Origin of the sequence: Corynebacterium sp. ES2775-CONJ (genome assembly GCF_024814515.1) — a bacterium.
GTDB lineage: Bacteria > Actinomycetota > Actinomycetes > Mycobacteriales > Mycobacteriaceae > Corynebacterium.
Genome location: NZ_JANUXT010000002.1, coordinates 57,672 through 115,342, shown reverse-complemented (window position 1 = coordinate 115,342; position 57,671 = coordinate 57,672). Strand labels below are relative to the sequence as shown.

Genomic DNA, 57,671 nt, shown 5'->3' with positions numbered 1-57,671 from the left:
GCAGGATCTTCGGTGATATGCAGTGGCTTTCCTTCGGCGATGCGGAACTGTTCCCGCACGAGGTCTAGTCCCGTTGTTGCTTCGGTAACGGGGTGTTCGACCTGCAGGCGGGTATTGACCTCGAGGAAGGAGATAAGTCCATCGGAACCCACGAGATACTCCACAGTGCCCGCACCATAGTAGTGAGCCTCGCGGCAGATGCGCTTTGCGGATTCGTGTAGTTGCGTGCGTTGTTCATCCGTTAAGAAGGGGGCAGGAGCTTCCTCAACTACTTTTTGGAAGCGACGCTGGAGGGAGCAATCGCGAGTACCTGCGACGATGACATTGCCGTGTTGATCGGCAAGAACTTGGCACTCAACGTGGCGCGCCTTGTCAAGGTAGCGCTCCACGAAGCACTCTCCACGGCCGAAGGCGGCGGTGGCTTCTCGCGTGGCGGAATCAAAGAGCTCCGCTACGTCGTCCATAGTATAAGCCACCTTCATGCCGCGGCCGCCGCCACCGAAGGCGGCTTTGATAGCGATCGGCAGACCGTATTCCTCCGCGAATGCGATGACTTCCTGTGCATCGCGGACAGGTTCTTTGGTTCCCGGTGCCATGGGGGCTTCGGCGGTTAAAGCGATGTGCCGAGCGGTCACCTTGTCTCCCAGATCCTTAATGGATTGCGGGGAAGGACCGATCCAGATCAGACCAGAATCGATGACTGCTTGAGCAAAGTCTGCGTTCTCGGAGAGGAATCCGTAGCCTGGGTGGATCGCATCGGCGCCGGATTTTTTTGCGGCATCGAGGATTTTGTCGATCACAAGGTAGGATTCCGCGGAGTTTTGTCCGCCCAGTGCGAAAGCTTCGTCGGCAAGCGAAACAAAGGGTGCATCAGCATCGGGCTCAGCGTACACCGCGACGCTTGCGATATTGGCGTCACGAGCTGCGCGGATCACGCGAATGGCTATCTCGCCGCGATTAGCGACGAGTACTTTGGTGATTTTTTTCTGTTCCACAGTCACGTGAAGCACTCCTGGTTACTCTAAGGTGGATATTTTCTTGTGGTGGTTGAAAAGCTCGAGAGGAGATCCCCCGCTGGGTTGCGCCGTAAGTCACGTCCCTTTTCAGCCTATGACTAGACAAAGGACGACGCTTACACCCCTTAAAATGTTTTGTCGAAAAAACTTTACCTGATAAGGGTTGCTCAGATCACCTTTTCGCATATCTCTATTCTACAGAGATCATGTACAAGGGGTTACCACTTCAGGCGATACTGAAACCCACCTTTGAACTGGCCAGCACGATTAACGAGTATTAGGTAGTCTCAGTGCCGAAGGGATGCGGGCCGCGGCGGACTTCCTTGCGCACCATATTGCTCCACTCCAGCCACGAGCCGTCATAAAGACGGGTGTTTTCTTTTCCTAGCAAATACTTGAGGACAAACCATGTTAGGGCAGCCCGGTTACCAGCGCTACAGTAGACAATGATCTCGTCTCTTTCTACAAGATCGTGGTATAAATTCGCTAATTCCGAGCGTTTACGGAAGCGACCGTTGGCATAAAGGGCTTTTTCCCAGGGGATATTTACAGCACCTGGAATATGACCCTGACGTTCGGTGAGGTCGAGTGCTTCATCCCGGTGCTCTAAGCCCTGGTACTCCTTGTTGCTCCGGGCATCAACGACGAGAGAGTGGGATTGATCTTGGGTCACAACCTGGGCTACTTCTTCGACAAATGCCCGCAGTAGCTCGTCATTGCGCGCAACCACAGGGTAGTCACTTTCAGGTAAGTGTGGGATATCAAAGGAAATATCGCGCTCTTCTAAAATCCACGCATCTCGTCCGCCATCTAGAAGACGAACATCGGGGTGCCCAAAGAGCTCAAAGATCCACAAGGTATATGCGGCCCACCAATTCGATCTTTCGCCGTAGATAACAACCGTATCGTCTCGGCTAATACCCTTTTTCCGCATTAATTGAGCGAACTGCTCGCTGCTAATAAAGTCGTGGGCTAGGGGGTCATTTAAGTCCTCACCCCAGTCAATTCGGATGGCGCCAGGTAAATGGCCGATATTATATAAGCTCTTCCCTTCATCAGATTCGATTACGCATAATCCGGGGGTGCCTAAGTGAGCCGATAGCCATGATGAGGAGACTATGCGTTCGGGATGCGCGAATTCGCGAAAAGGGGGGTACGGGTCAAAGGGCAGGGCCATAATGAAGTATTAAACCTTTCTGATAAACAATTTAAGGGAAATGAAGAAAATTTCTGGGTTATAGTGCAATCGATCTCGCAGCCACCACAATCAGCTCGAGGATATGCCGCGACAAATCAGAACGGAAGCAGTCGGTGACCTTAGAAACCGCCTCGCTGGGCACGTGTCAACATGCTAATCTTTGTCAATTTCTATTAAAGCTTAACAATGTCAACGGCAAGGGGGAGAGCCGAAGAAAAGATATGTGGTGTTGATTACTCCATAGGCTTTTTACCGCTCGTGATGGCGACAGTTAAGTTAGCCTAAAAGAGGTGCCCAACCCACGTCTTTCCAGCTCTTGAGGCTGGTTCAAGATAAGGATGGGGTGCGTCAATTAGAAATTAGTTTCACTAGATAAGGTCACCGAGAGTCCGCGCATGCTCCTATAAGCTTCGTTGCCTTCAGCATGAAGAACCACTGATCTCGAAGGGGAGTCGATAGCGGTAGATAAATGCAATGATGATCGGTGAGCTTGGTAGCTATGAAAGGTTATATATGCACAAGAGTATTGTAGTTTTTGAGGTTGAAGGAGGCTCTGACAAGGGCTTTAATGGGCACCGAAAAGATACGATGCCCATCGTCAAGGCCATTGAGGATAAGGGGTGGCATGCTGAGGTCGTTTTCTATCGACCTGAGTGGGCTGACGGTCTCTTTGATTATATTTCTGCCAATTTTGATGCCTATATCTCTCGGGTTAATCCTGGCAGCATCCCTGGTGGCGAGAAGGGTTATTTTGAGCTTCTGACTAAGCTATCAGACGCTGGTCTAGTCGGTATGTCCACTCCTGAGGAGATGATGGCTTATGGTGCTAAGGATGCTCTGGTCAAACTTAAAGACACCGATTTGGTTCCCACCGATACCGCAGCTTATTACGATGTCGCTACTTTCCATGAAACCTTTCCCACCTCACTTTCGTATGGTGAACGAGTGCTTAAGCAGAATCGAGGGTCAACGGGTTCGGGCATCTGGCGCGTACGTCTCGAGGATTCCGAGTTGCAGGCCACTGTGGAGCCCGGCACAGCGTTGCCGCTTGATACCCTCGTGCGCTGCACTGAGGCTGTAGACAACCATACTGAGGTGCATAAACTGGGCGATTTTATGGACTTCTGCGACCAATATATTATCGGCGACAACGGCATGCTCGTGGATATGCGATTCATGCCCCGTATCGTCGAAGGAGAAATTCGCATCCTCCTCGTAGGACCCCACCCAGTTTTTGTTGTGCACAAAAAGCCAGCCGCCGGCGGGGACAATTTCTCTGCCACACTGTTCTCTGGTGCTAAGTACACATACGATAAACCGGAGGCATGGCAGGAGCTCGTCGATCAGTTCGCCGCCGCTCGCCCAGAGATAGCTGAGAAACTCGGCGGAGATAATATTCCGCTTATTTGGACCGCTGATTTCATGCTTGCCGATGGAGAAAACGGCGAGGACACTTATGTGCTGGGAGAAATTAACTGCTCCTGCGTAGGATTTACCTCCGAGCTTGATATGGGGATCCAGCAGCTCGTAGCCCAGGAAGCTATTGGGCGCGTTGAAGCGCTGCATGACTGATTAAAATTACCCGCCCCGGTTATGTGGGGAAATGGTGAAGAGCTTCCCCATCCCGCCCGTACCCTTTCTTAAAAAAGAACAGGTCGCGGGCGGGTTTTTTGGTGTCTGAATTATTAGAAGCCCTATTCTTTTACTAGAATGATACGAGTTAAAAAAGCTCGCGCCTCGCGGTTGTCGGAGAGCGTGCGTGGCTCGTAAAAAGACTACTGGCGATTGTGTGGGGTTACCGTTGGAACAACTCGATGCGAGCAAATATCGTTATGATCTTGATGGCTTGCGCGGCCTAGCTATCACTTTTGTGGTCATTTTTCATGTCTTTGTCGGGCGAGTATCCGGCGGAGTCGATGTATTCTTGCTGCTATCCGGCTATTTCTTTCTCGGTGCCCAACTCCGTTATGCTCGCCGTCCCCAAGCGGATCCCAATCCGTTTTGGCCCCTGTGGCGCACTATCCGACGCTTAGTACCTTCACTCGCGCTAGTAGTTGCACTCACGGGGGCAGCCGTCTATGTTCTCACCCCTGAGCTACGCAGCCTTAACCTCGCATCCCAGATGCAAGCGAGTCTTTTCTATTATCAGAACTGGGAATTAGCTATCCAGGGTGCCAGTTACGGCGCGGCTACCAGTACCGTCAGCCCTTTGCAGCACTTATGGTCCATGGCGGTGCAAGGGCAGTTCTATATATTCGCCATCGCCCTCGGTAGCCTGGTTGCCCTAAGTACTCGGTGGGGTGCTACGCGCGCCAAACAGCTCGTCAATGAGCGGTTGGTATTGATATTTCTCATTTTGGTGACCTCGATGAGCTTTGGCTACGCCTGCTATCTCTATGGAGTTAATCAACAGCTCAATTATTACTCCACCTTCTCACGCATGTGGGAGCTTAGCCTTGGCGCTCTTCTAGCGCTCACCGCCTCGAGGCTCCGTCTAAATTCTCACTTCGCAAGGCTCAGCGGCATCGTAGGCGTAGCGATGGTGCTGAGCACAGGTTTCCTTTTTGATGGTGCCAACGTTTTTCCTGGCCCTGCTACTCTTTACCCGCTCGGAGGTGCCGCCCTGGTGGTTATCAGCGGTGGGGCAGGGGTCAGCTTCCTCGCTGGCTCTATGATGCGCTTTTTAGGGCGCATTGCGTATGCGCTATACCTGTGGCATTGGCCGTTACTTATTATCTCCACAGTTTATCTTAAAGAAGAAAAACCAGGTGTAGTCCTAGGCCTTGGCGTGATTGTCGTGAGCCTAGTTTTAGCTGTAGCGACTCATCATTGTGTAGAAAAGCCACTGATGCAAAAGGGCAAGCGACCTATATGGGGAGAAAAACGCATGGGTCAGGCGCTGAGGAGTCTAATAGACACAAGGTCCTCTCGCCTCCGCCTTATTGGGGCGTTGGGGGTAGTCGGGTGTATATCGGCAGCACTCTATATTCCCAATATGTGGCGGCAGGAAGTAGAGGCGCTCAGCGCAACTGATCTCGATCCAGTTCTTTACCCAGGGGCCGCAGCATTATCGATGTTACGAGTACCCCAAGCACCTGTCGAACCAGACCCATATGTGCTCCCCGATCGCATGTCGCCGGCTTGGCGAGATGGGTGTATGTCCTTTATTGGCCAAGACCCCACCGTCATGGTCATTGACGACCCCAAAAAGGATTGTGTTTACGGGGACAAAAAAGCCAAAAAACTCATGGTGGTGGTGGGGGGATCTCATGCTGAACAGTGGATGGCTCCGTTGGATCTACTTGGTAAAGAACACGGTTTTCGACTCATCCCGCTCGTGCGCCAATCATGTCCCGCCTTCGTCAATGAGCGAGATGGAGTTTTTAGTAAAGAGTGCCAGACCTTCAACGACGTTATGGTGGACAAACTTAAGGAGTTAAACCCCGATATTGTCTTCTCTACCTCGACCAGACCGCTCCTTGAGATAGGGCGTCGTCTCGATGAGGTACCCAAGAGTTATCCCACCTTGTGGCGCTTCCTGGAAAAGGAGGGCTTCGCCTTCGTGGGGGTGCGCGATAACCCTTGGTTCCTCCATCCGGACGGCCAGGCCGATATCGTGTCGCAGTGTTATGCCGAAACCCAAGATCTCAAGAAATGTGGCCGCGATCGTTTCGCTATTTACAGCGCCAAGGATCCAGCTGCGCAGTATTTGAACAAACCAGATATGCTCGCCATCGATACTGCTGATTGGTTTTGCCCTGATGGATTCTGTCCCCCAGTGATGGGCAATATCTATATGTACCGAGACGCTAACCACCTCAGTGACGAGTTCGCACTAACACTCGCCCCTCTGCTGTGGAAAGAAATGGGAGACCTTGTTAACAAGGTTGGTGGGGAGCGCAAAATGTCTGAGAAGGAGCACGTGGCCACCTCCAGTCAGACATCAACTTCGCGGATATCGACTACTACCCCCGCCGCGTCGACAAGCCCAACTAAGGAACCAAGCGAGAAGAAGCGGCCGCAGCCGATTCCATTGCAGCCGGCGGCGGACCCGCGTAACCAGTGGGAAAAAGGACTCGACTGGCGCCTTAGTCCTGATCTTTAAACGACGGTCTGCGTCGACGTGGCCTATGACGTCGTTTTGTGCGCAGAAACTCCTCACGAGAAGGTTTGGGTATCAAAGTGCTCACGCAGGCCGGGTCCGATTCGAGCAAAAAGCGAAGATAGCGCTCATAGCCATCCGAATCCCCGATCAGCTCCGAGGCGCGCGCTAGGCACGCGACGGCTCTTAGAACCCCCTGATTGGGTAGATGGGAGAAGGGGATATGACCAGTACCTTTCCACCCGTGTTCGGTGAGCCGATTAAGACTAGCCACATATGCCGCACACGCATAGGTATAGGCGGTGATTCGGTGATGTGCTCTCATGGGGTTTCGTGATAGGGCATCATCGAGGGCATTTTCAGCCAGCTCTGCCCAGCCAAGTGGCGAATCAGGACATTCAATAACGGAGTAGATATCGATAGGATGACGAATATTATCAGCGGGGAGCTCGATAGGCCAAAGAGCTGGGAGCTCTATCTCATCCTCGGCCAATAAGTCCGGGCACGTGGCGAGCCTGGGAAGTTTTCTAGAGCGACGTTGATGCATGGCTGTCCTTAGAAGTGGGTGCCCAGAAATCACTAATGTCCATCCCGAAAGCATAAAGAGCTCGACGGACGACGGCTAAAGAGAGCCCCACAACACTGTGGGGGTCCCCCTCTATACGGTCGATAAAAAATCCCCCCATAGCCTCCAAAGTGAAGGCGCCAGCGCATTCAAGGGGTTCACCGGAACGCGCATAGGTCGCAATATCCCGGTCACTGGGGGAAGCGAAATAAATGGTAGTCTGAGTAACTTCCTCCCAACGCCCCTGAGGGCTCAGAAGGCAATGTCCGGTGAGGAGTTGTGCTTGTTTACCTCGCTGGTATTTCCACCGTTCGATGGCCCGGTCGATGCTGTGAGGTTTGCCTTGCAGGAAGCCATCTATAAGTAGCATCGAATCGCACCCTAAAACTATTGACTCTGGAAATTGGCGTGCGATAGCTTCCGCTTTCTTCGTGGCTAGTGTTTGCACCACGTGCTCGGGGTTCTTATCAGCTAATTTCTCGATCAGAGCATCTTCGTCAATATCAGCGACGTGAACGTCTGGATCAATACTCGCTCCGCGGAGAATTCCAAGACGGGATGGAGAGGCTGAAGCGAGAATAAACAAAGAGCTCATACCCGCATTCTAGCGCAGACTAGAAGGGCAGAATATCGTCTTGGTGAGGATAAGATCGCTGTGCGCCCAATCGAGTGCAGGCAAAAGCACCAATTCTTACTGCGTATTTCGCGGCCCGAACAAGATCATCACCCTGATCTAGGCGGGCAACGAGACCACCAACGAAGGCATCGCCCGCCCCCGTAGTATCTATTGGGGTAATGGGGGGAGCGGGAATGTGGGTGCGATGCTTGTGATCGACGACCTCTACACCCCTTGCACCTAGCGTCATGACCAGCGAGGAAAAACCTTGACCTAGCAATTGCTGGATTAGCCGGTCAATATCCGGATCTGATTGGGGAATAGAGCCTGGGTTGAGAAGAAGTTGGGCTTCGTATTCGTTTAGGATCAGCGGATCGGCGCGTAGGAGCAGCCTCCGATCGAGGGGTATGACAGGTGCAAGATTGATGACGAATCGGGGGTGACTGTTTTTATGTGGGTGCCCCCGTTCTCCCAATAGGGTGGCCTCAAGGGTGGCTGATGGCAGCTCACCCTGCATCACAACAATATCGGCTCGCGAAATGATGTCACGATTGTCGCGAATATAGTCTGGGGACACCTCCGCATTGGCTCCGGGCACGACGATAATCGTATTCTCGCCGTCAGCTGCAACCGTGATAACTGCGAGTCCCGTGGGGCCAGGATGATGCTGGATACGCGATAGATTGACGCCTGATTTCTCCAGCAGTGACAGAGCTACCGGGGCATAGGCGTCAGAGCCCACCGCCCCTAGAAAAGAAACGTGGGATCCCTGCAGAGCAGCGGCCACCGCTTGGTTCGCTCCCTTCCCACCAGGACTGATATTCCCACCAGTTCCGAGCAGAGTTTCCCCTGGGGTGGGGTGGCGAGCGGTGGACACTGCCAAATCGGCATTAATAGAGCCAATGACAACGACGCTCATAGATCGCGCTCCAAGCTAGTAGGAATGAGCCGGAAAAGGATTTCAAACCCTCCGAAGGCTTTAGGATCTCAGGGACGGACCTTAATAGAAGCTCACATGTTGAAATGCATTAGGGTTGAAGATTGGGTGGGGCCTTGAGTCTTCAGCAATTTCTCCCCAGCGATTTACTTCCCTGCACTGATGTGAGTCCCGCGCTGAGTTCGCAAGCGAGCCGATGAGCATCGCCAAGGCCGCGAGTTCTTGGTCGTCAGGCTGCCCTTTGAGCACCTTAAAAAGCGGCTTATCAGCAAATTTTTCGTTCATGAGGTAGTACTACCTTTTCTTGTCGGAGTGACCCAATTGCGGCCCTAGAGCGGAATATTGCCGTGCTTCTTAGCAGGTGTTGTCACAACCTTGCGATCGAGAAGGCGGAGGCCTTCAATAATATTTCCGCGAGTATGAGAAGGAGGAATAACTGCATCGACGAAACCACGCTCGGCAGCCTTATAGGGGTTCACAAGGGTGTCCTCGTACTCGCGTTCGTACCGGGCGGCAAGCGCCTCCACGTCCTCGCCATTGAGGTGGGCCTGCTTGAGCTCTTTACGATAGATAAAACCAACAGCTCCCTTAGCTCCCATGACTGCGATTTGGGCGGTGGGCCAAGCAAATACGAGGTCGGCACCCATATCTTTGGAGCCCATCACGCAGTAAGCCCCACCGTAGGATTTCCGGGTGATGACGGTAATTTTACCGACTGTTGCCTCCGCATAGGCGTAAAGTAATTTAGCGCCACGGCGGATAATGCCATTGTATTCCTCTTCGGTTCCTGGTAAAAAGCCAGGAACATCGACGAATTCAATAATGGGAGTATTGAAAGCATCGCAGGTGCGGATGAAGCGAGCCGCTTTTTCGGATGCCTTAATATCAAGGCAACCAGCAAATTCGGTGGGTTGATTTGCCACTATTCCCACGGAGCGTCCCTCAATACGGGCAAAACCAGTGAGAATATTGTGGGCATAATTCTCCTGGATTTCGAAGAATTCACCGTCGTCAACCACTCGGCGGATAACGTCAGTCATATCGTAGGGCTGATTAGGTAGATCGGGGATGAGTGTATCTAACTCTCGGTCGTACGCAGTGATATTCTCGCTCACTGAGCCCTCCATTTTAGTGCTGGCCTCGCGCGGGGCTTCAGCTCTGTTGTTGGACGGAAGGTAGTCGAGGAGGTCACGTACCCAATCGAGGGCATCGGCGTCATTATCAGCGGTATAGTGTGAGGTCCCTGAGGTAGCCATATGGGTATGAGCGCCACCTAATTCCTCTTGGGTGATCTCTTCACCGGTGACAGTTTTGATGACCTCTGGTCCCGTTATGAACATTTTCGAGGTCTTATCGACCATGACAATGAAGTCTGTTAGCGCTGGAGAATAAACGTGGCCTCCCGCGCAGGCACCCATGATTAGCGAGATCTGGGGGATAAGGCCTGAGGCTAGAGTATTGCGGTAGAAGATCTTTGAGTAGAGACCCAGCGATACCACACCCTCTTGAATGCGGGCACCAGCCCCCTCGTTGATGCCGATGAGTGGAACACCAGTTTTAATGGCGAGATCCATGATTTTTACGATTTTCTCGCCATATACTTCCCCTAGCGCACCCCCGAAAACCGCCCCATCCTGGGAGAAAACACAAACCTTTCGTCCGTTTACAGTGCCGTAACCCGTAACTACTCCATCGGTAACCGGGCGTTTCGCGTCTAGTCCAAAATTCTTTGAACGATGGCGTGCAAGTGCATCTACTTCGACGAAGGAGTCCTGGTCCAGCAGGTATTCAATGCGCTCGCGTGCGGTCTTCTTACCTGCATCGTGTACCCGCTTCACGGATTCAGGCCCCATAGGGGCAGTGGCCTCAGCCAAGCGGTTGCGCAGATCGGCGAGTTTACCTGCGGTGGTGGTGAGGTCGGGCTTGGATGCTGAAGCAGAATTCGTCTTAGCAGCTGTCATAACACCATAGTTTAAAGGTTCGAGCCGATTTTTGTGAACATCGGATCGGCGATCAGTTAGGGCGACAAGCACGCTAGGTGACATTGTTAACTCGCTATCATCCCGTTGTGATGAATAAAAATCACGGCATCTCGACACTAAAGTGGAATATTGCCGTGTTTGCGGGCTGGGCGCGGACGGTGCTTGGTGCCTAGTAGACGCAGATTGCGCGCTATATAGCCGCGTGTTTCAGAAGGTAAAATTACAGCATCGACGAGACCGCGTTCGGCAGCAAGATACGGATTCAGCATGTGATCTTCGTATTCTTTCTCTAAAGATAGCTGAAATTGCTCCAGCTCTGTGGGGTTAAGACCGCGCAGTAGGGCAGCTCGCAATTCCTTTCTATATAAAAAGCCAACCGCCCCTTTTGCCCCCATAACCGCAATTTGAGCTGTAGGCCATGCAATATTGAGATCGGAGCCCAAACCCTTCGATCCCATGACGCAATAAGCTCCACCATATGATTTGCGCATGGTGACAGTGATCGTTGGAACTGTTGCCTCACCGTAGGCATAGAGTAATTTAGCTCCACGCCGCAAGATGCCCGTGTGTTCTTGAGAGGCGCCGGGAAGGAATCCCGGAACGTCGACAAGCGTAATGATAGGGATATTAAAGCAGTCACAAGTGCGCACGAAGCGTGCAGCTTTTTCGGCAGCGTCGATATCGAGACAGCCGGCGAAATGGGTTGGCTGGTTCGCCACAAAACCTACAGACTGACCTTCAATTCGGCCGAAAGCAATAACGATATTCTGGGCACGATCCTGCTGAATCTCGAGGTACTCACCATCATCGCTGAGCGTAGTAATAACCTCGCGCACATCATAGGGCACAGTGGAACTATCGGGAATGATGCTATCGAGGACAAGATCTGAGGCTGAGACATTTTCTGCGACGCTTCCTGTCTCAACACTTGGGTCTGTTGACGTGTTGAGGTCACGATTATTCGACGGGAGATAGCTGAGGAGGTCGGCCACGAAATCGAGGGCATCTTCATCGTTGGCCGCACTGTAGTGTGAGGTGCCGGCGAAGCTCATGTGAACGTCTGCGCCACCTAACTCTTCTTGGGTGATATCTTCAGCCGTGACAGTTTTAATGACATCGGGGCCAGTGACAAACATTTTCGAAGAATCCTCAACCATCACAACAAAATCAGTAAGTGCAGGCGAGTAGGCGTTCCCTCCAGCGCAGGCGCCCATAATGACGGCAATCTGGGGGATAACACCCGAAGCATTGATATTGTGGTAAAAAGTTCGAGCGATGAGATCGAGAGAGACAGCCCCGTCTTGGATGCGGGCGCCGGCACCTTCGTAGAGACCAATGAGGGGCCGCCCAGTTGCGACGGCGAGCTCCATAACTTTGCACATCTTTTCCCCGTATACCTCACCTAAAGCCCCTCCGAAGACCGTGCCATCTTGGGAGAAAATACACACTTCGCGTCCGTCGATGGTGCCCCAGCCGGCAACGATGCCGTCAGTAGTAGGTCTTCTAGAATGCATTCCAAAGGCGGTAGTACGGTGCTTTGCTAATTGATCCATCTCGACAAAGGAGCCGGGATCGAGCAAATAATCTAAACGATCTCGAGCCGTGAGGCGATTATGGGAGCGCACCTTATCAACTGCGTGCTGGCCACTCGGGGTGTGGGCATCGAGTCGTCTAGCGCGAAGATCTGCAAGTTTCCCAGCTGTGGTACTCAGATCGGGGAGAGATTTTGTATCGAGAAAAGGTGAGGAAATAGTCATGTTTGGTCATGATAGCGGAAAGTGAAGATAGTTTCTAGGGCAAAAGTCATATTTCAAATAGCGTCAGTTGGCGTCTAGAGATGCCCTAGGTCAGCGTGCAGTTTGAGCTTCCTCCCTCTATTGGGGAAAAGGGGGTAAAAAATGCTACCCCCATTTCCCCAATGGAATTAGGATGACAATCATGAACGCCCCCGATCTCTTTAGTCTGCGCAACCCCTACAACCTTGATTACCTGGAAGAAAAACTCGTCCGCACCGGAGTCATCCCCTCGCTTATTTATCGAGCTAAAACAGGATCAACTAATACCGATCTTGTAGAGCTAGCGAAGCAGGGAGCCCCCAGTGGAACGGTATGCCTGACAGATCATCAAAGTGCGGGGCGAGGGCGTATGGGTCGGAGTTATGAAGCTCCCTACGGCGCACAGTTGACCGCATCCATCCTGATTCGCCCTCATCGAGCAGCCATTGAGCGGTTGGGGGTCATGCCCCTCGCAGTAGGCGTGGCCCTTTGCGATGCTCTGGCATGGCCAGGGGTTCGACTCAAGTGGCCCAATGATCTCATTATTGAGGATGGAGAAATAAGTAGCGAGGATAACGGTGCAGGTGCTAGTGCTCCTGGCAGCACTGATGACTCCGCGCTCGCCTGCTCCAAGCGCGGTGGCGCTGCGAGAAGCGAGGATATCGCGCAACGACTTCGTGCTGGTGCTGCTGCGGTTCCAGTGAGCTCCTATGGGGGAGCGCGAAAATTGTGCGGGATCCTTGCGGAGGCTGTTTCTCTGGGGAAAGAACCAGCGGTGGTCATCGGGTTTGGTCTCAATACCGCAATGCGTCGTAGTGAATTGCCGGTAGAGCATGCAACGTCATTGGCTTTAGAGTCTATTCCTTTTGATCGCGATGACCTTGCGGTTAAGGTGATCCGTGCACTGGTTCGCCGGTTAGAGCAGTGGGAATGCGGTGATGAAAAGTTGCTCGCTGATTACCGGAGCTTATCAGCCACGATTGGGCGCGATATTAGGGCGATCGTCCCAGGGGATCGCGAGATATTGGGTGTGGTGCGCTCGATCGCAGCCGACGGTCAACTGGTTGTCGACGATGGCGTGGGCACGCACCATCATTTGGCAGCGGGGGACGTAACACATTTGCGGTTGCGGGAGTGATAGCTGCACTGTGCCTTAAACTAAGGGGATGATGAGTATTCGTTTGGCGCCGGGGGAGCGCGTCTTCATTGATCTAACGAGTCCGCTGAGCGCACTATTCTTCCCGCTTCTCGAGATTCTTACTGTAACCGGGTTAGCGTGGATGGCAATCGGGTATTTGGACCGGCCAGAATTGAGTGGAACTTATGATCCAAAGATTCGAAACCTCATCGTGCTGATGTGGGCAGGGGTCGTAGTATTCCGCCTCGTTACTAAAATTGTCACCCTACGGAGGCGTCGTATCATCGTTACGGAACACAGGTTGCTCCTGCGCGAAGCTGGGTGGACTAGCAGCATCTTTAGCGCCCCGATCGAGCAGGTTCAGGCTGTTGACCGCCACCGCAATTCTATTCGGCTGATGCTGCGCGGTCAGCAGCGTGCATTCTCGATGACCCACGTACCCCAAGCGCGCCGCGTCTTTGCTGTTATAGAGGACCTTATTCATCGCTAATAATTCTTGTCTCAATCGCTTGTGGCAACCAGGCGGGCTGTTTAGAGTTACAAGGTGTGAGCTATCAAACACCTGCAGATTCATCCCGCGCTGCCCATGCCAGTGGAATGCCCATTATTCTAGTCATCGGAGACGGGCAACTAGCTCGAATGATGCATACCGAGGCAATCGAACTGGGCTTATCCGCCCGCATACTGGCCGCTACCGATCAAGCGTCGGCAGCCCAGGTTAGCCGCGATCTACACATTGGCGATTATCTGTCCTATACCGACCTTCAAAACAGCGCAACTGGGACTGATGTGATCACCTTTGACCACGAACATGTCCCCAACGATTATATCCATTCGTTACTCGACGAAGGTTATGATGTACAGCCCCGACCGCACGCACTCATATACGCTCAAGATAAGCTACTTATGCGCCAGCGACTTTCCGATATGGGCGCCCCCATCCCTCCTTTCGCCGCAATCTCCTCGCGTGACGACGCCCGCGCCTTCTACACCCGAGTCAATGGTGCGGTCTGCCTGAAAGCGCGCCGTGGTGGTTACGACGGTCATGGAGTGTGGTTTCCCAGAACTGTGACTGAGTTGGAAGAACTCGTGGATAAGCTGAGAGCTGAAGGGGTTGAGCTCATGGCTGAGGAGAAAATTGCACTGAGCCGGGAATTATCAGTTCTTGTTGCGCGAACCCCCAGCGGCGAGGTCAAAGCCTGGCCGGTCTCGCAGTCGGTACAAGAGAACGGAATATGTACCGAAACCCTCACGCCCGCACCTGGGCTGAGTGAGAAACACAGCTCCGAGATCAAAAGCCTAGCGCAATATATCGCTACAGAATTACGTGTGACCGGGGTGCTCGCAGTGGAACTTTTTGCAACTGATAACGGCTCAGTTGAGCCTACAATTCTCGTTAATGAGCTAGCAATGCGTCCGCATAATACCGGACATTGGACCCAAAATGGGTGTGTCACGAATCAATTTGAACAACATCTGCGCGCGGTCCTGGATTATCCTTTGGGTGATACTGAACTCACCGCACCCGTGATCGGTATGGCCAATGTCTTAGGCGCCCCTGCTGACCCCGATCTGCCCATGACTGCGCGTATGAAGGCAGTATGGCGTCGGTATCCGACGGCAAAGATCCACCTCTACGGTAAGGATTACCGGCCTGGCCGCAAACTTGGCCATGTAAATATCGCAGGTGACTCAGCTGACGACGTTCTTCAAGCCGCCCGCAATGCAGCTCATTTCCTTAGCACCGCCAGCTGGATGGACTAACATTTGTTGAGGCTTTTAGAAAATCCTTTTAATGACATAAGGACGTGCATATGAAACCCCTCGTTGGCCTTATCATGGGCTCAGATTCAGACTGGCCTACAGTCGAACCAGCCGCCAAAATTCTCGCCGACTTCTCAGTCCCCTTCGAAGTGGGGGTGGTCTCAGCGCACCGAACACCAGACAAGATGCTTGCTTACGCAGAGCACGCTCACACGCGAGGACTCAAGGTTATTATTGCCTGTGCTGGCGGCGCAGCTCATTTACCCGGCATGGTCGCGGCCGCAACACCGCTACCCGTCATTGGGATACCAAGGGCACTCGATACTCTAGATGGGATGGATTCCCTCCTGTCCATCGTCCAAATGCCAGCTGGAGTGCCTGTGGCAACGGTGTCCATTGGTGGCGCAAAAAATGCTGGCTTGCTCGCTGTACGAATGCTAGGGGTAGATGACTTCGAACTTGTAGAAAAAATGGTCCAATTCCAGCGAGAAATGCGCGAGGAAGTGGAACGAAAAGATGAGCAGCTAAGATCTCGCCTGCTTGGATCCTAGATCTATTGGGGCGTCGGGTGCCCCCGACGCCCCAATAAAATTACAGGTGCTCACGTCGTCACGAATAGCGAGGCTCCACAATGACCGAGATTGAATATGCCTCCCTCATCTATCAAGCAATCAGGCCATGGACGTCTGGATATACGGTGAAAACGGTCTATGTGTGCGTCGGAGCATTCAGACGTGTGGACCCTTTTAAGCTGGAAAACGCTTGGGTATATACAACCTTTAGAACGCGAATGCGCGGCTCGCAGCTAAAAGTTCAGTGGACAGATGCCACCATCGAATGCGAGCGGGGTCATTTTAGAGTTGTAGACATAAATGATCTTGAGGACCTCGATTGCCGTTTTTGCGACTCGCCTACCATAGTCTTGTCGGGAAATGAGCTCGTGGTAAGCTTCATCGACTTGGACGGTCGCCATATCTGCGGTCCCATCCGCATAGAAGACTAAAAGGAGCATGGGCGCGGGTAGAGGGAAACTGGCTGGCACCAAGGGACTGCCCTAGCTCACGAGTAATTATCCACAGTTTTGACCGCTGTTTCGGTTTCCTGTTGTTGCCTACGTACACGGTCCATAGCGTGGATATTATGGCACCGACATTATCTCGATACGCAGAGTATGCAACCCAAGCGGCTGGTCTTCTTTTGAGCATCAAAGCAGAAACACCAACATGGGAGAAGCTTAGTGGCCTTCTAGGAATGGCTCGACATGAGGCGAGTCTTTTGATTAGGAACGCCGCATTTTTTACCCCTGAACAACTTCAGTGGGCCCTAGAATCAAAAGTTTCGATGAGTAAACTGTCTCTAATTGCCAAATATTGCAGAAAAGTGTCCAATCGAGAAATCGATCGCCAACAATTGTGCTGGCAGTTCCTTCGCGAATCTTCTTCCTCGAGTGCCGATGAAATGCGCGAGTATCTTGCCGGGTACGTTGACAAGCTCAACGAGAAGGCTAACAAGCCGCGGCGCGAGTACACCCGAATTTCCGCTATCCCAGACCACGACGGCATGCGTTATGCCATGCTCAAATTAACCGACGCTCATGCGGCGCTCTTGCAGAATATGACAGAGCAACCGGCCAAAGAAATATTAAGCCGTGGAGAGGCTTATACCCTCGAAGAGGCGCGCACGCGCGTGATCATGGCTCTGATCTCAGGGGATAGCCAGCCTCAACGAGATGACAGCAATCCTCTTGATCCCCGGTATCGGCCCTTCATCTTGATTCCTTTTGCGGAGAAGGCTTGCAACGTCGATGGCACCTTAGTTACTAGTGATGGAGTGATTGTCGATATAAGGGCCCACGCTAATACCTATCTTGCTCCTATGGGCTATGCTGCGATCGCCTCACGTCTAGAGTCTGGACATATCGAGATCAGCGAACCGATCGCCATTGAGCAGCGTTATGCTACTCAGAAGCACAGACTTACTCAGGTGGTCAGTCATTTGATCTGTGCGCATCCCGACTGCAGGATTACCGCCAACCACTGCCAAATGCACCATATTGTATGGCATGCAGGCGGCGGCAAAACGGAGAACCGTAATCTCTGTCCATTGTGCATGCGCCATAATAAACTCAACGACGACCATCCTCGGCAAACCGTACATGGGCGAATCGATATCGATGTCGATTCGGGACGCATTGGGCACCATAGAAAAGGAAAACCGCTCCGATTTAATCGCGCTCCCGCTATTGAGAAGGGCTTTGCTGCGGTGGGACGTCGAATTTTAAATTCAGATTTACGAGACGCGCGCGGACATATCCGGTGTCATTGCCACGAGTTTTTCGAATCGGTCGAGATTGATAGTGAACAGCTAAAGAGCTGATAACTAAAGTATTTAGAAAAACTAGCGGCCGCTGAATGCGCGGACGGCCACGACCGTAGTGATGACGCTAAGTAGTGCCAGGACCGCAGGCCATAACGCGGGTTCAGGTTGCAATAAATTCAATGCGGCCTGAATGACAAAGAGCACCGAGAAAAAAGCTAAGAATCCAATAATTGCTTGGTGGACTAAAGTTCTCCTCTTATTCGGGTTTTGCATATATGTTATTTCACCCCTCCCGCGGTCAGACCGGAGACGATCCGGCGCTGGAAAGCGAGGACCATGAGGATCAAGGGAATGGTCACTAGGGCACCAGCCGCCATGACGGAGGAGTAGGGATAGTCGTAGTAACTCTCGCCGGAGAATCGTGCAATAGCCACCGTGACTGGCTCAGTAGCACTCGTCGATAGTTGGTTAGCCAGCATAAATTCGTTCCACGTTGCGATAAATGCGAGGATTGCGGTGGTAAACAGAGCTGGGGCAGCTAAGGGTAACAGAATGATACGGAAAGCTTGGCTTTGCGTCGCTCCATCAATACGCGCTGCCTCCTCGAGTTCCCACGGTAGTTGGCGAAAGAAAGAGGTTAGAGTGTAAATCGCCAACGGAAGTGCGAAGGAAATATTGGGAATAATGAGAGCTTGATACTGTCCCAGCCATCCCAGATTGCCAAATAGCTGGAATAGTGGTGTTACGAGGGCAATGCCAGGGAACATGCTGGCTGCCAAAATGATCCCAGTGACGTACCCTTTACCTGCGAAATCAAGACGCGCGAGGGCATAAGCGGTAAAAACTCCAATGGAAAGCGCCACGAGTGTGGTTATCACGGAAATAAAAAGAGAGTTAACTATAGCCGCCAAGAAGTTGTTGCCCTTGTCGGTAGAGAGTGCCTCGGTGAAGTTCTCAAGTGTCACGTGCGTTGGCCATGGGGTGGTGTCGAAGGTGTGATCCTTGTGTCTGAATGCAGTGATGAGCATCCAATAAAAGGGGGAGAGACCCCACACCAAGATAAGAAGAACGCCAAAGTAGTCGCCAACATGTTTACGCATGGGAATCTCCTGACGTAGGGGTCATTATTTCTCTTTCCTCTATTGGGGTGTCGGGGGTCCCCGACACCCCAATAGAGGAGGGCAGTTTAGCTTTGCTTCCACCCAAATCAGCGCCGAGAACTTTAATCATAAAAAATGCGACCGCAAAGATTAGGAGGAAAATCATCGTCGATAATGCGCTCGCCGAGTTGAAATTATTTTGGCGCATATCTTCCACGACGAGCTGAGAGATCGTTGCGGTGGGAGAGTTGGCACTCGGCGAGATGAGAATTACCGGCAGATCATACATCCGTAGAGCGTCGAGAGTGCGGAAAAGTATAGCGACGAGCAGTGCGGGTTTGATTAGCGGAAGTGTGATGAAGCGGAAAGTCTGCCAGCGCGTGGCTCCGTCTACGCGGGCCGCTTCGTAGACATCATTGGGCACCATCTGTAGACCCGCGAGAATGAGTAGCGCCATGAAAGGGGTAGTCTTCCACACGTCAGCAATGATCACGGCCGTTCGGGCAGCCCACGGGTCGGTAGTCCATGAGATGGGCGTCGATAGGAACGTATTAACTATGCCCCGGTCGGCGAAGATGAATTGCCACAATTTCGCGGTCACAGCCGTTGGAATCGCCCACGGGATGAGGACGGCGGCGCGAATCAGTGCGCGTCCTGGTATATCTCGGTGCATAATGATCGCCATCGCAATTCCAAGGAGAATTTCGAGGATAACGGTCACGCCCGTAAAAAATACCGTATTGCCGAGGGCAGGCCAGAAGTCTGTGGCGAGCACTCCTGGGGGACACGTCGCTATTTCTCCAGATGGCAGCATGCACCGTTGCTGAATCCAGTAACTGTAGTGGCGTAGACCAGCAAACCCTCCTTCGACAAAGAGACCAGTTTGTGGGTCGAGGTGCTTATCGGCCTGAAAACTCAGGTAGATAGCCCGCATGATCGGATAGCCGATAACGATAGCGAGAACGGTGAGTGCGGGGGCGACAAGCAGGCCCGCATGGCGCGTAGGTGGAGCCACGAGACAGAGTCCTTTTTCTTGGTGCTAAAACGCTCAAACACTGCCAGAATGGGCAGGGTTTGAGCGATAGCTTAGCAGGGCTTAGGCAGCCATTACCGACGCCTCGACACAGCGGGCAACTAACCTGCTGCCCGAATGGCGGCTTCCATATCGCGCGCGGCGTCGTCGACGGACTTCCCATCCGTCAGGGCCGCATAGGCGTTATCTTGGATGGCCTTGGAAATAGCGGGGTAGAACGGGGAGGCCGGACGTGGCACCGCATTTTCTAAGGAAATCTTTAGTGCCGGCAGATAAGGATACTTCGCGATTAAATCGGCATCATCATAGATTGAAGCCAGAACTGGAGGGAATGATTTCTCTGCGAAATAACTCTGATTCTCAGCACTTGTGATGAACTCAATGAAATCCTTCGCTGTTTCTTTGTGCTTAGAATTGACGTTGATGCCGTTATTGAGCCCCCCGAGGGTGGACACTCCCACTCCAGACTTGCCCACCAGCGGTTGAACTTCCACGCGACCCGCGACCGTGGAGTCATTGTCTTGGGCCATATCGTACATATACGGCCAATTGATAGCGTAGGCGGTTTCGCCAGCAAGGAAACCTAAATGAGTTTCTTGCTCTGTTGTGGATGTTGAATTCTTAGCGATCACGCCGTCCTTATAGGCATCGACAAGCGCTTGCATACCTGCTTTAGCTTCATCCGTGGCGACGGCAGGAGAACCATCCTCATTGAGAATATGTCCGCCCCAGCCTTCGATAAAGCCAGCTGCGTTAACGGTGAGTCCTTCGTACTGCTTGAGCTGCAGAGTGAGGCACTCGACATTTTTTTCTCTGGCTAATTCGCAGGAATCGGTCAGTTCCGCAAAATTTTTGGGTGCGGTTGGGACAATCTTGGTATTACGGAACAAAAGTTGGCCGTTAGTATTCTGGGGCATCGCATATAAGGTGCCTAAGTAGGTCGCAGAGTCAACGGTTGGTTTCAGCAGTTTTGATGTATCCACCGCGAGTTCCCCTTCAAGCGGTGCAATCCACTGATTCGCCGCGAATTCGGCTGTCCAAATAACATCCAGCGCCATCACATCGATATCATCGCTACCAGCCTGTAGGTTCTGCACAAGGAAATCGCGCTGGTCACCAGCTTCGCCAGCTAGCTCTTTCATGGTTACTTGCTCGTCGGGATGCGCTTGATTCCATTTATCTACGATGGGAGCAAGCAGTTCTGTGTCTAATTTGCCAAGCGCATACGTGATCGGCCCACGGGCGCCAGCGGTAGCAGGTGTGGGGGCGGCGGAGTTTGTGGTGGTCGTTTCATCAGAGCAGCCGGCGAGCCCGAGTGACCCAGCGACGCCCAGAGCTGTAAGAAACGCTCCGATTCGGAAATTGTGACGAGTATTCATGAGTATTGCCTTTCCAGGGGATGGGGAGACTCTCCTTCAGAATCTACTGAGCATCCTCCCTACCGCGCACCCAATTACGAGTAATGGGGTGAATTTTGGGGGTGAATATCAGTGTATTTTCCAACACAGGGATTTTGCCGCGCGTGCTTTAATTGGAGTAGTCCAGCGGTTAGCAGTGATAGTCCCAGTTGATCTCTGTTCCTTTACCCCCGCGAATTGCCCCCATTTTCTCAATATGTCTAGAGATCTAAAGAGACTTTTTCGCTCTCTCGTATATGGGCCAGCCGCTCAGCTGACACCAGGCCATTGATTAGGACGACGCTGCCTAATGCCGCAAAGGGGGAAAGGATGGCCTGATTGAAGCCCTCTGCATCTTTCCACCCTCGACTAAGCACACGAGCCTCGTGGGGAATTGTATGGTGGGCGAGAGTTTTCAGGTCGGGGCTGGGTTGTGAGAATGAATCGCCATGGTAGCGAACGGTAGGGCCGAAATCAATGGCGCCCTCGGGCAAATCGCTCCCTATTTCCTTCACCCCGCGGCCAAAGGGGTCGTTGGTGACCAAGACAATATCACCATCGAATTCAGCGCTAAATGAGCGTGGAGGCGCAAAGATTACGTCAGCTGCATCCGGGTCTGCGAAAGGCTCGTGTGGGTCGAGAAAACGATAGGGAATCGAGGCCGTAATAGAGCCGAGAGCAATGCATACCGCTTGCCACGTGCTAGGCAGCGCGATGCCAACTGTTTCGGATTCGTTGAGATCGAGCTCGTCGATAAGCATATTTGCAACCTTATTAGCCCAATTATCGAGAGTTTGAGCAGAAAAGTCGAGCCGAGCTCCAGTGGTCTCGTCGTAGGTACTCAGACGTGGGATTGCGGAGTTGGCTGTGATAAGAGGGCTGAGTAACGGCACAAATGATCCTTGAAGGTCTAGTGGTGAAGGGCTAGTTAACGCAGCGTGGGCTATCGCCACCTGCATCGATCTGTGGGGAGTCCGCAGCATCATTGACGACGCTTCCAGGATCGTTGCTTTCTGGCTCTGCGGTATTGCTGTTCACGGGGGCACCCGGTTCCCCAATTGGGGCGGAGTAGTCACCCCCGGCGATCACGACGATCCCCTCATACGCGAGCTCAGGATCCTCCACTACCGGCACTCCGCCGAGAGCTTTGGCGATCTTGCGGGCAGTTGAGTCGTTGAGGTTTCGGGTGATTACCTGGGTGCGATCGTAGCGGCCTATCTCAGCATTACCCACGTCGGCAATGGTGAAGCCTTGTTCGGTAAGGTAAGCGCCAGCGCCAGCTGCGAGTCCGGACTGTGCTGAAGCATTCAGTACCTGGATGGGCGTCGGATCTTTCTCAGCGGGACCCTCGTCGGCCGCCGGAGCATCGGCTGGGTCGGCCGGTTCTTCGTCGGTACCAAGAAGCGCCTGGAAAAAGGCTTTGACCTCGTCGGGGTCAATCGTAACGACAGATTCACCATAGTCTCCGACACCGTCGATATCGGCCACTGGAATGGTATTGAAACGCACATTACCCCCAGCCAGATCCTGCAATTGGGTGGCAAAGCTTATCACATCCCAGTCTTCGTCGATCACCACTGAGCGGGTGACAGCTTGACCTAGCTGGGCTAGTTTACCCGGGCTCGTGAGGGTGCCCGTAGAGAGAACTTTATTGACGAGAGAGGCCATATACGCTTGCTGACGAACGATGCGGTCGAGGTCGCCTCGGGGCAGTCCATGTCGTTGGCGCACGAAAGCCAGGCCGCTACCACCAGAGAGCGTCTGGACTCCAGCAGGGAAGTCGGCGCCAGAGAATTCGTCGTAGACGGCATTGTTAAGACAAACATCGACTCCACCCACAGCATCGGTGAGCAAAACAAAACCCAGCAAACCAATTTCCGCATAATGATCAATGGTGACTCCAGCTAGGTTAGTAACAGCATCAATTAACCCATTGCGACCAGCCTGCTTGGATTGGCTTTCGAGTTCTTGCTCGTCGACAATTCCAGCATTAAAGAGTTCGGTGCGTTTGATTGCCTTATAGCCGGCGTACACACCGTTAATTTTGATATTGCCCAGCTCAGGGTCTGCGATATAGGTGTCTCGTGGAATGGAGATCGCAGTGGCTGATGTCCCATCATTGGGGATGCGGATGAGCATGATGGTGTCAGTATTATCGGCTTCTTCGTCGCCAGCGTGTAGTAGCTCGATCTCTTCAGGGGTGAGGGGATTGCCTTGCGCATCCGTGCGTGAGTCGGATCCGACAAGGAGGATATCGATAGCGCCATCGAGTTTTTCTTCCTTGACTCCCTGGTCGCCGCCAAGTTCGAGTGAGCCTGCGGATGCGACGGAGTTTCCCACACGCCCCACAGTGGCGTAGCCCACGCCAGAAATCGTGAGGACCGCAGCGGAGATAAAGGCGAGCAGCACCTTAACTACCCCAGGGCCTTGCTGGGCGGTTTGGGGTAGGTAATGAGGGGCGGGGCTGATATCGCGGACGGGGCGCTTTGGGGTGGTGCTCACGGTGGTTAAAGTCTTCCTCGATCGAGATTTAATAATGGTGTTGAGTTTAGCCGACGCGACACGCCGCGAGTACCCGACGGGCGGGTTCGGGCACTAAACTTAGGCCTTGTGAATGAGCCGATTGCAGTAGTGACAGTGACGTTTTCCCCAGGGGTATATCTGAAGCGATTTATCGACTCCCTTGAATCGGCCACAAGCGACGGTTATGAACTCATTCTGGCCGATAATGGGTCTGTCGACGGGGCGCCTGAGCGCGCTGCAGCTGACAATACGAGGATCACTTTCCTGCCCACTGGCGGAAATCTCGGCTATGGGAGCGCCATAAACGTCGCCTATGAGCATCTGCTCACGCTTCGTGAACGCCGTGAACGCCGTGAACATGATGAACGCTCCGAACACAGAGATATCAACCACGGAGATATCAACCACAGAGCAATCAACAGCGAGTATTTTCTCATTTCTAACCCAGATGTGGAATTTCAGCCAGGTAGCATCGACGCTCTGCTTAACTGCGCCCGTCAGGCGCGGGAGCGGGGAGAAAAAGTGGCTGCTGTCGGGCCTCTGATTAGGCAGCTGGATGGGACGGCGTATCCCTCGGCACGTGCGATCCCGACATTATCTAATGGGATCGGACATGCCCTCTTTGCCTCTATGTGGCCCGATAATCCATGGAGTAGAGCTTATCGGAATAATGCAGTCATGGATCGGCAGCGAGAAGCTGGGTGGCTGTCGGGTTCTTGTTTGCTGGTGAGCTTCGATGCCTTTGCAGAGGTCGGTGGTTTTGATGAACGGTACTTTATGTATATGGAAGATGTGGATCTAGGCGATCGCTTCGCGCGTGCAGGCTATGTCAATATCTTTTGCCCCGACGCCGAAATAACGCACGCAGTAGGGCATGCGGCAAGCAAATTGCCTGAGAAGATGTTGCCAGCACACCATGATTCGGCTTATCGCTTCCAAGCTGATCGGCATCCAGGTTTCGCAAATCTGCCGATTCGATTTGCCCTGTGGTTGGGTTTAAGGCTGCGATCAATAATTATGGTTCAGGCTGCGCGTCACCGCCGCGATGGTGTCGATGGTGGGTAGCATAGCCATGATAACGCTAGAAAGGCTTCTCCTTTCAAGCCTTGGATCAAGGCTTGGTCTAGTGCTTGGTCTAAGGCTCGGTCTGCAGCGGGTGGTCGCGCGTTGCTGGGATATGGGCGGATGCAATTTTTTAGCGTTGAAGAACAATGAGGAGGTTTGAGGAACGTGGATGGATCGGCGGGATGGGGCGAGACAACCGATGCTGTTGTTCTTGTCGGCGGCAAGGGTACCCGGTTGCGTCCTTTGACGACGCACACCCCAAAGCCTATGCTGCCAACGGCAGGAGTGCCGTTTCTCGCACACCTTCTGGCTAGAATTAAGGCCGCAGGGATTACCCACGTCATCTTAGGAACCTCCTTCAAAGCCGAGGTTTTTCAAGAATATTTCGGTACCGGCGAAGAGTTTGGTCTAGAGATTGAGTATGTCTTTGAGGAAACCCCACTTGGAACGGGTGGCGGTATCCGCAATGTCTATGAAAAACTGCGCCACGACAATGTCATCGTTTTCAACGGTGACGTCTTAGGTGGCACAAATTTGGAGGCCATTCTCGAGGCTCATAGAGCTAAAGACGCCGATCTCACCATGCACCTCGTTCGAGTGTCGGATCCACGGGCGTTTGGATGCGTGCCCACAGACTCCGCTGGTCGAGTGTTGAAGTTTTTAGAAAAAACTGAAGACCCGCCAACAGACCAGATCAATGCTGGCTGCTATGTGTTTAAAAAAGAAATCATCGAGCAAATACCGCCCAATAGAGTCGTGAGTGTGGAGCGCGACACCTTCCCTTTGCTTTTGGAGCAAGGGCGAAAATTTTACGGATTTGTCGATACCGCGTACTGGCGAGATATGGGCACCCCGGACGATTTTGTGCGCGGATCCTCTGACTTGGTGCGCGGAATCGCTTATTCGCCACTCCTGGCAGGTAAAAATGGGGAATCCCTGGTTGATCCTTCAGCGCTCGTGCGAGAGGGCACGCTTTTACTGGGTGGCACAGTCATTGGGCGCGGTACCGAAGTGGGAGCCGGGTGCCGTTTAGATGATGTGGTTGTTTTCGATGGAGTCACCATTGAACCTGGTGCAATCATTGAGGATTCGATCATTTCACACGGGGCTCATATTGGCGCCAACGCCCGCATCAAAGGTTGCGTTATCGGTGAGGGTGCTCAGATCGGTGCCCGCTGTGAGTTGTTAACGGGGATGCGGGTATGGCCCGGAGTGGTCATTCCTGATGGTGGAATTCGTTTTTCCTCCGATAGTTAGAGCGGTCGCTGCAGTAGCGCTGCCTATTCGAGGAGCACTAATTAGTGCTATGGCCTGATGCTATGGCCGGGTGTTTTTTAAGGGTACTTGCGATAATTATTGGGGGTAGGCACAAGATGTGGTACCCCCATAGTGACCCCCGCGATGCGCCGGCATGTTAAAGCTGTGGCGTGTGTGATCTATGAACTGCATAAATCAAAATGCTTCGCAGGAGATGCGCTCTTTAGCTTGACGACATCTTGTGTCACCGTGTTGAATCTCAAGTATGTTATTTGCCAGGCCTCGCTTCGGCGCATACGCAAAGAATTGTGCTATGTAGGCGCAAGTCTCTCCGCGTGGCGAATATACGCATAAACCGTTAAAGACTTATTGATTTACTATGAGCAAAGGAGGCTGGCGTGGAAGATTTCGCTGGCAACGCCGCGCCTCATCCCCGCTCGCACCGCGATCTCGGCCTCGATTCTCTATTCGACGCCATCGAACAAGAGTGGCAGGAACAGGCACTGTGTGCTCAAACCGATCCTGAAGCTTTTTTTCCCGAAAAGGGTGGATCTACCCGCGAAGCAAAGCGTATTTGCCAAGCATGTGAAGTGAAAGATGACTGCCTCGAATACGCTCTCGCCCACGATGAGCGATTTGGAATTTGGGGTGGACTCTCGGAACGTGAACGCCGCCGCTTAAAGCGAGAGATTAGTTAGACGCCACCCCATATGCTCTCGTGAAGAGAACTAACGGTGCACACATCCAATTTAAGCCTCCACACCCTCGTATACGAGGCAGGGGGCTATTATTAACTCTCCATTGAGGTGTCTTCAAAGAATCTCGAGGGGTACCCCATATCTATCTATAGGGGTCGAAAGTGCTTGAGGCCTCACAGGGGAAGATCATCCGGGGTGAGGTTGAGATATTCGGCGACGAGTCGACGAAATATCGTTGTCAGTACTTCATTAAGTTCTAGACGCGAATCTACACGCTGCTCAATTGGCATGCGGAAAAGCACAATTCTCGCTCTGGTCGCATGGCCGTCGCGATCCACGCCCGCCGAAATCAGGCGTGCTAGGGGTACAGGCCCATCGGCCACGATATCGCGTGGAAAGGCCTGAAAATCAGTATTCAACCGCATCCGAGGAATAATGTCCACCGCGATATCTAACATGCTTAGCTGGTCGAAATAGTGTTCCTGAAAAGGGGCGTAGGCGTTTAAGATATCAGCATCAAAAAGCTCGCGGCGGTTCCGAAATCGGGGCAGCGCGGGCGGCAAAAGCGGACCGCGAACGCCATGTCCGTGTCGATCGCGTCGAATTTTTCCCTGGTGCATACCGTTTAGGGTATCGGGATCGAGCTTCTGGATGCTAAGGGCGCGCCGTAGGATGAAAAAGCTCAAGTAAAGGATTAGACTTGCCAGTTGTGAATCAGATTCGTCGTTGCTCTCGCCCAGGCTGCGGTCAGGTGGCCGTAGCGACGTTGACCTATGCCTATGCACACTCCACCGCCTATGTCGGTCCCCTCATTGCCAACAGCGATCCGCATTCCTGGGACCTATGCGAGCGACACGCCGCTAAAATTACTGCTCCAAAAGGCTGGGAGATGGTGCGCGTTGATGCCCCCGAGATTGGCGAAGATGATCTGACCGCCTTAGCTGAGGCTGTCCGAGAACAAGGCAGGCTGCAATCTGGTTTATTACAAGAGGCTCAACTCAATCAATCTCCAGGGGCCGAATTGGCTCCACACCATCCAGCCAAACGTGGTAAAGCAAAGGCTGCCGAAAAAGCACAGCGAAGAGCTCACTTATCTCTCGTGCCTGATGCCGAAGACACGAGCAGCGACGCGGATTAAGCAGATTCAGAAAATTCTTAGCCTAGTGAAGAACTAGCGCACACTCTCTGCGCATCGTAGAATGGTGGATTGTTTTTAATCGCTTGCGATTAGTCATCGCGCCCTAGTCTTAAGAAATCAGGTCCACGTTATGCGCTCCCGGGAATCTATTGAGGCTGTGATCAAGGCTTACGACGTCCGCGGGGTCTACGGTGAAAGCCTAGACGCCCACCTCGTTAAGGATATCGGTGCTGCCTTTGGATACCTCGTACGTACAATGGGCCAGGAGAAAATCGCGATCGGTTACGATATGCGTCCTAGCTCCCCTGAATTATCTCGTGCATTTGCCGAAGGTGCAGCAGAACAGGGTATAGACGTGGTGATCGTGGGGCTCAGCTCCACTGATCAATTATACTTTTACTCGGGGCACTACAATTTAGCTGGTGCAATGTTTACTGCATCCCACAACCCGGCCCAGTATAACGGCATCAAAATGTGCCACGCTGGAGCGAAACCGGTAGGCCAAGAGTCCGGTCTAGCCGATATTACCGAGATGCTGCTCGAAGGGATTCCTCCCTACCATGGTCCTCTAGGGGCCATCGACACAGAAGATTGTCTCGAGGACTACGGCAATTACCTCAAAGGCCTGGTGGACCTGAAGGATATACGCCCCCTGACGGTAGCCGTAGACGCAGCCAACGGTATGGCGGGCTTAACGGTGCCGGAGGTTTTCTCCTCTCTTCCCATCGACATTAAACCTCTCTACTTCGAACTCGATGGAACCTTCCCTAATCACGAGGCGAACCCCTTAGACCCGAAGAATCTCGAGGACTTACAAGCTTTTACTCCGAAGGTTGGCGCAGATATCGGGCTTGCCTTTGATGGGGACGCCGACCGGTGTTTTGTCATCGACGAAAAGGGACAATCAGTGAGCCCTTCCGCCATTTGTGCACTTATTGCCGAGCGTTATCTCGAGCGGTACCCGCAAGCAACCGTGATCCACAATGTCATTACTTCCCGTTCGGTGCCGGAGATTATCGCCGAAAACGGGGGGAGAGCAGTGCGCACCAGGGTGGGACACTCCTTTATTAAGAAAATAATGGCAGATGAGGGAGCTGTATTCGGTGGTGAGCACTCAGCGCACTACTACTTCCAAGAATTCTTCCATGCTGACTCCGGTCTACTTGCCGCCCTCCACGTTCTCGCGGCTTTGGGTTCCACCGATCAGTCGTTGAGTGAGATGATGGCCAAATATCATCGCTATCACGCCTCTGGGGAGATCAATACTCGCCTGAGTTCCGCAGCTGAACAGCAGCAACGCACGCAGGCAGTCCTCGAGGCCTTCGCCGAGCGGATTGCTGCGGTTGATGAGCTCGACGGAGTTAGCGTCTTTTTAAAGGATTCGCCAGCCTGGTTCAATATTCGTGCCTCCAATACAGAGCCCCTGTTGCGGCTCAATGTCGAAGCCCCCACAGCACAAGAGGTTGATAGTCTGGTAACAAAGATCCTTCAGATTATCAGGAGCTAACACATGTCGGACTACGATCCGCTCGCCGTCGCCTTTTACGATATCGCCCACGAAGGCGCCTATCTACGCGCACTCGCATCGGCTATCGAAGAAGGAGTCCAGCTGGCAGCGGAGAATAATCCTCGGCCGACCTTAGCCACGTTCGTCGGAATGCGACCGCGCAGCGTGGTCATAGTGACTGACCATTCGGTTGCCAGAGAGTGCGCCTTATTGGCCGTGAGCTTCTTTAACCCGCTGCCGTGCCCTGTTGTTGTAGTGGACCATATTCCCGGATATATTGGCGCGCTGGACGTGGTGATCATCCTTAGCAATGGGGGCCTTGATACTCCCGACAGCGCGCGCCATGTCAATCAGCTGCTCGCCCGAGGGATCGATGTGGTGCTTGCTGTCGATGCCCACTCTCCGCTGCTTGCCGACGTTGCCCCCGGAGCTATTATCATCCCCACCGTGCCCACACACGAAGGTCTGAGTCTGATGAGACTGACGGGTACTGTTATGGCACTCTTTGAGTTGGCGGATTCTGAGGCGCTGATTGTCGCACAGAAATTCAAAGATCTGGCCGATGGTATCGATGCCGAGTTGCAGGCATGTTCACCTCAACGCGACCGTACGGAGAATCCGGCTGTAGCTTTAGCGGATCTATCCGGTTCCATTATTCATACAACACCTTCTACAGAGCAACCAGGCGATTATGAATTAGTCCAGCTTATCGCCACATTGTGGACATCATATGGGCGGGTAAGTGCGGCTCTGGGAGCCGCAGATATGCAGCTAGCCGCTGGATATAGAGCAAGAAACCGTGAGCGACCAGTCAAAGATATCTTCTATGACCCATTCCTTGATGATCCTGTCACAGCTCCAACACTGACAACCATCATGTGGAATGCAACCGACGAAGTGGGCGCCGGGGTCGTTACAGAACGTGTTACCGAGCGTGGTCTCGCAGCTCAATTGCAACTGAGCGTCAGAGCCTATGCTGCTACCGTGTACTTTTAAAATCCTTATCATCTAACGAGACGGAGAATCCTACCCTATTATGATGCTGCCCTTAGATCCTCCCACCCAGGCGTACCCGTGGGGTTCACGAACCCTCATTGCTCAACTCAGAGGAGAAACAGAGCCAAGCAAACACCCAGAGGCGGAACTCTGGTACGGCGCCCACCCCGCACTCCCGGCGCGAGTCGACGGGCAGAAACTGGATGAACTTATTGCTGAGGACCCCGCGGCTCATCTAGGTGTAGATATAGCGGAGAAGTTTTCTGGCGAGCTACCTTATTTGCTGAAAATCCTAGCCGCAAATGAACCGCTGTCTTTGCAGGCGCATCCATCTGCACACCAAGCCCGCGAAGGCTTCGAGCGGGAAAATGCCAGTGGTATCGATATCCGTGATCCGCACCGTAATTACCGCGACCCACAACCAAAACCGGAACTCTTAGTCGCACTGACAGAATTTCACGCGATGGCGGGCTTCCGACCGCTGAAATTAACAAGAGAATTGCTTCAAGCCTTGGCATGTCCGGAGCTAGACCGCTATCTAGCGATATTAGGTGACGATGATAGCACTCCAGAAGAGACAGGCTTGAGAGGACTATTTACCACCTGGATCTCCATCCCAGCTCCAGCCCGCCGCACCCTCATTGCAGCGATCGTAGAACGAGCCCGAGCATTTATCCGGGACATGGAGAACCACCCAGTGGAAGAAAATACCTGGATGGTTGACGCCGCGAGAAATATTGTCAATCTCCATGAGCACTACCCAGGTGATGTGGGAGTGCTGGGTGGTTTACTCCTTAATTATCTCGTTCTGCAGCCCGGGGAGGCTATCTTTCTGGACGCTGGAAATCTCCATGCATACTGCCGTGGGATGGGAGTTGAAATCATGGCCAACTCCGACAATGTCTTGCGTGGTGGCCTCACATCTAAACATGTGGACGTTCCAGAATTGGTCAAGGTGCTGCGCTTTGAGTCTCTAGCAGAGCCTACGCTCAGAGATCGTGACGGGCGCTACGAGGTCAATCTTGATGCCTTCGATTTACACCGCTTTGATATCGTCGACACGCGCACAGTATCTCTGAGCGGTCCACGCATCGTTCTTTGTACGCAGGGCGAAATAACAGTTGGTAACGGAGACGCCGAGCTAGATTTGACACCCACTCAAGCAGTGTGGATCTCAGCGGCTGACCCTTGCGAGATTAAGCTGACCGGGTCTGGGCAGGTATTTGTCGCCCGAGCCTAGAAGGGCTTGATAATGCGATCGACTACGACTACAAATCAAGATACAAATAGGTACCAGCTCGATGCGGAAGGACGTTGATATGCACGCGTGGGATCATGAAATCTTCAATGAAGAAGTGGTCACTTCTTTCCTTGACGAGCTTGCTATGCTGGACGAGTCTGAGATCGCGAGCAATATTCACGATGCAATTCTCCTAGGGCTCGATGACCAAGGCAGTGATGATGAGTTCATTATTGGACTCGCCGCCGCAACGATCGTGGCTATTTGGGCTTCGGCTCCTTATACCGATGGGGAAGTGGTAGAACACTATCCTTTTATACGAGAGCTTATCGGTCATGGTGATGAGGAGCTTCGTGAAAGCGCCAGCTCGATTCTCGAATTAGCGGAAACCGATCTTGATCTCGATGTCTATACTGAGGCGCTGACCTAGAGTAACCCAGGAGAGAATGGAACGCTAGATGATTATTGCGATTGAGGGTATCGATGGGGCCGGAAAGAATACCTTGGTGAAACGGTTGCGGAACGCCTTCGATGCAGACACCCTCTCTTTCCCCCGCTACCAAGACTCCATACACGCACAGCTGGCGCAGCGGGCGCTTCATCATGATCTTGGGGACGTTGCCGACTCTATTAATGCTATGGCGGTACTTTTCGCTCTCGATCGTGCAGAGGTCAAAGACTATATAGCTTCATATGCATACGACCCCCGCCGCGTATTGATCCTCGACAGGTATGTCGCTAGTAACGCTGCCTATAGCGCGGCGCGTAGCCTAGACGAAGCACTTGTAGAGTGGGTGGCAACCTTCGAATTCATAGAGCAAGGGTTGCCCGTACCTGATCTTCAAATATTATTAGCTACATCACCTGAGCTCGCCCATGAGCGCGCTCACCACCGTGCTAGCACCGATACTGACCGTGCGATTGATAGCTATGAGGCCGATCGTGGTCTGCAAAATCGTACCGCCGCCACCTATCGACGATTAGCGCAGGAAAATTGGTATTCCCCATGGTTGATCATTGACGGACAGTACAATCACGCGGAGGTTGAAGCCCAAGTCCGTGAAAAGCTACCCGCTTGCACCAATCTCACCGAATATATGCGACCACAAACTCAACCCCGAGACTAGTGTTGTTGCTCGCTTAGCTCTAACATTATCGGTACGACCTCTCATCTGCTCAACAACCAAACAACTGAATTCTCGCTGCACCGCCTGCAGGCCGCTGGGGTGAGAAGGAAAAGAAGAAGATGGCCCATAAGATTCTCGTAGTCGATGACGATCCAGCGATCTCAGAAATGCTCTCGCTAGTGCTCGAAGCTGAGGGCTTTGACAGCGTGGTAGTCAACGATGGTGCTCAGGCGGTAGATACTTGCTACCGGGAGAACCCCGATCTAATCCTGCTCGACCTCATGCTGCCGGGGATGAATGGTATCGATATCTGCCGTGCAATTCGCCAGGATTCTGCCGTGCCTATCGTGATGCTGACCGCCAAAACCGATACAGTCGACGTAGTTCTCGGTCTCGAATCGGGAGCGGACGATTATATCCCCAAGCCGTTTAAAGCCAAAGAGCTGGTGGCTCGCGTGCGCGCTCGTTTACGCGGCGCAGCAGATAAAACTCATGACTCTGTACATATCGCGGATCTCTATATTGACGTCAAAGGTCATACCGTCACACGTGGCGGCGAGGAGATTTCCCTAACACCCCTGGAATTTGATTTGCTCTCGGAACTAGCTTCAAAACCCGGAGAGGTTTTCACACGCGAAGAATTGCTACAGAAAGTGTGGGGATATCGGAACGCCTCCGATACGCGCCTGGTGAATGTACACGTCCAGCGCTTGCGCGCCAAGATCGAAAAAGACCCCGAAAATCCGCAGATTGTCCTAACCGTGCGCGGTGTGGGTTATAAGACTGGCGACTAGTGAAGCTACGACCCTTTATTAAAAAGTTCCGGAGCAATCACCATCGACTACGGTTTTGGATCGCCGAAAGCTGGCGCACCTCGCTACAATACCGCCTGATCACCACTATCTTGGCGTCCTCTTTGGTGGTAATGCTGGGATTGGCCTATATTTTGGTCTCTATAGTGACCTCCAAGCTGATTCAGGCAAAACTGGATATCGCTGATGCTGAGATCGAGCGAGCGCGGATCGCGGTAGAGCAACAAATCGAGGCAACCTCAACAAGCTCAAGTGTGCAGGTACGTCTCAATGCGGCGCGAGCAGCGCTAACCTCGCGATCGATTAACTCACCGGATTCACAGACTGCATACGAGCCAGTACTACTCGTGGAGGGCCCCGACGATTCAATTGTGGTTGCCCCGGAGGCGTATCGCATCCCGGAACGGCTGCGATCATTTGTTTCCCAAGGCCAAGTATCATATCAATTTGCTACCATTTCGCGTGCCGACGGCACCAGCTATCGGGCGATGATCATTGGCACGCCAACTCAATCTGATATCCCGAATCTGCAGGTTTATCTGGTGCTATCAATGGAGGCTGAGCGCGCTACGCTATCACTACTGCGCGGCGTTTTCGCTGCAGCAGGCCTAGTCCTTGTGGTTCTTATGATGGGTATCACGTGGCTAACAATTCGCCAGGTTATAGCACCAGTTCGAGCGGCCAGTCGCATTGCTGAACGCTTTGCCGCTGGGCATCTACGAGAACGCATGATTGTTGAAGGCGAGCACGAAATGGGGCGATTGGCGGAGAGCTTCAATACCATGGCAGCTTCGCTATCGAAGCAAATCGATCAGCTGCAAGAATATGGCAGCCTACAGCGCCAATTTACCTCTGACGTGTCCCACGAGCTGCGTACTCCCTTAACGACAGTGCGCATGGCAGCTGATATGATCCAGTCTCATAATGAGGAGTTAAGTCCCGCAATGCGGCGGGCCAGCGAACTGATGGTCAGTGAACTCGATCAATTCGAGGCACTGTTGAACGACCTCCTGGAGATCTCTCGCCATGATGCGGGAGTAGCTGAGCTCGCAGAATCGACCATCGATATGCGGGCCTGCGTCAAGGGTGCCTATGAATATACGTCGCATCTAGCAACCGAACTTCATGTGGACGTTGAATTCGATCTTCCCGATGCGCCCGTGCAAGTGGTGTGCGACCCGAGGCGCATCGAGCGTATCTTGCGCAATCTCCTAGCAAACGCCATCGACCACTCCGAGGGGAAACCGGTAACGGTAGCGATCGGGGAAAATGCGCAGGCCGTATCGGTGACCGTGACAGATCACGGTGTTGGACTCAAGAGCGGTCAGGAAGACTTGGTTTTCAATCGATTCTGGCGAGCGGATCCGGCGCGCGTGCGCCATTCAGGGGGAACTGGACTGGGCTTAGCCATTTCACATGAGGACGCGGTTCTCCATGGTGGCAGTCTCGAGGCCACCGGATTCCCAGGTGCTGGCTCATGCTTTCGCTTAACTATTCCCAAGCTACCGGGTGAGGGTTATGGTCAAGACCCACTACCCCTTCGCATTGACATCCCAGATGCCTCCGAACGCTTAAATGCCGTAGCGGACCTTTGAAAGACGAGTTCTCATTTATGTACGTCAAGAATCCCTGTGGGCTAATCTTCGTAGTTGTCTCGATCAGCGCGTTGACTGGGTGTGTGACCCTTCCCTCGACGAGTGAACCGCAAGCACTACGGAGTCTTAGTAGCCAAACTCCCACCCAAGAGCCCGGGCCAATACTAGGACGTGAACCTGATCTCCTCGTACGTGATTTCTATGCTGCAAGCGCGAATCCCAGCCAAAATTACCAACAGGCTCGACATTATCTCACCGCCTCCTTTGCCCAAAAGTGGGCACCTCAGCCGATTATTACGGTATTAGATCGCATAGATATGTCGAGTAATATTGCCCGCGACACTAACAAACTCTCTTATACCATTACCGGTACTGTGGTAGGCACCATCAGCGAAGGTGGGGCGTATAATCCGCAGCGTAGCGACTATCGTGCGGACGTTGAACTGGTGCGAGTCGACGGCCAGTGGCGAATTTCAAATAGCCCCAACGAGATTGTGGTGGAACGTACTGAACTGCGCAATCGTTACCTTACCCAAGCAATTTTCTTCTTCAATCCCGCAGGCGATACCCTTGTCGCCGACCAACGCTGGGTATATTCCGGCTCCAGCTCTCTGGGATCGGCTCTCATTAGCCTCATTATCGCAGGCCCCTCGAAGGCTCTCAGCCCAGGAGTCCTCGATCAAATCCCCGCCACCGCCAGTTTTGTCGGGATTGACAACGGCATCTATCAGCTCGCCGGTTTTGCCGAATTTGATGATGATGCCCGTCACCGACTCGCTGCCCAGCTCGTGTGGACGCTTGCCACTGCAGGGATCGCGGGACCGTACCGTTTCGATGTTGACGGGGTCCCATTGCTGACTGCCGAGGGAGACGCCAATCTTACCGTGGACGATTTCCCTGAATTCAACCCGCAGGCCGCCCGAGCCTCATCCGCAACTATGTATGCCCTGACCGGTGGCTCCATTTCCCAAGTATCTGCTGGCCAAGAAAGTCCGGTTACCGGCCCATTAGGCACACTCAATGATATTGAATCCTTCAATATTTCCGCCCAGAGCAAAACTGTCGCACTCGTGCGCACCAATGGCTCTGGCGATCTTAAACAATCCCAGTTGCTCATCGGGGATATTGACGGAGCCCTGACCACCGTCGCTGAAGCTCGCACGTTTACCCAACCCACTTTCGAAAATAAGGGCAAAGCCTTGTGGGTGGTGGCAGATGGTAATTCTATTAAGCGCATTGCACGTTCGGAGAGTAGTAAAGAAAGCGCACTGATCGACGTCGACATTGCTGATCTCGATCTCAACGACAATAGCCCCGATATATCTGCTTTCGCTTTGTCTAATAACGGCGTACGCGCGGCTTTTATTATTGATGGCTACGTTTATATTGCTACAGTTTCCACCCCGCGTGCAGGAGAGCGCAAGCTCAGTAACCGCTATGAGATCCTCCAAGTGGCTCGCGGTTCAGCGGTATCACTCGATTGGGGTCCTGAGGGCACCCTGTATGTGGGGACTTCGAGTAGTGATACTCCCGTGTGGCGTGCCGAACCCGACGGATCCTCAGCGCTGGCACTGTCTTCCGGCAATATAGTAGCGCCGGTAGTCAATCTCAGTAGCAACCAATCGGCCGTATATATCACCGACGCCCGCGCAAGCTTGCAGCTGTCAACTACTGGATCGGCAACCTATTGGCGCGAGATCCAAGGTTTAGAAGGCGAGCGCGCTGTGACGGTGATTCCTCAATAGAAGTAATCCCCCCTCCTCCATATTGGGGAATCGGGGGCCCCCGATTCCCCAATACGGAGAGGCACTATGCTTAGCAACTCGGGGTTGCGACCACTATGGTTACAGGTGAAGGTCGGTTGTTGAATATCTGGTGAGCTAATTCCATAAGTTGGGAGCTGCGCGGTGCTCTTGCCCCTTAGAGAGCTGTTCTTACCCAAAGAGTGTGTGGGATGCCGGCACCCAGGGGTTATTGTGTGCTCAGAGTGCGAACAGGTCTTTCGGAGTATCCCAAGCCCCGTGTCCTTGCGAATCGACCCCCAGGTGCCTACTTTCTCCTTGGGGCCTCTCGGTGGAGTGCGACGGCGAACGATTATCCAGATCAAAGAGCGCGGGCGTTATGATGCTATTCCTTTCCTCGGAGCTGTGCTGCGCGCGAGTGTTGAGTATTTATATGTCTGCGGACATTTGCCGGAGCCGGTCATACTAGTGCCGGCGCCCACGAAGCGCAGTTCGGCGCGTAAACGGGGCGGAGACCCGGTGCGGCGCATATGCCAAGCCTCGGGGATGGAGGTGGCCGATTGTTTGTACTTGAGGGAATCAACACAGGAATCGGTGGGGCTTTCGGCGACACACCGTGCTCGAAATATGCAGCGCGCTGTGGCCTTAAAAAGCCAGCTCAAAGGAAATGTTGTGGTGGTCGACGACGTGTTGACCACAGGAGCTACAATGCGGGCCTCAGTGAATGCTCTGAGTTGGGCGGGCGCAAATGTATACGGAGTTCTGGCGCTCAGTCATGCCTAGCTGCAGAGGCAGAAAAGGTTTGGCGCGATGACTATGACGCGATGTATTATTGATAATGAAGTTGCTTCCCGCCACATTTTCCTTATCTTGAGTAATCCTTCACAAGATTCGGGTGGCGGCCGACCAGGAAGGTACGTGACTATGACCACGCCTGCTGAAAAAGATACCCTGAGCCCCGATGTCCAGTTAACAATTACTGGCCGTAATGTCGAGGTTCCAGAGCACTTCGCGGAGCGCGTGCGGAGCAAGTTAGGAAAAATCGCCCGCCTCGACCCGACTCTCACCTTCTTCCACGTGGAGCTCCAGCACGAGCGCAACCCACGCCGCGCCAACGAGAGTGATCGGATCCAGATCACGGCAACCGGCAAAGGCCATATTGCGCGAGCTGAAGCGAAAGAGGACTCTTTCTACGCTGCTCTGGAAACGGTTCTCTCACGTATGGAACGTTCCCTGCGTAAGGTGAAGGCACGTCGTTCGATCTCCCTATCTGGTCACCGTGCCCCTAAGAACACTGGCGAGATTGTTGCCGGATTGGTCAATGAATCTGAGAAGCGAGCCGCCAAAGAGGATACTCGCGAGGAATTATATGATCATGATCCTTATGCTGATCAGGTCCAAGATATCCAGCCGGGACAAATCGTTCGTACCAAAGAGCACCCCGCCAAGCCTATGAGCGTTGACGATGCGCTGAGCGAGATGGAATTGGTTGGTCATGATTTCTATCTCTTCATCAATGAGGAGACGGGTAACCCGTCGGTGGTTTATCGCCGCCACGCATTCGATTATGGCTTGATCTCCTTGAGCTAGGTCAAACTAGGTCAAGCTTGATCGCGCGAGGTCGTGCGCGGTTGAGCCAGACCCTCCGCCCGTGGTCCCCTCGGGGAGGCGGCGGAGGGTCTTTGATTTTTCACCCCAATCTATGATTGGGGTTCTTGCTTTGTAACTGTTGTGAGTACAATGGTCACGGAGAAATAGCGAGGTGCCTATTGGAACGATATAGGTAACCTTTATTCCCGAGTTTCGCTGCGGTTCGTCGTGGTGGGCGAGGGGTTAAAAACCACTAAAACTTACCATTTGCTAGTAAAGGAACTCACTCGTGTTCGGACTTTCTAAGATGCTGCGCATCGGCGAAGGACGCAAAGTTAAGCGTCTTCAGAAAATTGCAGAGGAAGTGCTGGCTCTCGAGCCACAGTACTCCGATCTCACCGATGAGGAGTTGAAAGCCAAGACCGAAGAGTTCAAGAGTCGCATCGCAGACGGAGAGACCGTCGATGATCTGCTTCTCGAGGCATTTGCTGTTGCTAGGGAGGCTGCTTGGCGCGTCTTGGGACAAAAGCACTATTTGGTGCAAGTGATGGGCGGTGCGGCTTTGCACTTCGGCTCAGTGGCCGAGATGCGCACAGGTGAGGGTAAGACCCTGACCTGTGTATTGCCCGCCTACCTTAATGCGCTCGAAGGTAAGGGCGTGCACGTGGTGACGGTTAACGATTACCTTGCTAAGCGCGATGCCGAGTGGATGGGACGTGTGCACCGCTTCCTTGGCCTGGAAGTGGGAGTCATTCTTTCGAATATGCGCCCTGACGAGCGTCGCGAGGCCTATAACGCCGATATTACCTACGGTACTAATAACGAGCTCGGCTTCGATTACCTCCGCGATAATATGGTGCATACCCTCAACGATTTAGTGCAGCGTGGCCACCATTATGCAATCGTCGACGAGGTTGACTCTATTCTTATCGACGAAGCTCGAACCCCGCTGATCATTTCAGGTCCCGCTGATGGCGCCTCTCAGCACTACAACGTGTTCGCGGCACTCGCTCCGAAGATGAAGGTGGATATCCATTATGATGTCGACCATCGTAAGCGCACCGTTGGTGTGCGTGAAGAGGGTGTTGCCTTCGTCGAAGATATGCTGGGTATCGAGAATCTATATGCCCCTGAGAATTCGATGTTGGTGTCATATCTCAATAATGCATTGAAGGCTAAAGAGCTGTTCACCCGCGATAAGGACTATATCGTGCGCAACGGTGAGGTCATGATTGTCGATGACTTCACGGGCCGTGTGCTTGATGGTCGCCGCTATAACGAGGGTATGCATCAGGCTATCGAGGCGAAGGAGAAGGTGGAGATCAAAAATGAGAACCAGACCTTAGCCACCATCACTTTGCAGAATTACTTCCGCCTCTATGAGAAGCTGGCCGGAATGACCGGTACCGCTGAGACAGAGGCAGCCGAATTGCACCAGATCTACAAGCTGGACGTGGTTCCCATTCCAACTAACCGGCCACCGCACCGCGATGATATGACCGATTTGGTGTACAAGACCCAAGAGGCAAAATTTGCCGCAGTGGTAGAAGATATCGTTGATTGCGTTCAGCGCCGCCAGCCGGTGCTCGTTGGTACCACCTCAGTGGAGCGCTCCGAGTATTTATCTCAGCTCCTCCAACGCAAAGGCGTGAAGCATCATGTCCTTAATGCCAAGCATCATGCTGAAGAGGCCGAAATTGTAGCCAAGGCAGGCTTGCCAAGTGCTGTCACGGTTGCTACCAATATGGCCGGTCGTGGTACCGATATTGTGCTGGGTGGTAACCCCGATATCTTGGCTGATATAGCACTGCGCGATCGCGGTTTGGATCCCGTGGAGACCCCTGAGGAATACGAAGCCGCCTGGGATGACGAGCTTGCAAAGCAAAAGACGCGCTCGGAGTCTCTAGCCGACGAGGTACGCGAAGCGGGCGGTTTATATGTGCTCGGTACTGAGCGCCACGAATCCCGCCGCATTGATAATCAGCTGCGCGGCCGCGCGGGTCGTCAGGGTGACCCAGGTACTACTCGTTTCTATCTCTCTATGCGCGATGACCTGATGGTTCGATTTGTCGGGCAGACCATGGAGAATATGATGAATCGCCTCAACGTTCCCGATGATGTCCCTATTGAGGCAAAGATGGTTACCAACTCTATAAAGGGTGCGCAGGCACAGGTTGAGAACCAGAACTTTGAGATGCGTAAAAACGTCCTCAAATACGATGAGGTCATGAACGAGCAGCGTAAGGTCATCTACCGTGAGCGTCGCGAGATTCTGGAGTCAGCCAATATCGCCGATAATATCCAAGCGATGATTGACGAAACTATCTCCGCCTACGTGGATGGCGCTACAGCCAATGGCTATGTTGAGGATTGGGACCTTGACGCACTGTGGAATGCCCTGGAGTCCCTCTACGGACCGTCGATGACCCCGCAGTCGCTTATCGAAGGCTCCCAGTATGGCCGCCCCGGCGAGCTGAGTTCAGATGAACTGCGGGAAGCCGTGCTGGCTGATGCTCATGAACAATATGCAGCTCTTGAAGAGCTGGTCAGCACAGTCGCTGGTGACAAGCAGATGCGTTACCTCGAACGCCAGGTCATCCTGCCCATCATTGACCAGAAATGGCGCGAGCATCTCTACGAGATGGACTACCTCAAGGAAGGTATCGGCTTGCGCGCCATGGCGCAACGCGATCCCTTGGTTGAATACCAAAAAGAGGGAGGCGATATGTTTAATGCTATGAAAGATGCCATCAAGGAAGAAACCGTACGCCAGCTTTTCATGCTCCGGCGCACCTTCCAGGCCCAAGCTGATGCCGCTGCTGCTCAACTGGCTGAACAGCGCGATTCCGCCGAGGCGTAGACCGCACTCGGCAGACAGAACTCGATCATTATCAGCCTGCGGAGCGGGTTGTAACCCCTGATAGACAGGATGGTTGCAGCCCGCTCCTTTGGGTATCAGAGATCAGATAACGCGAAGAGTGGAGATACGGACTGCGGTGCCCTCTTCTTTCTTGACGGTGGCAGTAAAGGCGCGGTGATCAGGGCCGACTGAAAAGGTGCCATAAGCCTCGTATACGTGCACGGGGGCGTCGAGGGAGGTGTGATAGGTGTCCTTCTTGCGGAAAAAATGGAGGCTGGCGATCTGGATATGGCCGAGCTGTGGATGTGAGGTTGGCTGTCCCTTTAGTTTTGCGCGTATATGCCTGATGACTGCTGCGTCGTAAGAGCTGGCGCGCAGGACTGAGATGGGCTTTTGACCGCACGCGCATTGAAGCGCTCGGTAGAGAGAGCATTTGATGTGCGTTGTTATGTCTTCGGGGAGTGTGACCGGCGGCGGATGATAGATCCGGCGAGGTTCGTATTCTGCACACTGGAGAAGGGCGAATCCGGGTTTAGGATGGTACATGACGCTCCTTTGGTAGGGTTGAGCGCCACGGAACCAATGATGATCGAGCTGTGGTAGGCCTATCGAGCAATGGTAAGGATATTCATGGGCGGTGGTGGGCTTGGCGGGTTTTAGACCCGAGCCCTGAATGCCTCGTGCTAAAAAATCCTACTAGATATATGCAACAATAGGATCAGTCTAATTGTAAGCGATATGGCTTAAAAAAGTGAGGTGGAGATTAATCGTGCAAGGCTTAATTGTGGATTATGTGGGGGTGCTTGATGGCCCCGAAGAGGAGCAGTATCGCTGGCGTCATGTACTGAAGGCATTGCGAGCTCAGGGAATCGCGACGGCCGTACTCTCCAATGATCCAGGCGGCCCCGGTGCTGAGCCGATCCGTGTGTTGGCTAGCTCCGGTGTGGTAGATGCCGTTGTCCTTTCCGGAGAGATTGGGGCGGAGAAGCCTGATTTCGCTGCTTTCCAAGCAGCAGCCGATGCTATTGGTATTCCCATGCAGGACTGCGTTATGGTCGACGATTCGATTGTCAATGTGCGCGGTGCCGTAGAAGCTGGTCTCGTGGGATCCTACTATCAGCAATTTGATCGCACCTTGGTAGAGCTGCAGAGTATTTTCAAGTTTGAGGGCGAGTTCTAGTGCGAGTCTATATTCCCGCCACTGTCGGTTATTTGCGGTCTTTGGAAGAGGACGGAATCTTAAGCGTGCGTTCGGGCTACGGTTTCGCAGTCACCGCGGCACTGCGGGAGAGCTATGAATCCGGTGAAGAGGAAGATTTTGAGGAGATTGCTTTCGATGAGGCGGCGCGGGCGTCTATACGTTTACTCGCTCTCTATGACGAGGAATATTATCCGCACCGTCGCGTGGTGATCTCAGTAGATCTTCCCGATGCGAATCTTCACCCAGATCCTGACCTGGGGGAGGCTGTGGTGCGTGTGGACCCACCGCGTATTCACCGTGAAGATCTGGCCGCCATTCACGTCGATGCCGCAGGTAGTGAGGAGGCCACTGCGAAGGCCATCAAAGTGATCGATGAAGCTGATCTTGGTGATGAGATCGCGGAATTGGCCGTGGGAGATGCTATCGATAATTATATGGCATGGTATGACCCATCCGAGCTGCCGGTGTTAATCGATCTGTTGTAGAAACCATCGATAAATTAAGAATCCCACTGCATACATGGCAGTGGGATTTTTATTGCACAATAACCTACGGTGCGGTAAGCTACGGTAGCGTAAGTTTTGAGGGGAAAACCTTTCACCCTAGTGGAAGAAAGGTTACCCCCGCTCACAACTCCACTCAGACTTTCACTGTGACATCTACCCTGACATCTACCCAGCCATCTACCCAGAAATCCACATTATGGAACAACTGCCAACCCCACCTAGTACAAAAACCACCCGTGATCGCCTCAGCCGTATCCGCTCCGCATTGAAGCGACTGACCACACCGTTATTACCCGACGACTACGCAGTTTTACTCAACCCCCTATGGTCCACGCGGGAATTGCGCGGTTTGATTGTCAGCGCACATAAACAAGCTGATGCCGTGCATCTCAAAATTAAGCCGGGCTGGGGCGTACCAGTGAGCTTTCGCGCTGGACAATACATAGGTATCGGCGTAGAGATCGACGGACGATTTGTGTGGAGGTCGTATTCACTGACAGGTGCTCCCAGCCTAGGTGACGGTCTGCTGTCGATCACTGTCAAAGCTGTGGAAAAAGGAAAACTCTCCCAGCACCTTGTGGGCATGGCTAAACCGAAGATGGTGGTGCGCCTAGCCGCTCCCGCAGGAGATTTCCATCTTGAAGATCCACCACCCCCCGCTTTGGCATTTATCGGAGCAGGTGCCGGTATTACCCCCATAATCTCAATGGTGCGCACCCTCGCCGAACAGGATCACCTCCGCCATTGCGACACCTATCTGCTCTACAGTGTGCGAGCGGAGGAATGCTGCTTCTTCGAGGAGGAATTGCGCGATTTGGCGCGCCGCTATCCAACATTCCGCGTGCACATTAATATCACTTCCACAGAGGGCCGCATTACCCCCGATCATATCCATGAATTCTGCCCCGATATTGCCGATCGCGTGGTGTATGCATGCGGGCCAGAGAAGATGCTCGACGCCTACGAAGAGTGGGCAACCGCCCAGGGCGTGACTCTAAAGACAGAACGCTTCACATTTTCGCGCGAATCGGACGCCCAAGGCGGCACGATCGACTTCGGCAACGGACGTAGCCTGAGTGTTGATGGGGCGACCACAATCTTAGAGGCCGCTGAAGAGTTGCAGGTGGGTCTTCCCTTTGGTTGTCGTATGGGAATCTGTCAGACCTGCGTATGCACTCTTAAAACCGGGATGGCTCTCAATTTGAAAACAGGCGAAGCGTACGAAGCAGGCACCCGCTTGAGAACGTGCGTCTCGGTGGCCTGCGGCGATATAGAACTAGCACACTAAAAAAGTAAAGGAGCCTTTGATGGCTATCGACAATATTCAGGCATATGCTCATTTAAGCGATGACGATATCATCGACATTGGACACAAATTTGATTCGGTAAAAAAAGACATCATGTCCGACTTGGGCCCCAAGGACGCCGCCTATATTAAGCGGCTGATTCGCATTCAGAGAGGGCTTGAGGTTGCAGGAAGAATCTCTCTGCTTTTCCCGAGGAAGAAACCACTCTGGTGGGCTGGCACCACTATGCTTACCGTGTCGAAGATTTTAGAAAATCTCGAAATCGGTCATAACGTTCTTCACGGGCAGTGGGACTGGATGAATGACCCCGAAATTCATTCCACCACCTGGGAATGGGATATTGTTTGCCCTTCGTCTCAATGGAGACATGCCCATAACTATATTCACCACACGTATACCAATGTTCTGGGTATGGACAATGATGTTGGATACGGAGTCCTCCGTGTGACCCGCGATCGTGCCTGGAGCCCTTTATTTGCCTTCCAGCCCGTGATTAATACAGTGCTCGCAAGCCTGTTTCAGTGGGCTGTCGGCTATTACGATGTGGAACTCGGGCGCTACTTCACCAAACGAGCCACATGGGCGGACGTTAAGGATAAATTCTGGGAAACCACGCGTAAGGCTGGCCGACATAATGTGAGGGATTATATTCTTTACCCGGCACTATCAGGCCCTGGCTATAAACAATCCATTAAAGCGGCCCTCGTAGCCAATGGTATCCGCAATATATGGGCCTATGCTGTTATTTTCTGTGGGCATTTCCCCGACGAAGCTGAAACCTTCACCAAAGAGCAGTTTAGGAATGAAGATCATAACCAGTGGTATCTAAGGCAGATGCTGGGATCAGCCAATTTCCACGGAGGTAAAGTGCTCACGGTCATGTCAGGAAATCTCAACTACCAGGTTGAGCACCATCTATTTCCGGATATGCCATCGAACAGACTGGCAGAAGCGTCCCTAAAGGTTCGGGAGATCTGCCAAGAATATCAGTTACCATATAACGTCGATTCCTTTGCAGCGCAGCTTTTTAAGGTGCAGAAAACTCTCTTGAAGCTCACCCTGCCCAATAAGTACCTAGTAGCAGATAAGGATAATGCTCCCGAAGTTCGATCGAATAGAGCATTCACGAAAAACCCCCACATTGAAGCCCAGTTAACCCACGGTGAGCACAGCGGTACTCGACGCGGATTGACCGTGGGATTACGACTCCTTAAAGAATTACGTCCTACAGTTCCCGAGGCTGTCAAGGTGATAGTGCGCCGCACAACGAAGGGGTTAGGGGCTTAGATCCAAAGCTTCATATCTAAAGTTCCCAATCGGCCTTGGAGCGCAGGGCCTGGAGTAGCTTGCGCACCGCTTTCACCCGGCGCCCCGCGGGGGAGTCGGTGGGAATGAGGTCGAGGCAGCATTCGGGATCAGCGGGGGGACCCATGTGGGTGCATCCTCGTGGGCAATCCTCAGCGTGAGGCGCTAGATCTTCAAAAACACCGACAACGGTGTCGGCGTCGACGTGTGCTAACCCGAAAGAGCGAATTCCGGGGGTGTCAATAATCCACCCCCTTTTCCCCAAGGGGAGGGCAACTGCTTGGGTCGACGTATGACGTCCTTTACCCACCCCCGATACCTCGCCGGTGGCGCGATGGGCCTCGGGCAGGAGCCTATTGACAAGAGTTGATTTCCCAACCCCTGAGTGCCCAATCAGTGCGGATATCCTATTGTCCAGGACCCGTTCGATAGGTTCGAGAGGATCATCGATACCGCACATCACGACGGGGACGGCGAGAGAGGCAAATTCGCTAGCGAATTCGGCGGGGTCTACCAGATCGGATTTAGTCAGGCAGATGACTGGTTGCAAGTTGCCGACAAATGCTGCCACCAGGGCTCTTTCAACGAAACCTGCTCGCGGTGGGGGATCGGCTACAGCGCATACTATGAGTAACTGGTGGGCGTTAGCGACCACGATGCGTTCATAGGGATCTGTATCATCTGCCGTGCGACGCAGGACCGAGTTTCGATCCTCTAATTTGACGATGCGAGCTAGGGTGCCGGGTTTTCCAGATATATCACCGACGACACCCACACGGTCGCCAACCTCGACGGGAGTTCGTCCCATCTCCCGAGCCCGCATGCACACGATCGCTTCATCGGGCGTGGTGGCAGAATCGAGCACAACACCCCAGCGGCCACGGTCCTTGGTTATCACCATTCCAAATTCGGCATCGTCGTGACGCGGACGGTCTTTAGTGCGTGGCCGCGACCGCTTGGATGGCCGCACTCGCACATCTGACTCATCCCAAGACCGTGAGACATTACCCCTAGCCACTATGACGTTTATTCTCCCTTCAGCATTGCATGCCAGCGTTGATCAAAATTGGGAAGAGTTTTCGAGGTGGTATCGATGTCGTCGATGAGCACCCCGGGTATCACCAGACCGATAATAGCCCCTGCCGTTGCCATTCTATGATCCGCATAGCTGTGCCACGTGCCCGCACGCAGCGGGCGAGGTTCGATGATCAAACCGTCGTCGCGCTCACTACAGTGGCCTCCAAGACCATTGATTTCATCAGCCAAAGCACTCAGCCGATCGGTCTCGTGGCCTCTTAAATGGCCGATACCTGTGAGAGAGCTCGTGTCGCTTGCCAGTGCTGCCATCGCCGCTACTGTTGGAGTCAACTCCCCGATATCTGACATATCGAGATTAATTCCGCGCAGCTGACCTAAAGGCGGTGCGTGCACGATAAGATCGTGTGAATAGTGGCTGTGAGCATATTCGATCCGGGCACCCATCTGTTTAACAATATAGCGAATCGCATCACCAGCCTGGGTCGATTGAATCGGCCAATTGCGAATGCGCACGACCCCTCCCGTAACCATCGCGGCGGCGATAAAAGGGGTGGCATTAGAGAGATCTGGCTCAATCTCCCAATCATGACCCGAGATGGGGCCAGGGTGCACCGTCCATTGATGAGTTACTGAGGTATCAACCTCCGCTCCCACCTCCCGCAACATCTCAACCGTCATCGTAATATGCGGAGTGCTGGGCAGTGGGCCGCCATCGTGATTAACGACTAGGCCGTGATGGTATCGAGGAGCCGCCATGAGTAGTCCAGAGACAAACTGCGAAGAGGCAGAGGCATCGATGGTGACCTCTCCTCCCGCAACTTCCCCGCTGCCTTCAATGCTAAGCGGGAGGCTGCTGCCTGAAATATTGACTCCTAGCTGTTGCAATCCTGCAATTACCCCACCCATAGGGCGAGAGCGCGCATGCGGATCGCCATCCATATAAACTCTGCCGTTGGCCATTGCCGCTATCGGGGGAATAAAACGCATGACCGTCCCCGCCAGGCCGCAATCGATGGGACCGCCCACCAGTTGGGTGGTCGGGCGGATGAAATAACAAGCGCATGAGGGATCGTCGGGATCAGGCTGTAGATCAATCTCGCATCCTAAACTGCGCAGTGCCTGCACCATGAGAGAAGTATCGCGGCTTAAAAGAGCGCCTGTAATACGGGAAGGCTCGGTGGCAAGAGCAGATAAAACCAAGGCTCTATTAGTCATCGACTTGGAACCTGGAACGCTCACAGTTGCTCGCACTGGTGTGCCCGGCGAGGGCGCTCGCCACCATGAAGTTCCTGGAATATAGGCGGAAGAGGTCATGTAGACCATACTAAAGGTATGTGTGGTCGATATGTGCTTTTTGCCGAGGCTGAGGAACTGCTTGATCATGGAGGGGTATTAAATATACAGGCACCCTACGGGGTGCCGCCTGCTCGCTACAATATAGCGCCTACGCATATAATCCCTATCCTCGCTATTGGGGACGCGGGGGTAGAGAGAGGAGCTGATAGTGGATTGGACGTACCGAAACCCCAAGCTCTCAGCACCCTAGCGGGCACTGTCAAGGCATCTCTTCTTCCTGCACGTTGGGGCCTGATTCCCCCTTGGCAGAGCACCCCGAGCGGGCCGCCCCTTTTTAATGCCCGTGCGGAAACAGTGACGCAGAAGCCGAGTTTTAAAGCGGCCTTTGCTAGGCGGCGCTGCCTCATCCCGATGAATGGCTACTATGAGTGGAAACACAAGGAGCCTTTTTATATCCACGCCACAACGCTGATGTGGGCGGCCGGTATCTACGAGACGCACCACAATTGCTTATCGACGACGATCATCACCACGCAGGCTATCGAGCCGGTTGCTGAGATTCACCATAGAATGCCCTTATTTATTCCGCGAGTCAACCATATGACGTGGTTACAAGACTCGACTAATGGTGAGCCTTGTATGTCCACATCCTTTCTCGCTGAGGAACTACTCGATAATATTGACTCCAGCTACTACGAGAATCTTCATATCGATCGAGCGAACCCTCTCGTGGGGCATATTAAGAATGAGGGCCCGCACCTTCTGGAGAGTCCGGGGTTGTTTTAAAAGGTTCTACGGGACTAATGCCCAGGCCGGTGACCTTTAGATCTGCTATGCCTGAATGTCGGCAAAGCTAGCGTTCGTGAGGGTGGCTAGGTCTTGCGGCCTTACTTCCACATCCAATCCGCGACGACCACCTGAGACAAAGATACTATCGGCCAGTAGTGCGGTTTCATCTACCACGGTAGGCAATGGATTCTTATGGCCGATAGGTGATATGCCTCCCGGTATATAGCCCGAGGACTTACTGGCGTCGTGGGGATCGGCCATTGTTGCCTTGGGAACACCGAAGGCTTTGGCTGCTTTTTTTAAACTCAGATGATACGGCACTGGTAGGCACGCAACCGCTAACTGCCGCTTTGGACCTTTACCTGCCGTTAAGTCGATGACGAGGGTTTTAAAGACCCGCTCAGCCTCTACCTCCAGTGCTGCCACGGCATGCTCGCCGAAGTGGTCGTTGCCCGCCTCGAAAGTGCTGGTGGTGTAGGTGATTCCAGCGTCTTCTAAGGCCTGAAGACAGGGTGTTGCCGCATGAGATTTTTTCTTCGCCATAACTGTCTATTCCTACACCCCCATATAAGGAGGTTCAACATAGCAGCAATGAATGAGGCTAAAGCTCAGTGTCTAAAGGGACGAGTGATGAAATAAAATGTCACAATATGCAGGGTATAAAGTGCATAGTAAAAGGCTGCTCCACGTTCACACTATAAAGCGAACGCGAAGCAGCCTATGATCGAAGCGCTTAAATCACCGCAGTGACTTAGGAATTTGGACGCCTACCGTGGTTGGCGCTCTTCTTACGACGATCCTTGCGTTTACGGCCACGCTTGCTCATAGAATATCTCCTTTAACACAATGAGAGCTGTTAACAGCACGTAGTTTACTTGGTTGGCGGGTGGTGATGTTAATCTGCGAGCCCGAAGGCCCAAAGGTTGTACCCGTCTCGGCTGCAATACTTATCCGTCGTTCCCCGTTAAACGCATACTCGCGGGCGCCCTCTATGATGCCCAGCTAGTGAGCTACGCATTAGCGAAACTAGCGCGGGCATATATGATTTCAAAGGGGGTGGGGGGCTTGAGAAACGGGGAGATTGCTGGTTCTTATCCAACCGGTAGGAGTGCTTTATGCATTCACCCGTGCGCGGCCGCGGCCACGGTTCTTGCGGCGCTTGAGGGCTCGGCGTTCATCCTCGCTCATGCCGCCCCACACTCCGGCGTCCTGGCCCGACTCGAGGGCCCACGCCAGGCACTGCGACGTTACTGGGCAGCGGTTACATACGAGTTTCGCGGTTGCTACCTGCGCTAGGGCAGGACCGGAATTTCCAACGGGGAAGAAGAGTTCAGGGTCTTCATCGCGGCAAACTGCTTTGTGGCGCCAGTCCATAGTATTTACTCCTATATCGTTATAAAGTGCATAGGAATATAGCCTTCTAGGGGACCCCTAGAAAACTAAAATTCCATTAGTTTTAGTACGTGGTGAGAGTATGCATCATGGTCAGAACGCAACGTCGCTGGCTAATGCCCCTAAGAGGGTGAGCCAGGCAGTGGGCGCTTGTCTGTGTATGCTGTCTAGTTTTGGGATTTTTACCCCAAAACAGTCCGAAAGCCAACCATCCGTTAAGGAGGTCAGCTCCAAGGCTTGGGCACAAGGATTTCACTCTCACGACTCTCCCCGTGCTTTGGTATGTCGTTGATACTGTCACGTTCCGCACTAAAATGCTAGAGTTTATCCACTAAAAGTGATTAGAAACACTCATTTTCTCCTGTTCTTGGCGACTCACACCAACCCCGGAATTCCTTTTGTCTGAAAAACTCTCGAAATCTTAGAGTTGTGAACTGGTGATATGAATGAAAGCTAAGTGATAACCTCCCGTGACTTTCGTCAAATCGTCGGAGTGCACCCATATAGTTGAATAATCAACAACTTGCTCAAGGTTTCGTAGGGCTCAACGAGGCTCACGCGGGCTTGTGGAAGCGTACAGGATTGTACAGAGGCAATAGAATGGTGCCCGAATCGCCGCCGTCGAATCTCAAAACTCTACCGAGGTGATCCCGGTGCCGCGGAGTGAAGGTAAGACCTGCTCCTTTAGGTACCATGAATTCATGACGTCGACTTCAGCTATCACGCCCCCCCAGGAGATTAAAATCGCCGCCGCCATCGCGGCCGTCCAGTCGCTAATCGGTATAGGCTATGCCTTCCTTCTTTTCTACCGTGGATTCACTGGCGCCAGTCAACCCGATATCATCTATGAGTCCTCGGATGCAGTAACCTCGGTAGCCTTTGGAACAGCACTATTCTTCCTTATTATTTTCGGAACCGTGATCGTCGGTGCTTACCGAATGGCGAAGGGATTACGGTGGGGCCGTGGACCAGTCATCATGCTAGAGAATTTACTTTTACTTATGTCCTACTATATGTTCACGGGCTCCCAGATCCTTATGGGCGTGGTAACAGCATTGAGCACTATTATGGCTCTCGGGTTGCTCTTTAGCCCACGCTCGGTGCAGTGGGCAGCAGAACGCTTCGCCCACTAGAGAGGCGATATTTAATCCGCTCTCAGGCTGGCTGATAGATTCGAACTTTGCCCCGAGATTTTAGTACTATGCTGCGGCCGGCCACGCCGAGCGCACCTGGAGAGGATCCCACACCACCTGCGATCTGGATCTTCCGTACGGGGTTTCCATCAGCACTTTCAACTGCCGCAAAACCCTCAGCGGTGGGGTAGAGGATATACGAGCCGAGATCCGCAGGTAGCCCAGAAGCGTCGTCGACGACGTAGTCGATATCGAGGGTGAGCGGATGCAAGATATACAGACGCCGTCCATCAAACCACGCGATATGATGCTGCAAGTCATTACTGATCACTGCAGTGGTGGGGCCAGGGCCGGTTTGTTGAATGGGGTCAATTACGCTGTCGGCAACGAGCTTCGCCTCAAGTGTAAAACGCAGATAGTGAGGCTCTGGCTGCTCGATATAGACAGCCGCTGTTTCCTCGGTTATACCCACCACTGCCGGATTCGTTCCAGTCAACTCATACTCGGCGTCGACTTGAGGAGAGCGGGATTCCTCGGGCTCGGTGGAGAGGATTCTTAACCATATGCGATCCTCGCACTGCTCGATTAAAGCTAGTTTTTTTACCCGAGTTTGGGCGCTTATGATCGTGCAGCCCGGATGTGGTTGTAATTCGGGTTCGTGGGGGGTGGGATCGAGGCCATATTCGATGGTGCGTACGAGGTCGGAGCGCCACAGGTCGATGCGTGCAGGGGATATATAACCGACCCGGTCATTAGACACCAACGCGGATACGTCCATGGGTGCGGATGATGAGCGCGTTGAACTATAGGTTCCAGTTGCCGCTTTAAGGCTCACCACATCCCCGCAACCGGCCCCATTGCGATAGATGGCGACAATATCATCCCATGCTTCTGTGACAGCACACAGCGGGAGATCGCGGCTGTAGCTCCAGATCTCTTCACCTGTATCGGGGTCGCTCGCGCTAATAATGCTGGTTTGGTCGATGGTTGTAGTTGTCACCAGCAGTCCTTGAACTAATAGGGGTGCCGGAGCCAAAGAGTCATCGGGGATGCTGCGCACCTCTACATATTGGTTAGCGAGAGTTTGTGTCTTCTCGGGCGCAGCAAAGGAGCTTTTAGCTGGATGTAGCGAAACGGATCTAATCGGCGCACTAATAACGGCGCTTATAACGAGGCTGAGTGCTGCTATTGCGATGATGGCCGCACTTATATAGTGAAGGGGCGAGGAAATGAGACGGCGAGCTTGCAACGGGTAGCCTTCGGGGGAACGTACCAGCGCGCGTTCGCGCCACTGCCTTTTGTTGAGGGGATTCATCAGTCGAATTCCTTAGACCAGGTTGAGCTTCTTAGCTGCGCGAGGATCGATGCGCTCGAGAGTTACGCCCCGATCTGGACCCCCGACTTCCCTTGCGCCGTGGTGATGAGGCCTGGGCGTGAATCCTACCCCCGAATACCTTGCGTTCCGCACCGACTCGTTCGGCTGCATCTTGGGGTATATCCAAAGCTTCGTAGAGTTCTGGAGAGTTACTAAACCACTGTGGTGGGGTAGGTATATCGAGGGCTAGTTCATCGTTGATGAGTTTCCACTTCGTCAGCTCATCGTAGCCCACGAGAGTAACAGCAGTACCGCTGTGGCCTGCTCGACCAGTGCGGCCAATACGGTGAACATAATTCATGGGATCGTCGGGGGTTTGGAAATTGATCACATGGGTGACGTCGTCGATATCAATACCTCGGGCCGCCACATCGGTTGCGACCATGATATCTATTGTGCCACTGCGAAAAGCCGCTAAGGAGGCTTCTCGGGCAGCCTGATTGAGGTCGCCGTGGACGGCACCGACGAGGAATCCGCGGGCTGCAAGATCCTCAGCTAGGCTGGCAGCTGAGCGCTTGGTGCGCGTGAAGACGATCGTCCTTCCCCGATCCTTTGCCTGCAGGATGCGGGTTATACACGCGGTCTTATCCATGCGGTGCGAGGCGAAAACAACCTGCTTGGTTGAGCTGTGTGTAGCTTGTGCATTCGCCTCCTCAGCACGAATGTGTAGGGGCTGACTTAAGAATGTACGAGCCAAAGTGAGTACAGGCCCTGGCATAGTTGCTGAGAAGAGCATGGTTTGATGCGGGTGTGTGAGCGCCGTCAGAATTTTCTCAATATCGGGGAAGAATCCTAAGTCCAACATTTCGTCGGCCTCATCAAGCACCAAAATGGCTATTTCATCCAGGGCTAATACCCCCCGCTGGTATAGATCAAGGAGTCGGCCCGGCGTCCCCACAACCACATCGACGCCCTTTTTGACGGCCCGCTCCTGTTCTTCAATCGGGCGTCCGCCATATAAGGTAATGACTTTTATGGGGGTGTAGCGAGCTGCCTTCTCTAAATCATCACCCACTTGGACGGCCAGTTCCCTCGTGGGAACTACTACCAAGGCTCGCGGAGTGCCATCCAGTTCTTTGATATCTGCGGCATCAAAGACTCGATCGAGCAGCGGAACCCCAAAGCCATAGGTCTTTCCCATACCCGTTCGTGCCTGACCGATGAGGTCACGGCCGTCGAGGGCAATGGGAAGTGTGAGCTCTTGGATTGCAAAGGTATGGATTATGCCTTGCTCAGCAAGAGCTCGCGTAATTTCGGCTGCAACGCCTAGGGCATGGAAGGTGGGGGTCTCTTTCTTCGACACACATCTGATACTAGTGTGTTTCGGTGTTAACAACCTCATTTCACCCCGCTTCACCATAAGCTAAGCACCCCATCGACTGATCTCCCGCCCGCTGCTATCGCAGCACCTCCTCGGTTGCCCCGAGCGGGATAGTGATTGTCCTGATGGGACAGTTCTCGGGTGACGCGCGCAGGGAAACTGTCTAAGATGAAGGACTACAGATTAACTGCACCGCACAAACGATTGATTTCACTGTTAACCGAAGGACACATTATGGATATTAAGATTGGTTTTTCCGATTCCCCACGTGAGCTCGTGATTACGAGCTCCCAAGATCACGACACAGTGGTCGCTAAAATTTCGGAGGCCCTCCATCAGGGTACCGGTGTCCTCGAACTGGAAGATGATAAGCAGCGCCGCTACCTTATTCGCAACGACCGTATCGCCTATGTCGAAATTGGTACCCAAACCGCGCATCGCGTTGGTTTTGCTGGAGCATAAACGTGGGCGATAACGGTGATCGCACTCTTCCCTCCTCAGAACCACATCCTGAAGGGGATAATGGTCGTCGGGAGGGAAATAGGCGTTCTCCATCTCGAAGCACTTATGGGTGGACGAATGAGGGCGATTCCCCAGAGCATGGTGAGTCAACCCCACGGCTGGTACGCTTCGCCCAGGTCTATGGTTGGCGAGCCTATGCGATTCCGGTCCTAGCGGTACTCACAGTATGGGTTTTAGTGGATATTTTTACTAACCCCGATACCACTGTGTTCCCGGTTAATTCCATGCGCGTAGGCACGAGTGCCAATACCGATTCGCACACCCAAGGTCTGGGGCAAGGGCCGGACCCCGCACGTGCCGAGCGGCCCACAATTGCCGAAGGAGCCCTGCCACCGGGGCCGTCCTTTAGCGTGAAAGGTTCGGGCAAGTACCGATTGGTGGGTCAACCTGGCGCCGCCGCCGGGGAAGGGAAGGAAGCAGTATTTCGCTACGTTATAGAAATCGAAGATGGGGTGGACACCTCAGCCTACGGTGGTGACGATGCTTTTGTGAGCATGGTCGATGCCACGTTGACCAGCCCCAAGGGATGGACCCACGACCCTCGATTCCGCTTTGAACATATTGCAGGAGACTCGGGGGAGATCCCCGATCTGCGCATCCAGCTCTCCAGTGTGGAGACAACCCACAGCTCGTGTGGCAACGATATTAGTATGGAGACATCGTGCTTTAATAGCATCGGCAACCGTGTGATCATTAATGAATCACGGTGGGTGCGCGGAGCATCAACATTTCTCGGTGACCTCGGTGGATACCGCCAATACCTGCTTAATCACGAAGTCGGGCACGGGATAGGCTACGGCCAACACGCACCGTGCGGTGGTGCCAATGAATTAGCCCCGGTGATGATGCAGCAAACCCTCAGCTTGAGCAATTCCGAGCTTAATGCGCTCAACCCGGATGAGGTGTATCCCGATGATGGCTTCGAATGCAAACCTAATCCTTGGCCCTATCCTTTCGCCTAGCCTCGGGTTTGGTGCTGTACTCTGTGCTGCTCCTGCAGTAAGGCGGGAGCCACATAAACTCATGGCGAGCGAATATCTCTCGTATCCAAGGGGCACGGAATGATCTAAAAGCCCATATAAAGGGAGCGGAGTGAGGCTCTGGAGTTGCAGCGGGGGTAGATGTCTCATTCGGTTATTATGCTAGTTCCCATGGCTGATAACTCCACCGACCGTCCGGATGACATTACTAATAAGAGCGTCATCGACAGCGCTGTCACAGATAGCGAGCAGGCAGCGGCCTGCTGCGATAAAAGCGAAGATAATGTGGTCTTCCTACCTAAAATTAAGCCTCAAGAGGATGCTGCTGTCTCCGACAATCCAGTGGCTGGGCCCGAAACCGAAGATGAAGTGCCAGGATATATTTGCTCAGTATTTCAAGCACCGAGCGGCATTGCCCCGGAGCCTATGGGTCTTGCCTGGGACTATGGGCTCAAAATAGGCACCACTATATTCGCTCGAGTGGCCTACCCCGAGAGGGCAGTGTGGTCATCGCGGATACGCGAGAACCTGCGGGTACCGGGGCTGAGAATAGTGCGTCCCATACGCTCCTCCGATGGTCGCTTTATCAGCAAAGGATGGCGTGCCTCTCAATGGGTCGATGGTGAACCAACAGATCGTATTGATGAAACAGTCGCCGCAGCCCTGCGACTCGACCACATTCTCGCCACGGTGCCACGTGGAGAAACCTTCAGCGCCCCCAATGCTCGAGACCTCTATTCCCTCGCTGATCACGCTGTTACGCGCGGTCAAGACCTAATCCAACTCGACCCATCTCAACCTCGACACCGTGAAGCGATCGCCCTTCTTGCCGAGTTACGCCCACTTCTGAGCGATATCCTCGATATGGATGGAAACAAGGTTGCGATCCAAGTCACGCACGCCGATATGCTAGCAACGACAATCTACTCTGGGTCGCAGGCGCCTGTTATCACCGATATTATCGGGATGCTCAGACCCGCCGGATATACCGCGGCGCAAGTCATGGTGGACGCCCTCATCCTCAATGCCACCGATCCCCGCATCTTCGACCGCTATCGCCACGTCCCCCATCTCGACCAGCTGCTACTCAGAGCGCTCCTCTACCGCATTTATATTTATGCATTGCACTCTGATTCCGCAGAGGAGACCGGCACTAACCTCGCCCGAGTGTGTTCCGTCCTGCACGATCGATGTGAGCGCTCAAAGGCTTACGAGAACACTTCCCATACCTAACTCAGTAATATGCTTGATAATGAAATAGACGCGGATCAAGGTAGGAATTAATGAGTTCAGATCATAGCGACAACTCATCGCGGAATAGTCGTGGGGAAGAAATTTATGCAGGTTATCATCAGATACCCCCCAATCCTGACATTCGGTTGACGTCACCCAACTCGGATAATCCGCGGCGCTCGTGGTCCAACGATCTTTTCAACGCCCAACAAGGCATCTGGCGACTTGAGGGCCCCAGCGGCTCAGGGGTCACCACGCTTTTATTAGATACCGTTGCTGAGCGCATTATTCGCGGTCATGACCCTGACTCCATGATGGTCATAGCGGCAAGCAAAGAAGCCGCAGCGAGATTGCGTGTTGGTTTGACCGCACGCCTAAGAGGGCACAGTTTTACTAGTTCTTCGAGTATCGTTCGGTCGGTCCACTCATGGGCCTTCGCCATCGTGCGAGATCATATGGATGAGCATTTAAGACTCATCAGCGGTGCCGAACATGACGCAGTGATTCGAGAATTGCTTGACGGCGAACGAGCTCGTGACGGCGGCATCCGATGGCCAGATGATATCCGTGAGGCAATTGGCATGGTCGGTTTTGCTCGAGGTCTTCGTGATTTCCTGCTACGCGCTGCTGAACGCGGTCTATCTCCCGGTGACCTCATCTCATTGGGCAGCAGATACCAACAGCCCATGTGGGTGGCCGCAGGGGAATTTCTGCGCGAATATGAACAGGTCATGTCCTTGGGTAACACACATCAATTATCCGCCTCGGAACTGGTGAGTAGGGTTTTGGAATACGATGTGGAAAGCCTGGGATTTGAAGCCGTATTTGTTGATGACACGCAACACCTTGATCCCAAATCTACAGAATTTATTCACAGGCTTACCACGCGCGCCTCGTTCGCTGTTATCGCAGGTGATCCGCATCAATCGGTTTTCCGTTTCCGCGGTGCACGGCCAGATTTTCTCAGAGAGTTCCCTGCTGAGAATCATCTAAAGCTCACTGATACACATCGAGTGAGGTTAGCGCGAGAATCCTTCAGTGATGACTACCGCCAGGGGCGAATCGAGATGAACGTCGTAGCGTCAATGGAGGAACTGCGTCATGTGGTAGCCGATGTGGTGCGGCGTGAGAATCTAATCCACCAAATCCCCAATCAAGAGATAGCCGTGATTGTGCGCAAT

General features: G+C 53.3%; 56 protein-coding genes (2 of these 56 cut by a window edge). 33 read left to right on the top strand and 23 right to left on the bottom strand.

Going from position 1 to position 57,671, the window contains the following annotated elements:
• On the bottom strand, window positions 1-1,001 hold the 5' portion of the coding sequence (locus NXT01_RS02780) for an acetyl/propionyl/methylcrotonyl-CoA carboxylase subunit alpha (RefSeq protein ID WP_259077781.1). It extends 772 nt beyond the left edge of the window; the window shows 1,001 of its 1,773 coding nt (coding positions 1-1,001); it begins with the start codon at window positions 999-1,001; the stop codon falls past the left edge of the window.
• Window positions 1,002-1,293: 292 nt separating this feature from the next.
• Window positions 1,294-2,193, bottom strand: a complete 900-nt coding sequence (locus NXT01_RS02775) for a sulfurtransferase (RefSeq protein ID WP_259077206.1) — start codon at window positions 2,191-2,193, stop codon at window positions 1,294-1,296.
• Between the two features lie 534 nt (window positions 2,194-2,727).
• On the opposite strand from NXT01_RS02775, the gene NXT01_RS02770 reads away from it, so the two are divergent.
• Together NXT01_RS02770 and NXT01_RS02765 are read left to right on the top strand one after the other, a co-directional pair.
• Window positions 2,728-3,786 carry a Cj0069 family protein gene (locus tag NXT01_RS02770; protein ID WP_259077204.1) on the top strand — a complete coding sequence of 353 codons (1,059 nt, stop codon included), beginning with the start codon at window positions 2,728-2,730 and terminating at the stop codon, window positions 3,784-3,786.
• A gap of 187 nt (window positions 3,787-3,973) precedes the next feature.
• Window positions 3,974-6,319, top strand: coding sequence for an acyltransferase family protein (locus NXT01_RS02765; protein WP_396124707.1), 2,346 nt, complete (start codon window positions 3,974-3,976; stop codon window positions 6,317-6,319).
• On the opposite strand, the gene NXT01_RS02760 is transcribed toward NXT01_RS02765, so the two are convergent.
• From NXT01_RS02760 to NXT01_RS02735, 6 genes are all read right to left on the bottom strand, one after another.
• Window positions 6,303-6,863 (bottom strand): DUF3151 family protein, encoded by a 561-nt coding sequence (locus NXT01_RS02760; RefSeq protein WP_259077203.1) that lies wholly within the window; start codon window positions 6,861-6,863, stop codon window positions 6,303-6,305. The genes NXT01_RS02765 and NXT01_RS02760 overlap by 17 nt on opposite strands.
• Window positions 6,844-7,476, bottom strand: a complete 633-nt coding sequence (locus NXT01_RS02755) for a nucleoside triphosphate pyrophosphatase (RefSeq protein WP_259077201.1) — start codon at window positions 7,474-7,476, stop codon at window positions 6,844-6,846. Before NXT01_RS02755 ends, NXT01_RS02760 begins: the two co-directional genes overlap by 20 nt.
• A 19-nt stretch (window positions 7,477-7,495) precedes the next feature.
• Window positions 7,496-8,416 (bottom strand): ribokinase, encoded by a 921-nt coding sequence (locus tag NXT01_RS02750; RefSeq protein ID WP_259077200.1) that lies wholly within the window; start codon window positions 8,414-8,416, stop codon window positions 7,496-7,498.
• 81 nt (window positions 8,417-8,497) lie between these two features.
• Window positions 8,498-8,719, bottom strand: coding sequence for an acyl-CoA carboxylase subunit epsilon (locus tag NXT01_RS02745; protein WP_259077198.1), 222 nt, complete (start codon window positions 8,717-8,719; stop codon window positions 8,498-8,500).
• Between the two features lie 44 nt (window positions 8,720-8,763).
• Entirely contained in the window at window positions 8,764-10,395 is a 1,632-nt protein-coding gene (locus NXT01_RS02740) for an acyl-CoA carboxylase subunit beta (protein ID WP_259077196.1), read from the bottom strand.
• A gap of 137 nt (window positions 10,396-10,532) precedes the next feature.
• On the bottom strand, window positions 10,533-12,173 hold the full coding sequence (locus tag NXT01_RS02735; protein ID WP_259077195.1) for an acyl-CoA carboxylase subunit beta: 1,641 nt from the start codon (window positions 12,171-12,173) through the stop codon (window positions 10,533-10,535).
• A gap of 181 nt (window positions 12,174-12,354) precedes the next feature.
• Between NXT01_RS02735 and NXT01_RS02730 the strand changes: the two genes are divergently transcribed.
• The 6 genes from NXT01_RS02730 to NXT01_RS02705 all read left to right on the top strand — a co-directional run bounded on the left by NXT01_RS02730 (window position 12,355) and on the right by NXT01_RS02705 (window position 17,469).
• Window positions 12,355-13,329, top strand: a complete 975-nt coding sequence (locus NXT01_RS02730) for a biotin--[acetyl-CoA-carboxylase] ligase (protein ID WP_259077194.1) — start codon at window positions 12,355-12,357, stop codon at window positions 13,327-13,329.
• Window positions 13,330-13,357: 28 nt separating this feature from the next.
• On the top strand, window positions 13,358-13,819 hold the full coding sequence (locus NXT01_RS02725; protein WP_259077192.1) for a hypothetical protein: 462 nt from the start codon (window positions 13,358-13,360) through the stop codon (window positions 13,817-13,819).
• 56 nt (window positions 13,820-13,875) lie between these two features.
• The gene (locus NXT01_RS02720; RefSeq protein ID WP_259077191.1) at window positions 13,876-15,093 is read left to right on the top strand and encodes a 5-(carboxyamino)imidazole ribonucleotide synthase; all 1,218 of its coding nucleotides are present in this window, start codon (window positions 13,876-13,878) and stop codon (window positions 15,091-15,093) included.
• Between the two features lie 50 nt (window positions 15,094-15,143).
• Window positions 15,144-15,644 carry a 5-(carboxyamino)imidazole ribonucleotide mutase gene (gene purE / locus NXT01_RS02715; RefSeq protein ID WP_259077190.1) on the top strand — a complete coding sequence of 167 codons (501 nt, stop codon included), beginning with the start codon at window positions 15,144-15,146 and terminating at the stop codon, window positions 15,642-15,644.
• Between the two features lie 80 nt (window positions 15,645-15,724).
• Window positions 15,725-16,096 (top strand): hydrogenase maturation nickel metallochaperone HypA, encoded by a 372-nt coding sequence (locus tag NXT01_RS02710; protein ID WP_259077189.1) that lies wholly within the window; start codon window positions 15,725-15,727, stop codon window positions 16,094-16,096.
• Between the two features lie 137 nt (window positions 16,097-16,233).
• Window positions 16,234-17,469 (top strand): HNH endonuclease signature motif containing protein, encoded by a 1,236-nt coding sequence (locus tag NXT01_RS02705; RefSeq protein WP_259077187.1) that lies wholly within the window; start codon window positions 16,234-16,236, stop codon window positions 17,467-17,469.
• A 21-nt stretch (window positions 17,470-17,490) separates the two neighbouring features.
• Here the strand turns inward: NXT01_RS02705 and NXT01_RS02700 are convergent, their stop codons facing one another.
• The 6 genes from NXT01_RS02700 to NXT01_RS02675 form a co-directional block, all read right to left on the bottom strand.
• A complete protein-coding gene (locus NXT01_RS02700) occupies window positions 17,491-17,685 on the bottom strand; it encodes a hypothetical protein (RefSeq protein ID WP_259077186.1) in 195 nt (64 codons plus the stop codon).
• Window positions 17,686-17,690: 5 nt separating this feature from the next.
• Window positions 17,691-18,512: a carbohydrate ABC transporter permease gene (locus NXT01_RS02695; RefSeq protein ID WP_259077185.1), complete on the bottom strand. Its 822-nt coding sequence runs from the start codon at window positions 18,510-18,512 to the stop codon at window positions 17,691-17,693.
• The gene (locus tag NXT01_RS02690; RefSeq protein WP_259077184.1) at window positions 18,505-19,527 is read right to left on the bottom strand and encodes a carbohydrate ABC transporter permease; all 1,023 of its coding nucleotides are present in this window, start codon (window positions 19,525-19,527) and stop codon (window positions 18,505-18,507) included. Before NXT01_RS02690 ends, NXT01_RS02695 begins: the two co-directional genes overlap by 8 nt.
• Before the next feature lie 119 nt (window positions 19,528-19,646).
• Window positions 19,647-20,924: an ABC transporter substrate-binding protein gene (locus tag NXT01_RS02685; RefSeq protein ID WP_259077183.1), complete on the bottom strand. Its 1,278-nt coding sequence runs from the start codon at window positions 20,922-20,924 to the stop codon at window positions 19,647-19,649.
• 239 nt (window positions 20,925-21,163) lie between these two features.
• Window positions 21,164-21,835: a TIGR03089 family protein gene (locus NXT01_RS02680; protein ID WP_259077182.1), complete on the bottom strand. Its 672-nt coding sequence runs from the start codon at window positions 21,833-21,835 to the stop codon at window positions 21,164-21,166.
• A 31-nt stretch (window positions 21,836-21,866) separates the two neighbouring features.
• Window positions 21,867-23,444, bottom strand: coding sequence for an LCP family protein (locus NXT01_RS02675; protein ID WP_259077181.1), 1,578 nt, complete (start codon window positions 23,442-23,444; stop codon window positions 21,867-21,869).
• 108 nt (window positions 23,445-23,552) lie between these two features.
• Between NXT01_RS02675 and NXT01_RS02670 the strand changes: the two genes are divergently transcribed.
• The 3 genes from NXT01_RS02670 to NXT01_RS02660 all read left to right on the top strand — a co-directional run bounded on the left by NXT01_RS02670 (window position 23,553) and on the right by NXT01_RS02660 (window position 26,485).
• A complete protein-coding gene (locus tag NXT01_RS02670) occupies window positions 23,553-24,530 on the top strand; it encodes a glycosyltransferase family 2 protein (protein ID WP_259077180.1) in 978 nt (325 codons plus the stop codon).
• Window positions 24,531-24,695: 165 nt separating this feature from the next.
• Complete coding sequence (locus NXT01_RS02665; RefSeq protein ID WP_259077179.1) at window positions 24,696-25,787, top strand: NDP-sugar synthase; 1,092 nt, start codon at window positions 24,696-24,698, stop codon at window positions 25,785-25,787.
• Window positions 25,788-26,185: 398 nt separating this feature from the next.
• Window positions 26,186-26,485, top strand: coding sequence for a WhiB family transcriptional regulator (locus NXT01_RS02660; RefSeq protein WP_310470282.1), 300 nt, complete (start codon window positions 26,186-26,188; stop codon window positions 26,483-26,485).
• A gap of 173 nt (window positions 26,486-26,658) precedes the next feature.
• On the opposite strand, the gene NXT01_RS02655 is transcribed toward NXT01_RS02660, so the two are convergent.
• Window positions 26,659-27,105: a metallopeptidase family protein gene (locus NXT01_RS02655; protein WP_259077766.1), complete on the bottom strand. Its 447-nt coding sequence runs from the start codon at window positions 27,103-27,105 to the stop codon at window positions 26,659-26,661.
• A gap of 89 nt (window positions 27,106-27,194) precedes the next feature.
• Here NXT01_RS02655 and NXT01_RS02650 point away from each other — a divergent pair, with 89 nt between their 5' ends.
• From NXT01_RS02650 to secA, 12 genes are all read left to right on the top strand, one after another.
• Window positions 27,195-27,623, top strand: a complete 429-nt coding sequence (locus tag NXT01_RS02650) for a DUF3499 domain-containing protein (protein WP_259077178.1) — start codon at window positions 27,195-27,197, stop codon at window positions 27,621-27,623.
• 130 nt (window positions 27,624-27,753) lie between these two features.
• The gene (locus NXT01_RS02645; RefSeq protein WP_259077177.1) at window positions 27,754-29,130 is read left to right on the top strand and encodes a phosphomannomutase/phosphoglucomutase; all 1,377 of its coding nucleotides are present in this window, start codon (window positions 27,754-27,756) and stop codon (window positions 29,128-29,130) included.
• 3 nt (window positions 29,131-29,133) lie between these two features.
• Window positions 29,134-30,126 carry a hypothetical protein gene (locus NXT01_RS02640; RefSeq protein WP_259077176.1) on the top strand — a complete coding sequence of 331 codons (993 nt, stop codon included), beginning with the start codon at window positions 29,134-29,136 and terminating at the stop codon, window positions 30,124-30,126.
• Window positions 30,127-30,169: 43 nt separating this feature from the next.
• Window positions 30,170-31,366: a mannose-6-phosphate isomerase, class I gene (gene manA / locus NXT01_RS02635; RefSeq protein ID WP_259077763.1), complete on the top strand. Its 1,197-nt coding sequence runs from the start codon at window positions 30,170-30,172 to the stop codon at window positions 31,364-31,366.
• A 79-nt stretch (window positions 31,367-31,445) separates the two neighbouring features.
• Entirely contained in the window at window positions 31,446-31,796 is a 351-nt protein-coding gene (locus tag NXT01_RS02630; RefSeq protein WP_259077762.1) for a hypothetical protein, read from the top strand.
• Between the two features lie 28 nt (window positions 31,797-31,824).
• A complete protein-coding gene (locus tag NXT01_RS02625) occupies window positions 31,825-32,493 on the top strand; it encodes a dTMP kinase (protein ID WP_259077175.1) in 669 nt (222 codons plus the stop codon).
• A gap of 119 nt (window positions 32,494-32,612) precedes the next feature.
• Window positions 32,613-33,287, top strand: a complete 675-nt coding sequence (gene mtrA / locus NXT01_RS02620; protein ID WP_259077174.1) for an MtrAB system response regulator MtrA — start codon at window positions 32,613-32,615, stop codon at window positions 33,285-33,287.
• Window positions 33,287-34,900: an MtrAB system histidine kinase MtrB gene (gene mtrB, locus NXT01_RS02615; protein ID WP_396124706.1), complete on the top strand. Its 1,614-nt coding sequence runs from the start codon at window positions 33,287-33,289 to the stop codon at window positions 34,898-34,900. The genes mtrA and mtrB overlap by 1 nt, the downstream gene beginning before the upstream one ends.
• A 17-nt stretch (window positions 34,901-34,917) precedes the next feature.
• Entirely contained in the window at window positions 34,918-36,645 is a 1,728-nt protein-coding gene (gene lpqB, locus NXT01_RS02610; protein WP_259077173.1) for an MtrAB system accessory lipoprotein LpqB, read from the top strand.
• A gap of 276 nt (window positions 36,646-36,921) precedes the next feature.
• Window positions 36,922-37,425, top strand: a complete 504-nt coding sequence (locus NXT01_RS02605) for a ComF family protein (protein ID WP_259077172.1) — start codon at window positions 36,922-36,924, stop codon at window positions 37,423-37,425.
• A gap of 141 nt (window positions 37,426-37,566) precedes the next feature.
• Window positions 37,567-38,232: a ribosome hibernation-promoting factor, HPF/YfiA family gene (gene hpf / locus NXT01_RS02600; protein ID WP_259077734.1), complete on the top strand. Its 666-nt coding sequence runs from the start codon at window positions 37,567-37,569 to the stop codon at window positions 38,230-38,232.
• Window positions 38,233-38,521: 289 nt separating this feature from the next.
• A complete protein-coding gene (secA, locus tag NXT01_RS02595) occupies window positions 38,522-41,092 on the top strand; it encodes a preprotein translocase subunit SecA (RefSeq protein ID WP_259077171.1) in 2,571 nt (856 codons plus the stop codon).
• A gap of 102 nt (window positions 41,093-41,194) precedes the next feature.
• Here secA and NXT01_RS02590 read toward each other — a convergent pair whose 3' ends face one another.
• Entirely contained in the window at window positions 41,195-41,638 is a 444-nt protein-coding gene (locus NXT01_RS02590; RefSeq protein ID WP_259077170.1) for a hypothetical protein, read from the bottom strand.
• Between the two features lie 223 nt (window positions 41,639-41,861).
• Here NXT01_RS02590 and NXT01_RS02585 point away from each other — a divergent pair, with 223 nt between their 5' ends.
• The 4 genes from NXT01_RS02585 to NXT01_RS02570 all read left to right on the top strand — a co-directional run bounded on the left by NXT01_RS02585 (window position 41,862) and on the right by NXT01_RS02570 (window position 45,393).
• The gene (locus NXT01_RS02585; protein ID WP_259077169.1) at window positions 41,862-42,272 is read left to right on the top strand and encodes an HAD family hydrolase; all 411 of its coding nucleotides are present in this window, start codon (window positions 41,862-41,864) and stop codon (window positions 42,270-42,272) included.
• The gene (locus NXT01_RS02580) at window positions 42,272-42,778 is read left to right on the top strand and encodes a DUF6912 family protein (protein WP_259077168.1); all 507 of its coding nucleotides are present in this window, start codon (window positions 42,272-42,274) and stop codon (window positions 42,776-42,778) included. The genes NXT01_RS02585 and NXT01_RS02580 overlap by 1 nt, the downstream gene beginning before the upstream one ends.
• A 217-nt stretch (window positions 42,779-42,995) precedes the next feature.
• Window positions 42,996-44,087: a ferredoxin reductase gene (locus NXT01_RS02575; RefSeq protein ID WP_259077167.1), complete on the top strand. Its 1,092-nt coding sequence runs from the start codon at window positions 42,996-42,998 to the stop codon at window positions 44,085-44,087.
• Between the two features lie 19 nt (window positions 44,088-44,106).
• Window positions 44,107-45,393 carry an acyl-CoA desaturase gene (locus NXT01_RS02570; protein WP_259077166.1) on the top strand — a complete coding sequence of 429 codons (1,287 nt, stop codon included), beginning with the start codon at window positions 44,107-44,109 and terminating at the stop codon, window positions 45,391-45,393.
• A 16-nt stretch (window positions 45,394-45,409) separates the two neighbouring features.
• Here NXT01_RS02570 and rsgA read toward each other — a convergent pair whose 3' ends face one another.
• Window positions 45,410-46,429 carry a ribosome small subunit-dependent GTPase A gene (gene rsgA, locus NXT01_RS02565; RefSeq protein WP_259077165.1) on the bottom strand — a complete coding sequence of 340 codons (1,020 nt, stop codon included), beginning with the start codon at window positions 46,427-46,429 and terminating at the stop codon, window positions 45,410-45,412.
• A gap of 8 nt (window positions 46,430-46,437) precedes the next feature.
• Window positions 46,438-47,763, bottom strand: a complete 1,326-nt coding sequence (aroA, locus tag NXT01_RS02560; RefSeq protein WP_259077164.1) for a 3-phosphoshikimate 1-carboxyvinyltransferase — start codon at window positions 47,761-47,763, stop codon at window positions 46,438-46,440.
• Between the two features lie 18 nt (window positions 47,764-47,781).
• Between aroA and NXT01_RS02555 the strand changes: the two genes are divergently transcribed.
• A complete protein-coding gene (locus tag NXT01_RS02555; RefSeq protein ID WP_259077163.1) occupies window positions 47,782-48,531 on the top strand; it encodes an SOS response-associated peptidase in 750 nt (249 codons plus the stop codon).
• A gap of 45 nt (window positions 48,532-48,576) precedes the next feature.
• On the opposite strand, the gene ybaK is transcribed toward NXT01_RS02555, so the two are convergent.
• From ybaK to NXT01_RS02545, 3 genes are all read right to left on the bottom strand, one after another.
• A complete protein-coding gene (gene ybaK, locus NXT01_RS02550; RefSeq protein WP_259077162.1) occupies window positions 48,577-49,077 on the bottom strand; it encodes a Cys-tRNA(Pro) deacylase in 501 nt (166 codons plus the stop codon).
• Window positions 49,078-49,285: 208 nt separating this feature from the next.
• Complete coding sequence (locus NXT01_RS09420; RefSeq protein ID WP_396124722.1) at window positions 49,286-49,360, bottom strand: 50S ribosomal protein bL37; 75 nt, start codon at window positions 49,358-49,360, stop codon at window positions 49,286-49,288.
• Window positions 49,361-49,647: 287 nt separating this feature from the next.
• Entirely contained in the window at window positions 49,648-49,908 is a 261-nt protein-coding gene (locus NXT01_RS02545) for a WhiB family transcriptional regulator (RefSeq protein ID WP_259077161.1), read from the bottom strand.
• 719 nt (window positions 49,909-50,627) lie between these two features.
• Between NXT01_RS02545 and NXT01_RS02540 the strand changes: the two genes are divergently transcribed.
• Window positions 50,628-51,059: a hypothetical protein gene (locus NXT01_RS02540; RefSeq protein WP_259077160.1), complete on the top strand. Its 432-nt coding sequence runs from the start codon at window positions 50,628-50,630 to the stop codon at window positions 51,057-51,059.
• Between the two features lie 22 nt (window positions 51,060-51,081).
• Here the strand turns inward: NXT01_RS02540 and NXT01_RS02535 are convergent, their stop codons facing one another.
• A complete protein-coding gene (locus NXT01_RS02535) occupies window positions 51,082-52,374 on the bottom strand; it encodes a hypothetical protein (protein WP_259077159.1) in 1,293 nt (430 codons plus the stop codon).
• 31 nt (window positions 52,375-52,405) lie between these two features.
• A complete protein-coding gene (locus NXT01_RS02530; RefSeq protein ID WP_396124721.1) occupies window positions 52,406-53,776 on the bottom strand; it encodes a DEAD/DEAH box helicase in 1,371 nt (456 codons plus the stop codon).
• A gap of 213 nt (window positions 53,777-53,989) precedes the next feature.
• Here NXT01_RS02530 and NXT01_RS02525 point away from each other — a divergent pair, with 213 nt between their 5' ends.
• The 4 genes from NXT01_RS02525 to NXT01_RS02510 all read left to right on the top strand — a co-directional run.
• On the top strand, window positions 53,990-54,217 hold the full coding sequence (locus tag NXT01_RS02525; RefSeq protein WP_259077157.1) for a DUF3107 domain-containing protein: 228 nt from the start codon (window positions 53,990-53,992) through the stop codon (window positions 54,215-54,217).
• Window positions 54,218-54,375: 158 nt separating this feature from the next.
• Window positions 54,376-55,239, top strand: coding sequence for a DUF3152 domain-containing protein (locus tag NXT01_RS02520; RefSeq protein WP_259077723.1), 864 nt, complete (start codon window positions 54,376-54,378; stop codon window positions 55,237-55,239).
• 189 nt (window positions 55,240-55,428) lie between these two features.
• The gene (locus tag NXT01_RS02515) at window positions 55,429-56,490 is read left to right on the top strand and encodes a TIGR02569 family protein (RefSeq protein WP_259077156.1); all 1,062 of its coding nucleotides are present in this window, start codon (window positions 55,429-55,431) and stop codon (window positions 56,488-56,490) included.
• Window positions 56,491-56,540: 50 nt separating this feature from the next.
• Window positions 56,541-57,671 carry the start of an ATP-dependent DNA helicase gene (locus tag NXT01_RS02510; RefSeq protein ID WP_259077155.1) on the top strand. 2,118 nt of this gene lie beyond the right edge of the window, so the window shows 1,131 of its 3,249 coding nt (coding positions 1-1,131); the start codon lies at window positions 56,541-56,543; the stop codon falls past the right edge of the window.

What these genes read in the sequence shown, in the direction of transcription:
- NXT01_RS02775 (WP_259077206.1), bottom strand. Translation starts at nt 2,193, where the DNA reads ATGGCCCTGCCCTTTGACCCGTACCCCCCTTTTCGCGAATTCGCGCAT.
- NXT01_RS02770 (WP_259077204.1), top strand. Translation starts at nt 2,728, where the DNA reads ATGCACAAGAGTATTGTAGTTTTTGAGGTTGAAGGAGGCTCTGACAAG.
- NXT01_RS02760 (WP_259077203.1), bottom strand. Translation starts at nt 6,863, where the DNA reads ATGCATCAACGTCGCTCTAGAAAACTTCCCAGGCTCGCCACGTGCCCG.
- NXT01_RS02755 (WP_259077201.1), bottom strand. Translation starts at nt 7,476, where the DNA reads ATGAGCTCTTTGTTTATTCTCGCTTCAGCCTCTCCATCCCGTCTTGGA.
- NXT01_RS02750 (WP_259077200.1), bottom strand. Translation starts at nt 8,416, where the DNA reads ATGAGCGTCGTTGTCATTGGCTCTATTAATGCCGATTTGGCAGTGTCC.
- NXT01_RS02745 (WP_259077198.1), bottom strand. Translation starts at nt 8,719, where the DNA reads ATGAACGAAAAATTTGCTGATAAGCCGCTTTTTAAGGTGCTCAAAGGG.
- NXT01_RS02740 (WP_259077196.1), bottom strand. Translation starts at nt 10,395, where the DNA reads ATGACAGCTGCTAAGACGAATTCTGCTTCAGCATCCAAGCCCGACCTC.
- NXT01_RS02735 (WP_259077195.1), bottom strand. Translation starts at nt 12,173, where the DNA reads ATGACTATTTCCTCACCTTTTCTCGATACAAAATCTCTCCCCGATCTG.
- NXT01_RS02730 (WP_259077194.1), top strand. Translation starts at nt 12,355, where the DNA reads ATGAACGCCCCCGATCTCTTTAGTCTGCGCAACCCCTACAACCTTGAT.
- NXT01_RS02725 (WP_259077192.1), top strand. Translation starts at nt 13,358, where the DNA reads ATGATGAGTATTCGTTTGGCGCCGGGGGAGCGCGTCTTCATTGATCTA.
- purE (WP_259077190.1), top strand. Translation starts at nt 15,144, where the DNA reads ATGAAACCCCTCGTTGGCCTTATCATGGGCTCAGATTCAGACTGGCCT.
- NXT01_RS02710 (WP_259077189.1), top strand. Translation starts at nt 15,725, where the DNA reads ATGACCGAGATTGAATATGCCTCCCTCATCTATCAAGCAATCAGGCCA.
- NXT01_RS02705 (WP_259077187.1), top strand. Translation starts at nt 16,234, where the DNA reads ATGGCACCGACATTATCTCGATACGCAGAGTATGCAACCCAAGCGGCT.
- NXT01_RS02700 (WP_259077186.1), bottom strand. Translation starts at nt 17,685, where the DNA reads ATGCAAAACCCGAATAAGAGGAGAACTTTAGTCCACCAAGCAATTATT.
- NXT01_RS02695 (WP_259077185.1), bottom strand. Translation starts at nt 18,512, where the DNA reads ATGCGTAAACATGTTGGCGACTACTTTGGCGTTCTTCTTATCTTGGTG.
- NXT01_RS02685 (WP_259077183.1), bottom strand. Translation starts at nt 20,924, where the DNA reads ATGAATACTCGTCACAATTTCCGAATCGGAGCGTTTCTTACAGCTCTG.
- NXT01_RS02655 (WP_259077766.1), bottom strand. Translation starts at nt 27,105, where the DNA reads ATGCACCAGGGAAAAATTCGACGCGATCGACACGGACATGGCGTTCGC.
- NXT01_RS02645 (WP_259077177.1), top strand. Translation starts at nt 27,754, where the DNA reads ATGCGCTCCCGGGAATCTATTGAGGCTGTGATCAAGGCTTACGACGTC.
- NXT01_RS02640 (WP_259077176.1), top strand. Translation starts at nt 29,134, where the DNA reads ATGTCGGACTACGATCCGCTCGCCGTCGCCTTTTACGATATCGCCCAC.
- manA (WP_259077763.1), top strand. Translation starts at nt 30,170, where the DNA reads ATGCTGCCCTTAGATCCTCCCACCCAGGCGTACCCGTGGGGTTCACGA.
- NXT01_RS02630 (WP_259077762.1), top strand. Translation starts at nt 31,446, where the DNA reads ATGCACGCGTGGGATCATGAAATCTTCAATGAAGAAGTGGTCACTTCT.
- NXT01_RS02625 (WP_259077175.1), top strand. Translation starts at nt 31,825, where the DNA reads ATGATTATTGCGATTGAGGGTATCGATGGGGCCGGAAAGAATACCTTG.
- mtrA (WP_259077174.1), top strand. Translation starts at nt 32,613, where the DNA reads ATGGCCCATAAGATTCTCGTAGTCGATGACGATCCAGCGATCTCAGAA.
- lpqB (WP_259077173.1), top strand. Translation starts at nt 34,918, where the DNA reads ATGTACGTCAAGAATCCCTGTGGGCTAATCTTCGTAGTTGTCTCGATC.
- hpf (WP_259077734.1), top strand. Translation starts at nt 37,567, where the DNA reads ATGACCACGCCTGCTGAAAAAGATACCCTGAGCCCCGATGTCCAGTTA.
- NXT01_RS02590 (WP_259077170.1), bottom strand. Translation starts at nt 41,638, where the DNA reads ATGTACCATCCTAAACCCGGATTCGCCCTTCTCCAGTGTGCAGAATAC.
- NXT01_RS02575 (WP_259077167.1), top strand. Translation starts at nt 42,996, where the DNA reads ATGGAACAACTGCCAACCCCACCTAGTACAAAAACCACCCGTGATCGC.
- NXT01_RS02570 (WP_259077166.1), top strand. Translation starts at nt 44,107, where the DNA reads ATGGCTATCGACAATATTCAGGCATATGCTCATTTAAGCGATGACGAT.
- aroA (WP_259077164.1), bottom strand. Translation starts at nt 47,763, where the DNA reads ATGACCTCTTCCGCCTATATTCCAGGAACTTCATGGTGGCGAGCGCCC.
- NXT01_RS02555 (WP_259077163.1), top strand. Translation starts at nt 47,782, where the DNA reads ATGTGTGGTCGATATGTGCTTTTTGCCGAGGCTGAGGAACTGCTTGAT.
- ybaK (WP_259077162.1), bottom strand. Translation starts at nt 49,077, where the DNA reads ATGGCGAAGAAAAAATCTCATGCGGCAACACCCTGTCTTCAGGCCTTA.
- NXT01_RS02545 (WP_259077161.1), bottom strand. Translation starts at nt 49,908, where the DNA reads ATGGACTGGCGCCACAAAGCAGTTTGCCGCGATGAAGACCCTGAACTC.
- NXT01_RS02540 (WP_259077160.1), top strand. Translation starts at nt 50,628, where the DNA reads ATGACGTCGACTTCAGCTATCACGCCCCCCCAGGAGATTAAAATCGCC.
- NXT01_RS02535 (WP_259077159.1), bottom strand. Translation starts at nt 52,374, where the DNA reads ATGAATCCCCTCAACAAAAGGCAGTGGCGCGAACGCGCGCTGGTACGT.
- NXT01_RS02530 (WP_396124721.1), bottom strand. Translation starts at nt 53,776, where the DNA reads ATGAGGTTGTTAACACCGAAACACACTAGTATCAGATGTGTGTCGAAG.
- NXT01_RS02525 (WP_259077157.1), top strand. Translation starts at nt 53,990, where the DNA reads ATGGATATTAAGATTGGTTTTTCCGATTCCCCACGTGAGCTCGTGATT.
- NXT01_RS02515 (WP_259077156.1), top strand. Translation starts at nt 55,429, where the DNA reads ATGGCTGATAACTCCACCGACCGTCCGGATGACATTACTAATAAGAGC.